The sequence below is a fragment of the Thermoflexus sp. genome, from assembly GCF_042408815.1.
Classification (GTDB): Bacteria; Chloroflexota; Anaerolineae; order Thermoflexales; family Thermoflexaceae; genus Thermoflexus.
In genome coordinates this window covers 1-46,461 of record NZ_JBHOQR010000009.1, presented here as the reverse complement: position 1 = coordinate 46,461, position 46,461 = coordinate 1, and the positions used below count along the sequence as shown (strand labels likewise).

45 protein-coding genes and 1 pseudogene are annotated in these 46,461 nt (G+C 64.7%); 33 read left to right on the top strand and 13 right to left on the bottom strand.

The features are described from left to right. Positions 1-25: 25 nt before the first annotated feature. From ACFMO3_RS03865 to ACFMO3_RS03845, 5 genes and pseudogenes are all read right to left on the bottom strand, one after another. Positions 26-934 (bottom strand): tyrosine-type recombinase/integrase, encoded by a 909-nt coding sequence (locus ACFMO3_RS03865; RefSeq protein ID WP_376789119.1) that lies wholly within the window; start codon positions 932-934, stop codon positions 26-28. A gap of 5 nt (positions 935-939) precedes the next feature. Further along, positions 940-1,881: a TerC family protein gene (locus ACFMO3_RS03860; RefSeq protein ID WP_376789118.1), complete on the bottom strand. Its 942-nt coding sequence runs from the start codon at positions 1,879-1,881 to the stop codon at positions 940-942. Between the two features lie 24 nt (positions 1,882-1,905). Next, positions 1,906-2,223 carry a DedA family protein gene (locus ACFMO3_RS03855; protein ID WP_376789120.1) on the bottom strand — a complete coding sequence of 106 codons (318 nt, stop codon included), beginning with the start codon at positions 2,221-2,223 and terminating at the stop codon, positions 1,906-1,908. Positions 2,224-2,437: 214 nt separating this feature from the next. Beyond that, a pseudogene (locus ACFMO3_RS03850) lies at positions 2,438-2,659 on the bottom strand (cation-transporting P-type ATPase); the annotation flags it as partial. A gap of 3 nt (positions 2,660-2,662) precedes the next feature. Beyond that, complete coding sequence (locus tag ACFMO3_RS03845; protein ID WP_376789117.1) at positions 2,663-3,358, bottom strand: zinc metallopeptidase; 696 nt, start codon at positions 3,356-3,358, stop codon at positions 2,663-2,665. 934 nt (positions 3,359-4,292) lie between these two features. On the opposite strand from ACFMO3_RS03845, the gene nosZ reads away from it, so the two are divergent. The 9 genes from nosZ (at position 4,293) to ACFMO3_RS03800 (ending at position 15,248) form a co-directional block, all read left to right on the top strand. Then, complete coding sequence (gene nosZ, locus ACFMO3_RS03840; RefSeq protein ID WP_376789116.1) at positions 4,293-6,281, top strand: Sec-dependent nitrous-oxide reductase; 1,989 nt, start codon at positions 4,293-4,295, stop codon at positions 6,279-6,281. A 133-nt stretch (positions 6,282-6,414) separates the two neighbouring features. Next, a complete protein-coding gene (locus tag ACFMO3_RS03835; protein WP_376789115.1) occupies positions 6,415-7,071 on the top strand; it encodes a cytochrome C in 657 nt (218 codons plus the stop codon). Further along, positions 7,068-9,293 (top strand): nitrous oxide reductase family maturation protein NosD, encoded by a 2,226-nt coding sequence (gene nosD, locus ACFMO3_RS03830; RefSeq protein ID WP_376789114.1) that lies wholly within the window; start codon positions 7,068-7,070, stop codon positions 9,291-9,293. The genes ACFMO3_RS03835 and nosD overlap by 4 nt, the downstream gene beginning before the upstream one ends. Positions 9,294-9,315: 22 nt before the next feature. Then, complete coding sequence (locus tag ACFMO3_RS03825) at positions 9,316-10,155, top strand: ABC transporter permease (RefSeq protein ID WP_376789113.1); 840 nt, start codon at positions 9,316-9,318, stop codon at positions 10,153-10,155. A gap of 25 nt (positions 10,156-10,180) precedes the next feature. After that, positions 10,181-10,645: a nitrous oxide reductase accessory protein NosL gene (locus tag ACFMO3_RS03820; protein ID WP_376789112.1), complete on the top strand. Its 465-nt coding sequence runs from the start codon at positions 10,181-10,183 to the stop codon at positions 10,643-10,645. A 320-nt stretch (positions 10,646-10,965) separates the two neighbouring features. Next, entirely contained in the window at positions 10,966-11,841 is an 876-nt protein-coding gene (locus ACFMO3_RS03815) for an S-adenosyl-l-methionine hydroxide adenosyltransferase family protein (protein WP_376789111.1), read from the top strand. A gap of 38 nt (positions 11,842-11,879) precedes the next feature. Beyond that, positions 11,880-13,172 (top strand): UDP-N-acetylglucosamine 1-carboxyvinyltransferase, encoded by a 1,293-nt coding sequence (gene murA, locus ACFMO3_RS03810; RefSeq protein WP_376789110.1) that lies wholly within the window; start codon positions 11,880-11,882, stop codon positions 13,170-13,172. A gap of 3 nt (positions 13,173-13,175) precedes the next feature. Then, positions 13,176-13,601, top strand: a complete 426-nt coding sequence (locus tag ACFMO3_RS03805) for a S1C family serine protease (protein ID WP_376789109.1) — start codon at positions 13,176-13,178, stop codon at positions 13,599-13,601. A gap of 48 nt (positions 13,602-13,649) precedes the next feature. Continuing rightward, on the top strand, positions 13,650-15,248 hold the full coding sequence (locus ACFMO3_RS03800) for a penicillin acylase family protein (protein WP_376789108.1): 1,599 nt from the start codon (positions 13,650-13,652) through the stop codon (positions 15,246-15,248). A gap of 71 nt (positions 15,249-15,319) precedes the next feature. Here the strand turns inward: ACFMO3_RS03800 and ACFMO3_RS03795 are convergent, their stop codons facing one another. After that, complete coding sequence (locus ACFMO3_RS03795; protein ID WP_376789107.1) at positions 15,320-15,550, bottom strand: YtxH domain-containing protein; 231 nt, start codon at positions 15,548-15,550, stop codon at positions 15,320-15,322. Positions 15,551-15,880: 330 nt separating this feature from the next. Between ACFMO3_RS03795 and ACFMO3_RS03790 the strand changes: the two genes are divergently transcribed. The 8 genes from ACFMO3_RS03790 (at position 15,881) to ACFMO3_RS03755 (ending at position 24,527) form a co-directional block, all read left to right on the top strand. Further along, a complete protein-coding gene (locus ACFMO3_RS03790) occupies positions 15,881-16,807 on the top strand; it encodes a RimK family alpha-L-glutamate ligase (protein WP_376789106.1) in 927 nt (308 codons plus the stop codon). Next, positions 16,789-17,592: a 5'/3'-nucleotidase SurE gene (surE, locus tag ACFMO3_RS03785; RefSeq protein ID WP_376789105.1), complete on the top strand. Its 804-nt coding sequence runs from the start codon at positions 16,789-16,791 to the stop codon at positions 17,590-17,592. The genes ACFMO3_RS03790 and surE overlap by 19 nt, the downstream gene beginning before the upstream one ends. Beyond that, positions 17,571-19,922: a DUF3488 and DUF4129 domain-containing transglutaminase family protein gene (locus tag ACFMO3_RS03780; protein ID WP_376789104.1), complete on the top strand. Its 2,352-nt coding sequence runs from the start codon at positions 17,571-17,573 to the stop codon at positions 19,920-19,922. Before surE ends, ACFMO3_RS03780 begins: the two co-directional genes overlap by 22 nt. A gap of 224 nt (positions 19,923-20,146) precedes the next feature. Next, the gene (locus ACFMO3_RS03775; RefSeq protein ID WP_376789103.1) at positions 20,147-20,989 is read left to right on the top strand and encodes an adenylate/guanylate cyclase domain-containing protein; all 843 of its coding nucleotides are present in this window, start codon (positions 20,147-20,149) and stop codon (positions 20,987-20,989) included. Continuing rightward, positions 20,986-22,473 (top strand): glycosyltransferase, encoded by a 1,488-nt coding sequence (locus ACFMO3_RS03770; RefSeq protein WP_376789102.1) that lies wholly within the window; start codon positions 20,986-20,988, stop codon positions 22,471-22,473. Before ACFMO3_RS03775 ends, ACFMO3_RS03770 begins: the two co-directional genes overlap by 4 nt. A 96-nt stretch (positions 22,474-22,569) precedes the next feature. Further along, on the top strand, positions 22,570-23,544 hold the full coding sequence (gene galE / locus ACFMO3_RS03765; protein WP_376789101.1) for a UDP-glucose 4-epimerase GalE: 975 nt from the start codon (positions 22,570-22,572) through the stop codon (positions 23,542-23,544). A 187-nt stretch (positions 23,545-23,731) separates the two neighbouring features. Further along, complete coding sequence (gene tatA, locus ACFMO3_RS03760) at positions 23,732-23,908, top strand: twin-arginine translocase TatA/TatE family subunit (protein WP_376789100.1); 177 nt, start codon at positions 23,732-23,734, stop codon at positions 23,906-23,908. A 28-nt stretch (positions 23,909-23,936) separates the two neighbouring features. Continuing rightward, entirely contained in the window at positions 23,937-24,527 is a 591-nt protein-coding gene (locus ACFMO3_RS03755) for an FmdE family protein (RefSeq protein ID WP_376789099.1), read from the top strand. A 1-nt stretch (position 24,528) separates the two neighbouring features. On the opposite strand, the gene ACFMO3_RS03750 is transcribed toward ACFMO3_RS03755, so the two are convergent. After that, the gene (locus ACFMO3_RS03750) at positions 24,529-26,349 is read right to left on the bottom strand and encodes an SLC13 family permease (protein ID WP_376789098.1); all 1,821 of its coding nucleotides are present in this window, start codon (positions 26,347-26,349) and stop codon (positions 24,529-24,531) included. 250 nt (positions 26,350-26,599) lie between these two features. On the opposite strand from ACFMO3_RS03750, the gene ffh reads away from it, so the two are divergent. The 8 genes from ffh to ACFMO3_RS03710 all read left to right on the top strand — a co-directional run bounded on the left by ffh (position 26,600) and on the right by ACFMO3_RS03710 (position 33,562). Further along, positions 26,600-27,922 carry a signal recognition particle protein gene (gene ffh, locus ACFMO3_RS03745; RefSeq protein ID WP_376789097.1) on the top strand — a complete coding sequence of 441 codons (1,323 nt, stop codon included), beginning with the start codon at positions 26,600-26,602 and terminating at the stop codon, positions 27,920-27,922. Between the two features lie 87 nt (positions 27,923-28,009). Further along, positions 28,010-28,342: a 30S ribosomal protein S16 gene (gene rpsP / locus ACFMO3_RS03740; RefSeq protein WP_376789096.1), complete on the top strand. Its 333-nt coding sequence runs from the start codon at positions 28,010-28,012 to the stop codon at positions 28,340-28,342. Between the two features lie 11 nt (positions 28,343-28,353). Beyond that, the gene (locus tag ACFMO3_RS03735) at positions 28,354-28,587 is read left to right on the top strand and encodes a KH domain-containing protein (RefSeq protein ID WP_376789095.1); all 234 of its coding nucleotides are present in this window, start codon (positions 28,354-28,356) and stop codon (positions 28,585-28,587) included. Between the two features lie 23 nt (positions 28,588-28,610). Next, positions 28,611-29,138, top strand: a complete 528-nt coding sequence (gene rimM, locus ACFMO3_RS03730; RefSeq protein ID WP_322801679.1) for a ribosome maturation factor RimM — start codon at positions 28,611-28,613, stop codon at positions 29,136-29,138. A 653-nt stretch (positions 29,139-29,791) separates the two neighbouring features. Beyond that, positions 29,792-30,481: a response regulator transcription factor gene (locus tag ACFMO3_RS03725; protein WP_376789094.1), complete on the top strand. Its 690-nt coding sequence runs from the start codon at positions 29,792-29,794 to the stop codon at positions 30,479-30,481. 3 nt (positions 30,482-30,484) lie between these two features. Continuing rightward, positions 30,485-31,495 carry a lipid II:glycine glycyltransferase FemX gene (locus tag ACFMO3_RS03720; protein WP_376789093.1) on the top strand — a complete coding sequence of 337 codons (1,011 nt, stop codon included), beginning with the start codon at positions 30,485-30,487 and terminating at the stop codon, positions 31,493-31,495. Beyond that, positions 31,492-32,619 carry a lipid II:glycine glycyltransferase FemX gene (locus tag ACFMO3_RS03715; protein WP_376789092.1) on the top strand — a complete coding sequence of 376 codons (1,128 nt, stop codon included), beginning with the start codon at positions 31,492-31,494 and terminating at the stop codon, positions 32,617-32,619. The genes ACFMO3_RS03720 and ACFMO3_RS03715 overlap by 4 nt, the downstream gene beginning before the upstream one ends. A gap of 301 nt (positions 32,620-32,920) precedes the next feature. Next, positions 32,921-33,562, top strand: coding sequence for a hypothetical protein (locus ACFMO3_RS03710; protein ID WP_376789091.1), 642 nt, complete (start codon positions 32,921-32,923; stop codon positions 33,560-33,562). A gap of 37 nt (positions 33,563-33,599) precedes the next feature. Here the strand turns inward: ACFMO3_RS03710 and ACFMO3_RS03705 are convergent, their stop codons facing one another. The 4 genes from ACFMO3_RS03705 to secG all read right to left on the bottom strand — a co-directional run bounded on the left by ACFMO3_RS03705 (position 33,600) and on the right by secG (position 36,246). Further along, a complete protein-coding gene (locus tag ACFMO3_RS03705) occupies positions 33,600-33,722 on the bottom strand; it encodes a hypothetical protein (RefSeq protein ID WP_376789090.1) in 123 nt (40 codons plus the stop codon). A gap of 120 nt (positions 33,723-33,842) precedes the next feature. Beyond that, positions 33,843-34,094 (bottom strand): hypothetical protein, encoded by a 252-nt coding sequence (locus tag ACFMO3_RS03700; protein ID WP_376789089.1) that lies wholly within the window; start codon positions 34,092-34,094, stop codon positions 33,843-33,845. A gap of 131 nt (positions 34,095-34,225) precedes the next feature. After that, positions 34,226-35,902, bottom strand: coding sequence for a peptide ABC transporter substrate-binding protein (locus tag ACFMO3_RS03695; protein WP_376789088.1), 1,677 nt, complete (start codon positions 35,900-35,902; stop codon positions 34,226-34,228). 107 nt (positions 35,903-36,009) lie between these two features. Then, positions 36,010-36,246: a preprotein translocase subunit SecG gene (secG, locus tag ACFMO3_RS03690; protein ID WP_322801671.1), complete on the bottom strand. Its 237-nt coding sequence runs from the start codon at positions 36,244-36,246 to the stop codon at positions 36,010-36,012. A 479-nt stretch (positions 36,247-36,725) separates the two neighbouring features. On the opposite strand from secG, the gene ACFMO3_RS03685 reads away from it, so the two are divergent. Both ACFMO3_RS03685 and moaA read left to right on the top strand, forming a co-directional pair. After that, positions 36,726-37,961 carry an MFS transporter gene (locus ACFMO3_RS03685; protein ID WP_376789087.1) on the top strand — a complete coding sequence of 412 codons (1,236 nt, stop codon included), beginning with the start codon at positions 36,726-36,728 and terminating at the stop codon, positions 37,959-37,961. 212 nt (positions 37,962-38,173) lie between these two features. After that, the gene (gene moaA / locus ACFMO3_RS03680) at positions 38,174-39,154 is read left to right on the top strand and encodes a GTP 3',8-cyclase MoaA (protein WP_376789086.1); all 981 of its coding nucleotides are present in this window, start codon (positions 38,174-38,176) and stop codon (positions 39,152-39,154) included. A gap of 57 nt (positions 39,155-39,211) precedes the next feature. Here the strand turns inward: moaA and ACFMO3_RS03675 are convergent, their stop codons facing one another. After that, positions 39,212-41,380 carry a hypothetical protein gene (locus ACFMO3_RS03675; protein ID WP_376789085.1) on the bottom strand — a complete coding sequence of 723 codons (2,169 nt, stop codon included), beginning with the start codon at positions 41,378-41,380 and terminating at the stop codon, positions 39,212-39,214. 14 nt (positions 41,381-41,394) lie between these two features. Beyond that, positions 41,395-42,561 carry a glycosyltransferase gene (locus ACFMO3_RS03670; protein WP_376789084.1) on the bottom strand — a complete coding sequence of 389 codons (1,167 nt, stop codon included), beginning with the start codon at positions 42,559-42,561 and terminating at the stop codon, positions 41,395-41,397. Between the two features lie 181 nt (positions 42,562-42,742). Between ACFMO3_RS03670 and ACFMO3_RS03665 the strand changes: the two genes are divergently transcribed. The 6 genes from ACFMO3_RS03665 to ACFMO3_RS03640 form a co-directional block, all read left to right on the top strand. Beyond that, positions 42,743-43,426, top strand: coding sequence for a glycosyltransferase family 2 protein (locus ACFMO3_RS03665; protein WP_376789083.1), 684 nt, complete (start codon positions 42,743-42,745; stop codon positions 43,424-43,426). Positions 43,427-43,429: 3 nt separating this feature from the next. Then, positions 43,430-44,041: an RNA polymerase sigma factor gene (locus ACFMO3_RS03660; protein WP_376789082.1), complete on the top strand. Its 612-nt coding sequence runs from the start codon at positions 43,430-43,432 to the stop codon at positions 44,039-44,041. 120 nt (positions 44,042-44,161) lie between these two features. Next, entirely contained in the window at positions 44,162-44,797 is a 636-nt protein-coding gene (locus ACFMO3_RS03655; protein WP_376789081.1) for an anti-sigma factor family protein, read from the top strand. 160 nt (positions 44,798-44,957) lie between these two features. Next, on the top strand, positions 44,958-45,608 hold the full coding sequence (locus ACFMO3_RS03650; RefSeq protein WP_376789080.1) for an HAD family hydrolase: 651 nt from the start codon (positions 44,958-44,960) through the stop codon (positions 45,606-45,608). Next, complete coding sequence (locus ACFMO3_RS03645; protein ID WP_376789079.1) at positions 45,583-45,807, top strand: DUF951 domain-containing protein; 225 nt, start codon at positions 45,583-45,585, stop codon at positions 45,805-45,807. Before ACFMO3_RS03650 ends, ACFMO3_RS03645 begins: the two co-directional genes overlap by 26 nt. Positions 45,808-46,027: 220 nt before the next feature. Then, the coding region (locus tag ACFMO3_RS03640; protein WP_376789078.1) for a hypothetical protein at positions 46,028-46,461 on the top strand (434 nt) is incomplete at its 3' end.

Below are 46,461 nucleotides of genomic sequence, written 5' to 3'. Positions count from 1 at the left end.
ACCGGGAGGAGGAAACCGAGGGTTCTCATCGTGTTCCGGAGCGCCTGGCCAGGGCCTGCAGGCGTCGGAAGACATCTCGCCACTGGATCTCAGAGAGGCCCAGCTTCCGGCGCAGGCTTTCCGGATCCATCCCCTGGAGGAAATCCTGCAGCGCGCACGTCCATCGAAGGATCTCAAAAGAGAGGTGATCCAGGCCGGCCCGTCGGGCCACGTCTTCCAGCACATATTCTAAATTCCGGGGCGTCCAGGGGAAAACGCGGTCCTCGATGCCATACTGGCCCATATATTCCCGGAACAGCTCGGGCCACTCCGGCGGGAGCGGCAGCTTGCGCTCTTTGTGGCGATAGCGGGGATGGGCGTAGCGGATCCACACGGCCGGCTCCTGCAGATCAAAGTGATCCCGGCGCAGGGCGGCGACCTCGCTTTTCTTCAAGCCGGTGTAGAGCATGAGGGTCAACAATGTGAGGGGGCGGGCATCCCCTTCCCGGCGAAACCCCTCCGCAGCTTCGCGGGCGGCCTGGATCTGCTCCGGGGTCAGCACCTCCGGGAGGGGCTCAATGGCCTCCGGATAGACCAGGCGCTCTGCGGGATTCATCGGCAGGACGCCGAGATCCTCATGCAGCCATCGGAAGAACGCCTTCACGGCAGTGATGCGCCGCCGCAGGGATTTGGGCGTACACGGAATCCCGCGCCGGTGGCGGAGCCAGTCCACGAAATCCTGGAGATCCCGCAGCCCAATCTCCCCCACCGGGCGTTCCTCCCCTAGGCACTGCCCTAATAGGCGGAGGTCGTGGGTGAAGAAATACACGGTGTGCCGGGAGTAATCCCCGGCCTTCAGATGCTCGGCGAAGGCCTCCCGGGCCTGAGCGAGGGGGGTCCCCGGGGTGATCTCCGATCGAGGTCGGAAGTCGAACAGGCTGAGCTGATGCGCCATCGGCCTCACCGATGGATGAGCGGATGGGTTTTCTCCCGTCGTTCCGCGATCCACGAAGCCAGCCCGCTGATCAGGAGGGTCATCAGGACGATGGCCAGGGAGAGGGCGGGCGGGATGTGGAGGAAATCCGAGAGCAGCATCTTAGCGCCGATATAGCTGAGGATCACCGAGAGCCCGTAATGGAGGTAGCGCAAGCGCTGAATCAGGCCGGCCAGGACGAAGTAAAGGGCCCGCAGCCCCAGGATGGCGAAGATGTTCGAGGTGTAAGCGATGAACAGCTCGGGGGTGATGGCCAGCACGGCTGGCACGGAATCCAGGGCGAACATGAGATCGGTGCTCTCCACCACCAGCAGGGTCAACAGCAGCGGCGTAGCCATCCATCGGTGTCCTTGCCGGATCAGGAAGCGCTGGCCATGGAGAGCGGGGGTGATGGGCAGGAAACGGCGGGCCAGGCGGAGGACCAGGTTGCGCTCCGGGCGCACCTCTTCCTCTTCGCCGCGCAGGGCCAGCCGGATCCCGGTGTAGATCAGGAAAGCGCCGAAGAGATAGATGGCCGGGTGAAAGGCCTTGAGCAGCTGGACGCCAGCGAAGATGAAAGCCGCCCGCATCAGGACGGCGCCCAGGATCCCCCAGAAGAGCACCCGGTGCTGATAGGCCGGTGGGATGCCGAAGTAGGAGAAGATCACCGCGAAGACGAAGAGGTTATCGGCGCTGAGGGATTTCTCCACCAGGTAGGCGGTGAGAAAGTGAAGAGCCGGCTCATGGCCCCAGACCAGCAGGATCCCGGCGTTGAAGGCCAGGGCTACAGCGATCCAGACCACACTCCAGATCATCGCCTCTTTGAGCTTCACCTCATGGGCGTTCCGGTGGAACACCCCGAGGTCCAGAGCCAACATGATCACGACGATGAGATGGAAGAGAATCCAAGCCCAGAGCGGGAATTCCATCGGTCCACCTCTATGTGCCCAGGTTCAGGGATACGATGGGGGATGGCCCCGCTTCCGGCGAGCCCCTGCCCATCCCAGAGCCACCACGGCGAGCCCCCCAACGATTATCGCCCCCGGGAGGGAAAGCGTCGAAATGGAGGCGCCCCGAGGCGGAGCCAGGAACAGGCCGGCGACGGTCTGCAGGGTCGCCCGCAGCGCCGCCCCCAGGGCGATGAGCCCCCCGAAGGCTATCCGCGGCATCTGGCTCACCCCGGCGGGGATAGCGATCCCGCTGCGCAGCCCGGGGATCAGATGGGCGAAGAGCAGGATAAGGACCCCATAGCGCCGGAACAGCTGAAGCAAGTGGTCCAGATCTGCCTCCCGGATCCCTAAAGTCCGCGGGTACCCGATCCCCGGCGCGGAGGACGGTGGTCATGGGCGCAGCCATCCGGCGCAGCGCCTCCAGGGCCCGCTCCGCGCGATATTCCTGCACAAAGCCAAGCAGGAGGGAGAAGAAGCCGATGATCATGATGACGACCGCTTCCGTCCCATGGCCCAGGGCGACGGAGAGGGCGGTAGCAGCCGGGAGGATCAGCACCCGGATGTTTCGGAACTGGGCCAAGAGGATGGCCAGGGGCGAGATGCGCCGGGGAGGTTCCAGCTCGTGGGGACCCCATTCCCGGAGCCGGCGGGCCGCCTCCTCCTCGCCTAACCCCGCCGGCCCCGTGGGCAGCCGCTGGAAGCACTCGGCTACCGATAAGGTAGGCCAGGGGATCCGGGACTCGGAGGGATGGTCCATTGGCTATTCCTCCGAGCGCCGCATGCCCATGGCCAGGAAGGCGTAGTAGGCCAGGGTAGAGAGGGCTTGGGCTAAAGCCGCCACATAGGTCAGCGCGGCCGCCCGCAGCACCTCCCGGGCCCCCGCTCGCTCCTCCGGCGTCCACAGCAGCCCGCTTCCCTCCAGCAGAGCCAGGGCCCGGCGGCTGGCGTCCAGTTCCACGGGCAGCGTGACCAGAGCGAAGAGGGCCGCGGCGGAGAAGAACAGCACCCCGGCCCAGACCAGCATCGGGCTCTGCATCAGGAAACCGATCAGGAAGAGGATGGGGCCGAGCCAGGAGCCGAAGTTCACCGCCGGCACCAGGGCCGCCCGGGCTCGCAGCCCCCAGTAACCCTCGGCGTCCTGGAGTGCGTGCCCGATCTCATGGGCCGCCACCGCCAGGGAGGCCACCGAGGGCACGCCCGCCACGCTGGGGGAGAGCCGGAGCACCTTGCTCGAGGGGTCGTAATGATCCGTCAAGTGCCCGGGGGTTCCTTCGATGCGCACCTCATACAGCCCGGCCGCTTGCAGCAGGCGCTGGGCGGCCTCCAGCCCGGTCAGGCGGGCGGGCGCTCGGAGCCACCGGTTATACGCCGCCTGCACCTTCGTCTGGGCATACAAGCCCAGCAGCAGCGCCGGCATCGCAAACAGGAAGTACAGGGGATCCCACCAGAACCACATGGTCCGACCTCCTGATGGAGTGATCGCGCCTCGCGCAGGAATATCGAAAAGGAAACCTCTTCATTCCATACCCGGCTGCATCCCCCCTAAAAAAAGACCTTCGGCCGATGTCGAATCACATTTCCCAGGAAATGTGATCGGACATCAACCGAAGGTCTTGCCAGGCCCAGAAGGCCGACGGGACCGGGGATTGAACCGGGTGATCTCCCGTGCTGACGATCCCGTCATCGGGCGAAAGGCCCGATGGCTACTCCCCTTCCGGCATTTCTAAGCCTATCCGGATTCGAAGGACCTGTCAAGATTCAACGATTCGATGGGTCTGGGGCAGGGCTTTTCGAAGATCTTACCCATCCAGACAGGAGGGAGAAGGCAGGGGAACCCCCCTGCGCCCTGTGCGCATGACGAAGATCATACCGGGATCCCGGGATTGCAGGAGGATAGAAGGCGGAAATCCGCTGGCCCCCTGCGAGGATATCATGGCTTGGGAAGCATCGGATCGGCCGCTGCCGGATCCGTTTCCTGATTACGTGACCTGTCCGATCTGTGGAGAGCCCGATATCGAGCTTTGGTGCTATGAGGCGAGCGGCCGTTGCCCTAATTGCGGCGCGGAAATCACCCACGGCCCATTCCCATGCTGGGAAAATTGCCCCCAGCGCCCCCTCCGCCTGTCTGCTTCCCCCCCGGGAACCGAAAGCTCGCGATCGGATGGGCTGCCTCGCCCGTGATCCTCTCCCCATGCGCCCGGTGTGACAAATGTCACGCCAAAATAATGGCTTTCATGACCCCCAAAACCCTCTCTTTTATGACGGAGATCATATCCTTTCCCGTCAGTTCCGGGCATGATGAGACGTGGACATCCCTTACAAACAAAGGTGCGGGTAGTCGAGGGCGTGTTCGGCGATGCAAGCCGGATTTTGAAAGAAAGGAGGGTTCGATGATTCGGTGGAAGGGGTTGGCAAGGGTTCCGCTGTTGCTGGCGTTGCTGGGGGCGGCCTGCGCCCGGGGGGCGGCGACCCCCGTGGCGGGCCTGCCTGCAGAGGCCCAGGCGGTGATCCGAGAACGCGGCCTCTCCCCGGATGATATCGTCGCCGCGCTGCGGACCTATGTGCCGGGGGGGAAATATGACGAATACGTGATGTTCGCCTCCGGTGGGCACTCCGGGCAGGTCCTGGTGATCGGCATCCCCTCGATGCGGCTACTCAAGGTGATCGGCGTCTTCACGCCGGAGCCTTGGCAGGGCTACGGGTTCGGGGAGAAGGGCACCCTGGAGGTGTTGGAGGGCGGCTTCGCGCGGGGCAAGCCCATCCTCTGGGGGGATACGCACCACCCGGCCCTTTCGGAGACGGAAGGGGAATATGATGGCCAATTCCTGTTCATCAACGACAAGGCCAACGCCCGCTTGGCGGTGATTGATCTGCGGGACTTTGAGACCAAGCAGATCGTCAAGAACCCCAATGCGATCTCCGACCATGGGGGCGGCTTCGTCACCCCCAACACCGAATACGTCGTCGAGGGCCCCCAGTATGCGACCCCTATCGGTTGGGAGTATGCCCCGCTGGATCAATACAAGGACAAATACCGGGGGCTACTGACCTTCTGGGCCTTCGATCGCCAGAGGGGGCGGGTGGATCCGGACCGCTCCTTCCAGATCGAGCTGCCGCCCTACTGGCAGGATCTGTGCGATGCAGGCAAGAAAGTCTCTTACGGATGGGTGTTCTGCAATTCCATCAACACCGAGCTGGCCACCGGCGGCATCGAGGAGGGCAACCCGCCCTTCGAGGCTGGCACGGCCAAGAATGAGATGGACTATCTTCACATCATCAACTGGAAGAAGGCGGAGGAGCTGATCCGGGCCGGCAAGTATGAGGTCATCAACGGGATCAAGGTGATCCGCCTTCAGACGGCAGCCCAGGAGGGAGTGCTCTTCTTTGCCCCGGAGCCGAAGAGCCCCCACGGGGTGGATGTGGCACCGGGGGGCGATTACATCGTGGTCGGCGGCAAGCTGGATCCCCACGTGACAGTTTACTCCTTCGAGAAGATCCAGAAGGCCATCGCCGCCGGCAACTTCGAGCGCGACCCCTTCGGGGTCCCGGTGTTGAAGTTCGAGGACGTTAAGGAGGCCCAGGTGGAGGTCGGCCTTGGCCCGCTGCACACCGTGTTCGATGACAAGGGTTACGCCTATACCTCCCTCTTCCTGGATAGCGCCGTGGCCCGCTGGTCCCTCGGCGGTCCCTACCGCAAGGACGGCGCGGAGCCTTGGAAGCTGGTGGAGAAGCTGCCAGTCCATTACAACATCGGTCACATTGCTGCAGCGGAGGGCGATACGGTCTCGCCCAAGGGCAAATACGTGGTGGCACTCAACAAGTGGTCGGTGGATCGCTTCCTGCCGGTGGGCCCGTTGCATCCGCAGAATCTCCAGCTGATCGACATCAGCGGCAATCGGATGCGGCTGATCTACGACATGCCCATCGGGATCGGCGAGCCGCATTACGCCCAGATCATCAAGGCCGACAAGCTCAAGCCGTTCCTGGTCTACCCGGAGATCGGGTGGAACGCAGCGAAGATGGCGAAGGATCCCAATGCCACCGAGGCCGGCCGGGAACGGGTGGAGGTGCGGGAGGAGAGCGGCCGGCGGGTGGTGGAGATCTGGATGACGGCAATCCGCAGCCACTTCAAGCCGGAGCACGTGCACGTCCGTAAGGGTGATCACGTGATCTGGCACATCACCAACATCGAGCGGGCCCGCGATGCCACCCACGGCTTTGCCTTGAGCGGCTACAACATCAGCCTGAGCCTGGAACCCGGGGAGACCGCCACCATCGAGTTCGACGCCGATCAAAGCGGGACCTTCCCCTTCTACTGCACGGAGTTCTGCTCGGCCCTCCACCTGGAGATGATGGGCTACTTCCTGGTGGAGCCATAAGGGAAACCGGGGGAGCGGCTGGGAGGGCCGCTCCCCCTTCCGGGAGCGGAATTCCCGCCATGGCTTCTCGGGACGCTACCGGGTTGGGGCCTGAAGGCGCGGGCCGATCCATTCTTCGATGAAGGAGAAGGCAATGGTGGAACGCATGAACGCCTGGATTCGGGAGGATCCCTTCCGGCTGCCCCGCGCTTTCTTCATTGGGGCGTCCTGGCTACTCCTGCTCTCCCTGCTCTTCCCCTACTGGCGCATGACCCTTCAGGCCCCGCAGTATCCGGGAGGGCTCCGGGTGGACATCTACGTCACCCACCTGGCCGGCGATGTGAATGAGGTGGATAACCTGAACCATTACATCGGGATGAAGAAGCTGCACGAGGCGGCACAGGTGGAGCGCTTCCTGGCGCCCTTAGCCATCGGGGCGGCCGCGCTGTTGGGGGAGGCGCTGGCCTTCACCCGGCGTCGCTGGGCGGCGGTGCTGGCGTTGCCCGCCATGTTGTTCCCGATCATTTTCCTGGCCGACATGTATTACTGGCTCTATCGCTACGGCCACGATCTGGACCCGAACGCCCCGCTGCGGTTGCCGCCCTTCACCCCGCCCCTGATCGGCGTCGGCGTGGTGGGGCAGTTTCGAACCCTCGCGGAGCTCCAGATCGGTTTCTGGATGGCGCTGGCGGCTTCCCTCCTGATCACCCTCGGCCTCCATTTCCGTCGGGCCGTCCGCACGGCGCTAGAGCGCCGTCAGTCCCTGCGCCTCGGTCCCCTGACGCTGGTCCCGGAGGAAGCCCGCGCATGATGCGGCCCCTGGCCCTGGCCCTCTGGACGCTGACAGTGGTGGCCCCGGGGGATCCGGATCGAACGCTCCAGGAAGCCATCGCAGCGGCCCCGCCGGGGGCAACGTTGGAGGTCCATGGCGGGATCTACTACGGCCCTTTCCAGATCGACAAGCCCCTGACCCTCATCGGGGTGGACGGGCCGGTGCTGGATGGCCGGGGCCGGGGCACGGTGCTGCGCATCCGGGCACCCCACGTGACCGTGCGCGGCTTCGTGATCCGGAACTCCGGCCGATCCCTGGAACACGAAGACGCTGGGATCCTCGTCGAGGGGGCCGCGGGGGTGACCCTGGAGGGCAACCATCTGGAGGATGTGCTCTTCGGGATCTACCTCAAGGATTCTCCGGGAGGGCGCATCCGTAACAACACGGTGATCGGCCTGGACGTCCCGGAGGCGGAGCGGGGGGATGCGATCCGCCTCTGGTATAGCCCGGATGCCTGGATCGAGGGGAACCGGACATGGCGAGGGCGCGATGTCATCATCTGGTTCTCCGACCACTCCCTCCTGCGGGGCAATCGGTTCGAGGGCGGGCGCTACGGCATCCATTACATGTATTGCAACGGGAGCGAGGTGGGGGGAAACACCCTGCAGAGCAACTTCGTGGGCGTTTTCGTGATGTATAGCCGGGGGCTCGTCCTGCGGGACAATCGCTTTCTCCATCAACGGGGCCCCAGCGGCTATGGCCTGGCCTTCAAGGACAGCGATGACATCCGCGTGGAAGGCAACCTGTTTTTGGACAACACGGCGGCGATCTTCCTGGACAACACACCCCGGGAGGAGGGGTCGCCGGTTCGTTTTGAGCGCAACATCATCGCCTACAACGGGATCGGCGTGCTGGCCCTGCCCATGGTGCGGGGAGTGGTTTTCCGGGAAAACGTGTTCTGGGAGAACGAGCAGCAGGCGGGGACACAGGGGGAAGGGAACCTGATGGCCAGTGACTGGCGGGGCAACTTCTGGAGCGATTACGCCGGATTTGACGCCGACGGCGATGGAGTCGGCGATGTCCCCTATCGCTCCCGACGGGTGTTCGAGGCCATAGCGGATCGGGTTCCTCTCCTCCGGCTGTTCTGGGGCACCCCCGCCATGCAGGCCCTCGAGTCCGCTGCCATCCTGGTTCCCTTCTTCGAACCTCAGATCCGCCTGGAGGATCCCGCGCCCCGGATTCGGCTACCGGCCCGGGCGCCGGAGCGCGCTTCGGGGAACGCTGGAGGATGGATCCGTATGGGGCTAGGCGGTCTTCTCCTCGCCGCCGCATGGTGGGGATGGCTCCGGCGCTCTCCTCGGCCTTCCTGGGGTGAAGGGAAGAGGACGGTACCGGAAGCGATCCTGGAGGTTCGCGGGCTGCGCAAGCGGTTTGGGAGGACCTGGGCGGTGCGCGGGCTGGATCTTCTCGTGCGGCCAGGCGAGGCGGTGGCCCTGTGGGGGCCCAACGGCGCCGGGAAGACGACGGTTCTCCGCTGTATCCTGGGTTTGCTGGATTACGAGGGCACTATCCGGGTCGCTGGCCGGGATGTCCGCAAGGAAGGCCCGGCCGCTCGACGGTGGATCGGGTATGTTCCCCAGGAGCTGGCCTTCTACAGCCACTGGACAGTCGCGGAGACCCTGGGGTTCTTCGCAGCGCTGCGGGGCGTGGCCGTGGATCCCACTCAAGTGGAGGCGCTGGGGCTGACTCCGTATCAGGACCAGCCGGTGCGTGCGCTGTCTGGGGGCTTGAAACAGCGACTGGCCCTGGCCCTCGCGCTGATGGGGGATCCTCCCATCCTGTTGTTGGATGAGCCAACGGCGAACCTGGACCTGACGGCGCGGATGGAGTGGCGGAGCTGGCTCCGGGAGCTCAAGGCGCAGGGAAAGACGTTGCTGTTCAGCTCCCACCGCCTGGAAGAAGTGCAGGGCTTGGCGGATCGGGTGGTGGTGATGCGGGCCGGCCAGGTGATCGGGGAGGTCCCCCCGGAGGCCCTGGGAGAGGTGGCCGGCTTGCGGGCCCGGCTCCGGTTGAGCTTGCCGCCGGCGGAGCTGGAACGGGCCCGGCAGGTGTTGGAGGCCTCGGGCTATCCCTCTTTCCCCAACGGCCACGGGCTGATCCTCACCGTGCCAGCCGATCGCAAGCTAACGCCCGTGCGCCGCCTCTGGGAGGCCGGGATCGCCGTGCTCGATCTCGATATCGAATGGGAGCGGGAGGAGTAGAAAAACCAGGAGGAGCCTGCAGATGGGCGTCTGGATGCTGCTGGTCCGCAAAGAGGGGCGCGAGGCCCTCCGGAGCCGATGGTTTCTCCTCACGGCGGGAAGCTTCGCCCTGATCGCCCTGGCCCTGGCCGTTTTCTCCATGATCGGCTCCGGCTATATCGGGCTGGCCGGTTTCGGACGGACGGCGGCAAGCCTGGTGAACCTCTCGATGTTGCTGGCCTCCCTGATGGGCCTGGGCCTGGGCGCTCTCACGTGGGCCGTGGAGCGGGAGAGTGGGACGCTGGCCTATCTGCTTTCGTATCCGATCTCGCGCACCCAGGTCTTCCTCGCCAAAGCCGCCGGCGGGGCCATGGCCCTGGCGGTGGCGATGGGGCTGGGCTTCGGGGTGACCGGCCTGGGGATCGGGCTGGGAGGCGGGCTGGGCGGCCCGGAGGAGATCGGCCGTTACGCCGGCCTGGCGGCCGGGGCGACATGGCTCTCCTGGATCGCCTATGGGATCGGGATGGCCATCGGCGTCGGGCTGCGGCGCCAGAGCACGGCCCTGGGCGTCACCCTGATCGCCTGGCTGGTCGCCGTCTTCCTCTCGGATCTAAGCCTGATGGGGCTGGCGTGGGCCGTCGGGATCTCCCCATCTTGGCTCTGGTGGCTGACGCTGCTGAATCCCCTCCACGGGTTCCGGATCCTGGCCATGGTGATGCTGAACGGGTCGCCAGATCTGCTGGGCCCGGCCGGCTGGTTCGCTTGGCGGACCTACGGGGAAGCACTGGGCCCGATGCTGTGGGGGACGATGGGGGCCTGGCTCCTCCTCGCTGTGGGGATCGCGGCCTTTCGCTTTCGGGGGCTTCGGGATTCCGGCCTTTAGGATCCTCGCTCCGAGGGAGGCTTCCATGCGCCGAAAGTTTCCGCCGGTCGTGTTCCTGCTAGGATGGCTGGTGGTCGCCGCGTGCGCCCGGGCCTCGGGGCCGCGCCCCCCAGACATCGCCTACGGGAAGGATGCCTGCGCCCAGTGCGGGATGCTCATCAACGACCCTCGCTTCGCCGCAGCTTACGTGACCCGGGACGGCCAGGCTCGCCTCTTCGATGACATTGGGTGCATGATCGCCTACCACCGGGACCATCCCGAGGAGGTGGCCGCTTTCTACGTGCGCGACTTTGAGGGTGGGGGATGGATCGAGGCGGATCACGCCCTCTTAGTCCATGCGCCCGATGTGCCGACCCCTATGGGCTACGGTTTGTTGGCCTTCGCCGTGCGTGACCGGGCCGAGGCCTTCGCCCGAGCTCACGGGGGGCGGATCCTCGACTGGGAGAGCGCCCGGCGGACCGTCCAGCCCCCGCATCGGCACGCGCCGTAGCGCGCTGTCCCCCCTCGAGGAAGCGGGGGGACCGCTGGTCGCCATGTCCTTTTGATCCCTGGATCCGCTTGGGCCTCCATCTCTTCGGACGCTATCCGGCCTGGGTAGGAATCTGGCTTGACGATACCACGACGGCGCATCGGGCGGATGAGTCTCGTGGCTGGAATTCCCAGGGGCAATCTGTCTGGTGTCCGATTGAAGCGGATGCGATACGCTTCCTACCGGTTTCCCTCCTCCTTCTGCCTCTCCTCCGCCGTCCACGAGTCCCCTCTTCTTTCTCCGAGTCGCCCGGGCCTGGACTATACTGAAGGGCCGGAGCGATGACGCGATGGGGAGCGCGCATGCGGATCATCACCCTGACGACGGATTTCGGCGATGAGGATGGCTACGTGGGGACGATGAAGGGGGTGATCCTCTCCATCGCCCCTGATGTGCGGCTAGTGGATCTGTGTCACCATATCCCGCCCCAGGATATCCGACGGGCGGCCTTCGTGGTGGCGGAGGCGGCGCCCTATTTCCCACCCGGGACTATCCACCTCGCGGTGGTGGATCCTGGGGTGGGTAGCGGGCGCCGCGCCCTGATCGTGGTGACCGAACGGGCACTCTTCGTGGGGCCGGACAACGGGCTCTTCAGCTTTATCCTGGACGCGCACCCGGAGGCTCAGTGTTATGCCCTCGAGGAGCCCTCCTATCGCCTGCCCCAGGTCAGCTACACCTTCCACGGTCGGGACGTCTTCGCCCCGGCAGCAGCCCATCTCGCCCGAGGGGTCCCTCCCGTCGCCTTCGGCCCGCTGGTGACTGATCCAGTCCGCCTGCCGCCGCCCCGCCTGGAGCTGGAGGAGGAGCGCATTGTCGGGGAGATCCTGCATGCCGATCGCTTTGGGAACCTGGTGACCAGCATCGGCCGGCTCCAGTGGCAAGGGGCCGCGCTAGTGCTGCAGCCCGCTTTCGGTCCGCTTGCCCGGCGCTTCCCGGTGGTCTTCCGGGCCGGCGAGGCGCGGGTGGAGATCGGCGATCGAACCCTTACAGGCATCGTCCATACGTTCGCGGAGGGAGAACCGGGCGAGCTGATCGCCTACCCGGGCAGCTCCGGCTTCCTGGAGATCGGGCTGGTCCATGGATGCGCTGCGGCCGCCCTGGAGGCCCGGCGGGGGGATCCGGTGGTCGTGCGGGTGCGCCTTCTATCGCTGGAGTGAAGGGAGGGGTGAAATCCCGGACGCGAGCGAGGGACGCCATGGCCCGCGAAGCCTGTTTTGTCATCGAGGGAGGGCGACGGCTCCGGGGGGAGGTGCGGCCGGGTGGCAATAAGAACGCCGCCCTTCCCCTCATCGCCGCCACGCTGCTCGCCGACGAGCCGGTGGTGTTGCGTAATGTGCCCCGCATCCGCGATGTGCACACGCTGCTGCAGCTCCTGAGCGATCTGGGAGCGGCCATCGAGGAGCTGGACCCCCATACGTTGCGGATTGACACCCGCGGCGTGCGCCCGCGCCCCTTGAACCCGGAGCTCTGTCGGGACATCCGGGCGAGCATTCTGCTGGCGGGCCCGCTGCTGGCTCGCTTCGGTGAGGTGGAGATGCCGCCGCCTGGCGGGGATGTCATCGGCCGCCGGCGGCTGGACACCCATTTCCTGGCCTTTGAGGCCCTGGGGGCGCGCTATGAGGTGAACCGGGTTTTCCGCATCCGCTCACAGGGCCGGTTGACCGGTGCGGATATCCTACTGGATGAGGCCAGCGTGACGGCGACGGAGAACGCCGTGATGGCGGCGGCCCTGGCCCGGGGCACCACGGTCCTACGCAACGCGGCCTCGGAGCCTCACGTCCAGGCCCTTTGTGGCTTCCTCAACCGGATCGGCGCTTGCATCGAGGGCATCGGCTCCAACACCCTGTTCATCCACGGGGTGGACCGCCTGGGGGGTGGGGAGTGGGAGATCGAATCCGATCATATCGAGGTGGGATCTTTCATCGGGCTGGCCGCCCTGGTCGGCGACGGCGTCTGGATCCGCCGCGCCGTCCCCCATCACCTGCGCATGGTGCAACTGGTCTACCGGCGCCTGGGGATCCATTTCGAAGTCCACGGGGAAGATATCTTTGTGCCCCCCGAGCAATCCCTCCGGGTAGTGCCCGATATCGGCGGGCATATCCCGAAGATTGAGGACGCGCCGTGGCCGGGGTTCCCCGCGGATCTGATGAGCATCGCCATTGTGGTCGCCACCCAGGCGGCGGGCCCCGTCCTCTTCCACGAGAAGATGTTTGAGAGTCGCCTCTATTTCGTGGATAAACTGATCGCCATGGGCGCTCGCATTGTCCTCTGCGATCCCCATCGCTGCCTGGTCCATGGCCCCTCCCCGCTGCACGGGGAGCGCTTGGAGAGCCCGGACATCCGGGCGGGGATGGCGCTGGTGATTGCGGCCCTCTGCGCCACGGGAACCAGCGTGATCCGCAACATCGTCCAGATCGATCGGGGCTATGAGGATCTCGACGGGAAGTTGCGGGCCCTGGGCGCGACCATCGAACGCGTGGAGCGATAAGCCATGAGCGATTCGTCTTCGGGTTTCAGAAACCGGACGGGGATGTGGATCGCGGCTCTAATCCTGGTCGGCCTGGCCTGTGGGTGCGTCGGCCTGGCGGTGGGCGGGCTGGTCGGCTATCTGATCGGTCGGGGCCCGGGCCTCCCGGCCCCGACCCAACCCCCCTCCGGCGGTCCCTGGCTGGGAGTGCGGGTAATCCACGAAGCGGGCAGGGCCCGGGTCCTCGAGGTGCTGCCCGGCAGCCCGGCGGAGGAGGCCGGCCTGCGCCCCGGCGACCGGATCACGGCGGTGAACGGGGAGCCCGTCAACGATCGCCATCCACTCCCCGATCTCCTGCGGCGCTATCGCCCTGGGGACACAGTGCGCCTGACGGTGGTCCGGGATGGGGAGGAACGAACCGTCTCCGTTACCCTGGGCCGGGCTCCCTGAGCGGGGCCGCTATCGTTTTCCTGCATGCTGGAAGCCCGGATGGAGGGGATGAATCAGGGAACACGGCCTCTTCGCCGCACGGTCGGCCTGGCCCTGATCCTGATCGTGGGGATCCTCGCCGGGGCGCTGCCGTTGTGGTCAGCGATGCCCCCGCCTTCCCGCCTAGCCCTGCAAGGGCCGGAGGGGAGGATCCTCCTGCGTCAAGTCGGCCCGGCCCAGTGGCGTCTGGAGGCCGGCTCCGCGCAGGATCAGGCGTTCGCGGAAGGCGTCCTGGATGGGTTGGATGCTGCTCCATTGCTGATCCTGCGGCGGGCGGCAGCGTATGGCCAGCTCCAGGCGCTGATCGGGCCGGAGGCCGCGAAGGCAGACGCGTGGGCCAAGGAGCGGATCCCCCCGGCTGTCGCTCGAGCCTGGGAGGCCCTGGATGAGGAGGCCCGGGCCCGGCTTGAAGCATATACCGCCGGGGTCAACGCCGCCTGGCGGATGGGGATCCCAGGCGCCCGCCGCCTGCCCCGGCCGGATCCCCTGGCCCGGCCCTGGGATCCCCGGGATAGCCTGGCGGTGGCGGCGGGCCTGGCCCTGGCCCACCCCGGATGGATGGAGGCGGAGATCCATCGCCTGCTTCTGCGTCTTCCCCCTTCCCTTCGCTCCGCCCTGGAAGACCCTCGTTGGACCTCCGCCTCGCCGGTCCCGGATGTCGCGATGCGTGAGGCCGTGTGGCGGGCGTGGGCGGCCGCCGGCGTGGCCCCGGAGCTCGGGCTCTTCCGCGGCTGCCGGGAAGGACCAGGATTTCGCCTCCACGCTATGGCGGCCCCAGTGCTGCCGCTGCCCTGGCGCGCGGAGTGGGAAGGGGAAGCGCTGCGTCTCCGCTGGCCGGGGATCCCAGGTGCCCTTGCGCACATCTCCCCATCCGGCGGGCGGTGGTTGCAGCCGGAGCCGGGCTTCGGGGACCCCCTGGATCATCTGGAGGAGCTGGTCCGCGGGATCGCGAGGGAGAAGACGTCGTCGCTGTTCTGGAGCTGGACGCCCCTCCCGGGGGAATGGCCTTTCTGCTCGGCAGCCCAGGCGGTCCATCGGGAGGTGCTGCGAACGTTGCCCCCCCAGGACTGGCTGCAACGACGGGTGCAGGGGATGCTCCAGCGCTGGGAGGGAGACCTGGACGCGCGAAGCCCTTCCGCTTTGGTCTACGTCGTATGGCGGGAGGAGATCCTCCGGACGACGTTGGAAGATGTGCTGGGAGAGGAGGGGCTGCGACGTCTGCGCACCCGGCGGCCTGCGGAGGTGGTCCTGACGGCGCTGCTGGCCGATGAAACCTTGGGAAACCCTTGGAGCCCATCGAGATCTGAGGCCTGGAGATCCATCCTACAGGAAGCCTACCGGCGGGCATTGATCTGGATCGGACGGCGCTATGGAGATCTGCATACCATCTGGGAATGGGGGAAAGCCCACGCGGCTGTCCTGTCGATCCCCGGCTGGCCGTTTCAGGTGGAGATCCCAGTGGGAGGGGACGAGCAAGCACCCTGGCCCACGCCGATCGATCCGGCCCGGCCATATCGGACGGCCTTCTGGCCGGCGCTCACGGTGAGAAGCGGTTTGGACGTGGAGATCAAGACGGCGCCCGCCCCGTGGTGGTGGCCGTGGCCTTAGAGGGGATGCGGGGAATCTTTTCCCGGACAGCGCTGGTCATGCCCTTTGCAGAACAGCCGCGCGCAGCGGTCCTAGGAGGATGGGGCAGGCGGGGTTCGACGGGTGAGCATGGCCAGCTCCCGTTCCAGCTCCGCCCGATGCTGGGCCGCCGCCTGGCGCCCTTCCTCCAGGATCTGCCGCCATCGGGTTTGAATCTCTTTGCGCAGGTCCTCGCCTGATTGAGGGGTGAACAGCAGGATCAGACCGGCCCCGGTCAACCCACCCACCAGAAAGCCATAAATCCAGAAGATCGCGCGTCGCATGGGTTTCCCTCGCATGCAGGCTTTGTTTGCCGGGATGAGAATCTATGGGGTTCGATTTCCGGAAGGCCCCATTGATTGCCTCCCCACAAGCCTCCGGAAGTAGGGCGCATGATGTAGCACAGTGAACACACGCTTTTATTTTACTGGAGAAGGACGGTTGGCCTGGATCCCCCGTCCGGGAGAGGGTCCGTTCTTCAATTTGCGAAACAGCGGATGTCCGGCTGGATGCTGGAGGAAATCCGGGCCAATGTCTCATTCCCTGGAGAGAATCTCTCCTCCTATGTTATGATGAAGAGAGCCAGGAAGAAGCTGGAGTGGATTCGGGGGGAAATGCGAATTGAGAGCAAAGTTCATGGGGAGATTGTGGATCTGGCCATCGCCTGGAACTGGGATTGCGATCGGCCGTTTGTGGAGATGCTCCGGGAGGCCTGTGGGCGCCGCGGCCTCTCGATGGCGAGCATCACGCCGGAGGATCTCCCGGAGATTCTGGAGCGGGCGTGGAAGGGCGAGTGGATCTGTCGGGCCTTCTTCGACCGGGCCTCCGACTGGGATGAGGATTTTGAGGCTTTGGTCGATTGGGCTCGGGCCGCCGGCGTTTTCCGTTTGAACCCCACGGAGCAGGCCCGGGCGGCGTGGGATAAAGCGGCCATGCACCGGCGTTTTATTGCCGCCGGGCTTCCCACACCACCCACGTGGATTCTCCCTCCATGGAACGAACAGCCCGAAGTGGAATGGCCGGAAAAAGCGATCGGGCTTTGGATCGCCAAGCCGGCCTTCGGGGGTGGAGGAGAGGGCGTGAAGCGGATCGCGCGTCCAGAGGATCTGACCGTCCTGCGCACCGCCTTCCCGGACGAGCCGTTCCTCATCCAGCGGTATGTGCGCCCGCGCGAGCTGGAGGGACGGCCAGCATGGTTCCGAGTGATTTACGCGGTGGATGCGGTGTTCCCATGCTGGTGGAATCCAGAGACCCATCGATATGCGCCGGTCACCGAGGCGGAGCGGGAGGCCTTCGGCTTATCTCCTCTCTGGGCGATAGGTCATCGGATCGCGGAGATCTGTGGTCTGCATCTCTTCTCCAGCGAGATCGCGATGGATGAGGAGGGACGGTTCCTCTGTATCGATTATGTCAACGATCCCATCGACACCCGCCCCCAGTCCATGGTCCCGGAAGGGGTGCCGGATGAGATCCTGCATCGGATCGCCGATCGGATCGCGGAGGGGGTCTTCCGGAGGGCGCCGTGCCGCTCATCCTGGTGACCAACGACGATGGGATCCGATCCCCCGGGTTGCGGGCGGCGGCAGCTGCCCTGCAAACCCTGGGGCAGGTGGTGGTGGTGGCTCCCGTCGAGCAGTGGTCCGGTGCGGGGCGTTGCATGCCGGCCACCTCAGAGGGGCGGATCTATCCGGAGACCCTGGTGGTGAACGGCGGGATCCTCCGGGCTTATGCGGTGGAGGGGACGCCGGCTCAGGTGGTGGATCACGCGATCCTGGAGATCCTGCCACGCCCTCCAGATCTGGTGGTCTCCGGCATCAATTACGGGGAGAACGTGGGCTCTGGGGTAACCATCTCGGGCACCGTGGGGGCCGCCCTAGAGGCGGCCAGCTTCGGCATCCCCGCCCTGGCGGTCTCCCTGCAGGCCCCGGTGGAGCACCACCTGGGGTATTCGGAGGAGATTGATTTCCGCGCCGCCGCTTACTTTACCGGCTTATTTGCCCGGGCGGTCCTCCGGCAGGCGTTGCCTTTTGATGTGGATGTGCTCAAAATCGATATCCCCGCCACCGCCACACCGGAGACGCCGTGGCGCTGGACCCGCCAGTCCCGCCAGCGGTATTTCGTTCCGGTGCGGCCGATGCGCCGTCGCCCGACGGATCCCGGTCCGCTGGGGTATCGGGTGGAGATTGACTTCGAGCACCTGGAGCCCGATTCCGATATCCACGCGCTGGTGGTGGATCAGGTGGTCTCGGTCACGCCGCTGAGCCTGGATCTCACATCCCGGGTCTCGGAAAGGGAGTTGCGCCAATGGTGGGAGAACGCCAGGTAGGGCTCTCGCGGGCCTTCCCGATGGCGCCGACCGTCTCCCGCGGGGTGGGGGGGACGCTCTGGATGCTGTTCCTTCTGCTGGTGATCAACGGCTCGGCCGCATGGACGGTGGCGCTATCCGGTTGGGCAGATGGCCTGGAGATCCTTCCGCCGGTGGCCATAGGGGGCCTCTTCATCGGGTGGCTTCTGGCGATCTCCCGTTTCCCGGGGCCTGTCGCCCTGGTGCTGAATCTGGGGTATGGAGCCGCCTGGGTTGGGTATCTCAGCGCCCGTCTGATCCAGGTGCCCACCTGGTCGTTGAAGCTTCAATGGCTGGGCTATCGCCTCACCGTCTGGGCGATGGAGGCCATGCGGGGCGGTCGCGGCAGCGACCCGCTCCCCTTCGTGGTCCTGATGGGTGCTCTGGTTTGGCTGGCCGCCAGCGCGAGCGTCTGGTATTCTTTCCGGACGATCCGATCATGGCGGGCGTTGCTTCCGGCCGGGCTGATCCTCCTCGTCGATGCCTATTATTATCTGGGCCCCCGTCCCCTCGCCCTCTTTCTGATTGCTTATCTTCTGGGCGCGCTGCTCTGGCTGGCCACAGTTCATTATGAGGAACAGAGCTACCGATGGCGGCTGGAGCGGGTATGGTTCGTCCCGGATCTGGGGGTGGACATCCTGCGGGCGGGGCTGGTGGCAGCCGGGCTGACGCTGGCCTTAGCCTGGTTGCTTCCGGCGGGGGGGACCAATGAGAGGGTTTCCCGGGCTTGGAGCGAGGTCAGCCGGCCGTTGCGCCGGAGTCAGGAGACCTTTAACCGGCTGTTCAGCTCCCTGCGCTCCCAGCGCCCGGCCTATGGGAGCCCCCTAAGCCGCACGCTGGCGTTCGGCGGCCCGCGGCGGCTGAGCGACACGCCGGTGATGGATGTGAAAGCGCAGGGGCCTGCCCGTTACTGGCGGGGTATGGTTTACGATGTCTACACCTCCAGCGGCTGGCTTTCCTCGGGGGAAGATGAGCAAAACCGCGCGCCGATGACGGCCCTGACGGCGCGGCCTCTCTGGGAAGGCCGGGCGGTGGTCACCCAGACGTTCACCGTCTATCTCCCCGGCAACACCCTGATCTTCGCCGCTCAGCATCCCGTCATGGTCAGCCTGCCCTCCATTGTCCAGGGGTATTTCACCGCCCAGGCCCATGATCTGATGATGATCCGCAGTCCACGGCCCTTCGGCGCCCAGCAGATCTACGAGGCCATCTCCCTGGTCCCGGTTCCCGATGTCGACAGCCTGCGGCAGGCGGGGACAGTTTATCCAGAATGGGTGCAGCGGTATCTGCAGTTGCCCTCCGATCTGGATCCCCGGATCCGCCGTCTGGCCGAGCGAATCACGGCCGGTTACGATACGCCTTACGATAAGGCGGCGGCGCTCGAGGCCTGGCTGCGTCGCAATATCCGTTATAATGAGAACATCCCGCCCCCCCCACCCGGCCGGGACGGCGTGGTCTACGTGCTCTTCGACATCCGTCAGGGATACTGCGATTACTATGCGTCCGCGATGGCGGTGATGGCCCGCACCCTGGGCATCCCGGCCCGGGTGGTGAGCGGTTACGCGCAGGGGGAGTGGATGCCCGATGGGCGTTATCGGGTGCGCCAGCGGGATGCCCACACCTGGGTGGAGATCTACTTCCCGGGCTTCGGGTGGGTGGAATTCGAACCCACAGCCGCCCAGCCTGCTATCCTCCGCCCGCAGCGTTCCATCTCCCCGACCCCCACCCCCGTGGCCCCTGGGCCCATCGATTCAACGCCTGGGGCATCCCGGCCGATGCCGACTCCCCGCCGTATGCTGGAAGGGGATTTCGACATCCCGCCGAGGGAGTCCCTTCCCTTGCCCCGGGCTTCGCGTTTCTCGGTGGGGCCCGTGACCGTGGTCTTCATTGGAGTGCTGGGACTTCTGAGTTTGGCCCTTTGGATCCGGGATCACGATCGGGTGCGTCGGCTCTCCCCAGCCGCTCGAGGTTACCTCTGGATGAACCGGGTGGCGTGGCTGCTGGGGATCCGGTTCCCAGCCTCCTGGACCCCAATGGAGCGCGCCCGGTATCTGGGGGGTCTGATCCCGGAACTCGCTGGGGCGCTGGAGCAGGTGGCGGAGCGTTACAGCGCGGTCCGGTTCGGAGGACCTCGGGCCCAGGCGTTCCCACCGCCTCGGGGATGGGCGCCGCGCCTTCTGTATAAGGGGCTTCAGTGGCGGCTCCGGCAAGCCCTGCCCCGGATCGGGAAGGGATCTATGGCAAGGCCTCGCGTTTCGTTCCGCGGGCATGGAGAGGGCCCGAATCGCCCGCCAGGGGGATTCTCGGAATAACCGGAATCCCTCCTTAACAGGAGCCGCTTGAGTGGCGATCCCAGGTCGGGCGAAGAGTCGGGGTGAAAGCCGGCCTACCCAAGGGGGTTGGGGCGGATGGCTGTCCGTTGCACGGGCTGGGGGATCTGAATCCCTCGCCAGGATCGAGATCTCGATTCGAGGGGTGGGATGGTGTCACCGCCCGGCTGTTCGGGGAATCCATCACGGGGATTCTGTCGAGGAACATGGAGCCTATCGAGCATTCCTCCGAGATCCGCCGGCTGCTTCATCTCCTCCGCGAGCAGCTGGAGCGAATCGGGCGGGAGGTTTCCGGAACAGGACGGGAAACCTCGGGCGCAGATCCCCAGGGCGCGTTGCAGGCCGCTTTGGAAGCCAGCCGTGAGCTCCTGGAGGATTTGCAGGCTCGGGTCCAGCGCGAGCAGGCCCTTCTGGCTCACATGCTGGATCCCCACCTGAGGGCCTATCTGATCCAGCATCCGGATCCCTGGGGGGAAGGGGGGATCCGACGGGAGATCACCGTGCTGTTTGCTGATCTACAGGACTTTTCAGGTTTGTGCGATCAGCTTCCTCTGGAGGATCTGGTCCCTCTTCTGAATCGCTACCTCCAGGTGGCCTGGGAGGCGATCCGAGGAGAAGGGGGAGTGGTGGATCGGTTTATGGGGGATGCGGTGCTGGGCTGGTTTAATGCGCCCTTCGATCTGCCAGATCATACCTATCGGGCCCTGCGGGCGGCGTGGCGGATGCAGCAGGAGCTGTCCCTTCTGCATGCGATGCTTCCTCCAGAGCACCGACGGCGCTATCGGATCGGGGTGCACGTGGGCGAGGCCGTTATGGGCCCCATCGGGACACCGGATTATTGGACATATACCGTAGTCGGCAGTGTGGCCCATTACGCCCACCGGTTGCAGGAGGCCGCGCCGCCTGGCCAGATTATGATCAGCCGGGCAGTGTTTGAGCGGTTGCGGGATCGCATTGAGGCCCGGGCATTGCCAGTTTTCCCAGTCCGGGGAGGGGCTCAGGTGGTGCCGGTTTATCGATTCCTGGGGTTTCGGGAGGGACAGCCATGAAGATCCTGGCGATGGCCAGCCTGGGGATCAGCATCCTGCTGTTCTTCTACGCGCTGTATGTGCTGGTGTTGACCGGGCTGAGCCTGTGGGGGCGGCGCCGTGCGATCCCGCGGGCCGAGCCCAGAACCTGGCCCCTGGTGACGGTTCAGCTGCCCATATACAACGAGGGAGGTGTAGTGGAGCGCCTACTGGAAGCGGTGGTCGCGCTGGATTATCCGCGGGATCGCCTCGAGATCCAGGTTCTGGATGATTCCACCGATGAAACGGCCCAGTTAGTCCAGCGGCAGGTGGCCTTGTATCAGAGTTTGGGATATCCCATCGAGCTGCTGCGGCGGCCGAACCGGAGCGGCTATAAGGCCGGCGCGCTAGCCTATGGGCTGCAGCGGGCGCGGGGGGAATTCATCGCGATCTTCGACGCGGATTTCGTTCCCCCACCGGATTTCCTGAAGCGAATGATCCCGGTGCTGCTGGCCGATCCTTCCATTGGGGCGGCTCAGGCCCGCTGGAGCCATCTGAACGCCGATGCCTCCTGGATCACCCGGGCCCAGGCCCTGATGCTGGACGCCCACTTCATGGTGGATCAGGTGGCCCGCTCGGCAGCCGGCCTCCCGGTCAACTTCAACGGTTCCGCTGGAGTATGGCGCCGGGAGGCCATTGAGATGGCAGGGGGTTGGGAGAGCGATACATTAACGGAGGATCTGGATCTCAGTTACCGGGCGCAACTCGCTGGGTGGCGAATGGTCTTCGTCCCCGATGTAACCGTCCCGGCGGAGGTTCCTCTCACGCTCCCCGCCTTCAAACGCCAGCAATTCCGGTGGGCCAAGGGGACCACCCAGACGTTCTGCAAGCTGGCGGGGCGCATCTGGCGCAGCCGCTGGCCATGGTGGAAGCGCTTGGCAGCCATGTTCCACCTCGGAGGGTATTTCACCAATCTGCTGGGTGTGCTGCTGCTTCTGTTCTGGGGCCCTCTCTTGCGACATTCGGCGGAACGGCCGAAATGGACCGTGATCCTAGGCCTCGGGCTGCTGGTGATTCCGTTAATGTATGGCCTGAGCCAGCAAGCCCTCTATCCAGATTGGCCCCGGCGCCTGTGGCCGATTCCCTTGCTATTCCTGGTGGGAACCGGGTTAACGCTGAACAACACTCGGGCTATCCTGGAGGCCCTTCTGGGCTATCGTTCGGAGTTTGTGCGAACGCCCAAAGGGGAGCGGGCAATGGATGCCGGGCTGGAGATGGATCCCATGGGATGGATCGAAGGGGCCTTCGCCCTGTATGCCCTTTTCCTCGCCTGGCGGGCATGGCATCATCACCTCGATGGGGCGGTGCCCTTCCTGTTGTGTTATGCCATCAGCTATGGCATCGCGGCCTGGCATAGTTTGATCCCGGCCCGGCCTTCCCCCTCGCTTCTCCCAACGGTGTCTTCTGCGGCTCCCCGGATTTCTCTGGATAAGGCGGGCCGCCGCGACCCGTTCTCCCGCTCGTAGACTGCGTGTTTTCCGGGGGGCGCGTCTCCCTCCCCGTGAGGGAAAGCCTGCTGGAATCCCGGAATCGTTCCATCTATCAGAGGATACCACGCTCCCATGCGCGTCCTGGTGGCGGGCGGCGCTGGATACATCGGCAGTATCGTGGCGGAATCCTTGCTGGAAGCCGGTTACGAGGTCGTGGTCTATGATAATCTCTCGCATGGATTCCGCGCTGCGGTTCCCGAAGGCGCTCTGTTTGTGCAGGGCGATATCGGTGATAGGGAACAAGTGATGGAGACTCTTCGCCGGTGGCCCTGTCAGGCGGCCATGCATTTCGCTGCCTTCATTGAAGCCGGAGAATCCATGCGGGATCCTTTCAAGTATCTTCGGAACAACGTCGCCCACACCATCGCTTTTTTGGAATCGTTGCTGGCCGCTGGAGTAGATCGGGTGGTGTTCTCATCCACCGCCGCGGTCTATGCCCCAGCCCCGGAGCCGCTCACAGAGTCTTCCCCCATCGGGCCCGTAAATGTTTATGGGGAAACCAAGGCGACGGTGGAGCGCGTCCTGATGTGGCTGCATCGCACCCGTGGCCTGCGCTATGCCGCCCTGCGATATTTCAACGCGGGAGGAGCAACCGCAAGCCGCGGAGAAGATCATCGGCCGGAGAGCCATCTGATCCCGAACATCCTGGCCGTGGCCATGGGCCGTCGGCCCTACGTGGAGATCTATGGGACGGATTACCCCACCCGGGATGGGACATGCGTGCGGGATTATATCCACGTGGCCGACCTGGCCCGGGCGCATCTTCTGGCCCTGGAGGCCCTCTCAGATCGGCCGGTGATGATTTATAATGTGGGCACTGGAGTGGGATACACGGTGCGAGAGGTCCTGGAGGTATGCCGGGAGGTGACGGGGCATCCGATCCCAGCGGTCGAGGCGCCCCGGCGGCCCGGGGATCCGGCGATGCTGGTCGCCTCCCCAGAAGCCATTCACCGGGACCTGGGCTGGACCCCTCAATTCAAGTTGCGGGACATCGTGCTCAGCGCGTGGCGCTGGATGCAGGCTCACCCCGAAGGGTATGCGGAATGAGGAGCGTTTGGTTGTCGCAGGGCGCTTTCCCGAGATGGAGCCCCGCCGTGTCCGTTGTGTTCCATGGAGCCCGTGGCTTGGCTGTTCTTCCTTGACCGCACAAAAAGGCGCCCTGCCCTTGCGCCCTTTTACGAACTCTTCAGGGCGGAAGGATCGAAGCGTATGAATCTTCAGGTGGAGGAATGGGATGTTCCGTCTGGGACCCGTTGAGTTGGTCATCATTTTGTTGATCGCCCTTTTGCTCTTCGGGCCTGGTCGTTTGACCCATCTGGCCCGGGAGCTCGGGCAGAGCATTCGGGAATTCCGTCGGGGCCTGACCGCGGAAGAGGAGAAATCGGAAACGAAGCCGGATAAGCCTTCCTGAGCCCGATCCGATCGCTCGGGAGTCCGGAATGCGCACGTTGGAAGAGTGGCTAGAAGAAGCGGCGACTTTCCATGGACATCTCTGCCCCGGTCAGATCCTGGGTGTTCGAATGGCCCTTCTGGGATGCCGGCTGCTGGGATTGAATCCGGAGGATTCCGGGGATCGACGCCGATTGATCGTCTATGTGGAGATCGATCGTTGCCTGACGGATGCCATCGCCACGGTGACGGGATGCCGTTTGGGACGGCGCACTCTGAAGCACATCGATTATGGGAAAGCAGCGGCGACCTTCGTGGACACCCGGACTGGTCGGGCGGTGCGGATCGTGGCCCGGGATGAGGCGCGGGAGACCGCCCTCCACCTGGCCCCGCCCGGTCTGAGCCCAGCTGCTGCCCAGCGCCACGCCTATCGGATCATGCCCGATGAGGATCTGTTCCGCCTCCAATGGGTTCGGGTGGCGATCCCACAGGAGGATTTGCCTGGCCATCCCCTTCGGCGGGTTTTCTGCGCCCGTTGCGGTGAGGGGATTAACGATGGGCGAGAGGTGGTCCGGAACGGCCAGGTGTTGTGTCGGGCGTGCGCGGGCGAACCCTATTACACGCCTCTGGAAGCCCCTTAAATTATTGTGGAAGCCATCGCCCGAACCATACGGTGGACAATGTGATGGCCCCTATGCTGAGGGCCCAGAGGGGGAGCCCTGCTTTAAGGAAATCTTTAGGCCGATAGCCGCCCGCACCCATCACCAGGGCGTTGGCGGGGTGGGCCATCGGTGTGAGGAAGGCTGCTGAGGTCGCCAGAGCCACCGCCAGCCCCATCCAGTGCGGCGGGATCCCCAGAATCGGAGCCGCGCGCAGTGCGATCGGACCCCAAACGACGACGGTGACCGAGGCGGAGAGCACCTGGGTCAACGCCGCGGCGATCCCAGTGAATGCCAGGATGCCCATCCAGGGCGGGGTGTTGCCGATCCCCTGAAGCAACAGCTCCCCCAGTCCTTGGGCGGCTCCTGTCCGAGCGATTGCGGTGGAGAGCGGCAGCAGCCCGGCGACCATGAACACTGTTGGCCATTCGATAGCCCGGTAGGCTTCCTCCATCGTCAGGCAACCGGTCAGGATCATCAGCACCGCCCCAGCCATGGTCAATTCGGCTACCGATCGAGAGGTCATGATCGAGGCCAGGATCACCCCCAGCATGATCCCGATCGCCGGGATCCGGCGGGAGGCCCGTATGGGCTCCCCATCGGTCTGCAAGACGATGAACTCCGGATCGTCCTGGAGAAGGCGAATCCGCTCCCACGGGCCGTAGGCCAGCAGGGCATCTCCAAAACGCAAGCGCTCCTCCGCCAGCCCAGCCCGGATGGGGCGTCCTTCCCGCCAGATGGCCAGAACCTGAAGGCCATATCGCTCTCGGAATCGGAGCTCCCGGAGCGTCTTGCCCATCAAAGTGGTGTGTGGGGAGAGGAGGATCTCGATCAGTCCCGCTTCGCCGGCCTCCAGGATCTCGGGAGCCGTCGGACGAGGGAGCTTGCGAAGCTGGAGGACCCGCGTGGCCTCTTCCAAGTTGGCTTCCCCGGGAGGCCCAGCGGCAACCAGAAGCACATCCCCGGGCTGGAACGTTTCCGAGCGAGTAGGAGAAAGGATCAGCCGTCCGCCCCTGCGGATCCCCACCACCATCAGCTGATATCGGGAAGCGAGCTCGCTTTCGCCCAGCGAAACGCCGGCTAAGGGCGAGGCCGGTTCGATCATGAGCTCCACCAGGCCATTCTTCAAGCCGTAGATCTCCGCCAGTTCCCGGTTCAATCGGTGAAGGCGCATCAGTTGCCCCGCAGGGAAGCGTTCCGGCAGGGTTCGCCATGTGACCAGGATCACCCACAGCAAACCGAGGAGGGCCGGGAGCCCGCCGACCGCGAGGAAATCCAGCATGGTCAGGAAGCGCCCCTGGCTTTCCCGGAGGAGGCCGCTGATCAGCAGATTGGCGGTGGTGAACAGGGTGGGCATCCCCCCGAGCAGGGCCCCATACGCGATCGGGATCAGGATGCGGGAGGGGGCCAGGCCGATCCGTCGAGCCGCCTGAACGGCTAGAGGCATCGTCACGGCGGCGGCCGTCACCGAGTTCATCGTCATCGAGAGCAGAGCGGTCAACGCGGTCATCCCCGCGACGAGTCGTTGCGGGGAATTCCCAGCCCACCGGCTCAGCCGCTCACCCAGGATGCGAGAAACCCCCGTTCGGTTCAGCCCCGCCGTGAGAATGAAGAGGGCGATGAGCGCGATGACGACGGAGCGACTGAACCCGCTGAAGGCCTCTTGAGGGGAAAGCAACCCGCTGAAGGACAGCCCCAAAACCAGGATTAGGGCAGCCAGATCCGGCCGCAGCGCCCCGCTCATCATCAGGCCGGCCATCACAATCAGGATCAGCAAGATCCAGATCGCCGAAAGAGAAAACATCCTATCCTCCTAAGGAAACTCGCGCGCGCTCCCCTTGCGGGAAATACATCGTGCAACTCCCCCTCCCTCCGGCTTATCCAGCTCATCCCATGCCCCGCCTGGATCCGAGGCTTCATCCGGGCGGCACCATAGGGTAGTTAGGCTATAGCCCCGGATGCCGCTTTCACCCGGCGCAGGCTGCCTTCCAGAGCCTACCCCATTGTGATATAATTTTCCGGCGTCCATCGAGCAAGGGGAAGGAAGCAAGGGAATGTTTGAGGGGCTGTCCCAAAAATTCCAGGGGATCTTCGATCGCCTGGGGCGACGGGGGGTGTTGACGGAGGCGGATGTCGATGCCGCCCTCCGGGAGATCCGCCTCGCCCTCCTGGAGGCGGACGTCCATTATACCGTCGTTCGGGACTTCCTGGGGCGGGTGCGGGAACGGGCGGTGGGCGCAGAGGTCGCCCGGAGCCTCACTCCCGCGCAACAGGTGATCAAAATCGTCTATGAGGAGCTGGTGAAAACCTTGGGGACCCCGGCGTCGATCCGCCTGGCCGGGTCGCCCCCCCATATCGTGATGCTGGTGGGCCTCCAGGGGTCCGGGAAGACCACCACGGCCGCCAAACTGGCCCTGCGCCTGCGCAAAACCGGGCAGCGCCCGCTCCTGGTGGCTGCGGATGTTTACCGGCCGGCGGCAATCACCCAGTTGGAGGTGCTGGGGCGGCAGCTGAATATCCCGGTTTACCAGGAAGGGCCGGAGGCGGACCCGGTCACCATCGCCCAAAACAGCCTGCGATTCGCTCGGGAGCAGGGGCATACCCTGGTGATCCTGGATACGGCGGGCCGGCTCCACATCGATGACGAAATGATGCGGGAGCTGGAGGCCATTCGGGATGCGATTCGGCCGGAGGAGATCCTGCTGGTGGTTGATGCCATGACCGGGCAGGATGCAGTGCGAGCGGCTGAGGTGTTCCATCAGCGTCTGGGGCTGACGGGTCTGATCTTGACCAAACTGGATGGTGACGCGCGGGGCGGGGCGGCCATCAGCATCCGGGCCGTGACCGGAGTGCCCATTAAGTTCCTTGGGGTGGGGGAGAAGCCGGACCAGCTGGAGCCATTCCAGCCGGAACGGATGGCCTCCCGGATCCTGGGCATGGGGGATGTGCAGGCCCTGATCGAGAAGGCCCAGGAGGCGGTGGAGGCAGAGAAGGCGGCGGAAATGGCTCGCAAGCTCACACGGGCCGAATTCACCCTGGAGGATTTCCGGGAGCAGCTGCGGATGATGCGGAAAATGGGCCCACTCTCGCAGCTGCTGGAATTGCTGCCGGGCTATCAGCAGCTCGCCCGCATGGTCTCCCCGGAGGAGGCAGATCGCCAGTTCAAGCGGATCGAGGCCATCATCAACTCGATGACGCCGGAGGAACGCTGTAACCCAGAGATTATCAACGCCAGCCGCAAGCGCCGCATTGCCCGTGGGAGCGGCACCACGGTGCAGGAGGTCAATCAGCTGCTCAACGAGTTCCGCCAGCTGCAACGCTTGATGAAGCAGATGAAATCTGGCCGGGGCGGCTTCCCATTCCCCTTCTTCCGGTAAGGGGCCTCCTGCTGTCCCAGAATGGCAAGGGAAGAGCCCAGCCCATTTCCTGAGCCCTACCCCTTAAACTCAACCGGCGAGGTGAGAATGGTTCGGATCCGTTTGCAACGCATGGGCAAAAAGCATGAACCGACCTATCGGATTGTCGTGGCCGATTCGCGGGCGCCGCGGGATGGGAAGTTCATTGAAATCATCGGACATTACAACCCGCGCACGGAGCCAGAGACCATCGTGGTCAACGAGGCTCGTGCGCTCCACTGGCTACGGGTGGGCGCCCAGCCTACAGAGGCGGTGCAGATCCTGTTCCGTAAAACGGGTACCCTGGCCCGCTTTGAGCGCCTGAAGGCCGGCGAGCCGCTGGAGGCCCTTCTGGCGGAGGCCACAACCCTTCAGGCGGGCACGCGCACTTCCACCCGATGAGGGGGCCAGCAATGCGGGCCTTCTTGGAGTTCATCGCCCACGCCTTGCTGGACGATCCCTCCTTGGTTCAGATCAAGGAGGTCCGCCGGGGGCCGGTGGTGAAATATTTCATGAAGGTCCCCCAGGCGGAGATGGGACGTCTAATTGGCCGGGATGGGCATCTGGCGGAGGCGATCCGGCGGGTGATGCGGGCCGCCGCCCCGCCTCATCGAAAGGTGGATCTGCGAATTGAGCCCCTGGATTGAGCAAGCGATGGAGAACCCGCGCGATGCGGAAGCCGCCCCCTCGTTTCCTGGCCGTGGCCCGGATCGCCCGTCCATGGGGGGTCCGGGGGGAGATGAAGCTGGAGATCCTCACCGATTTCCCGGAACAGCTCAAACGGCTGAAGCGGGTTTACATCGGTGAGGAAGCCATCCCCTATGAAGGCGTTCGTTTTCGTTATTACCGGGGAATGGTCCTGATGCGGCTGCCCGGCTGTGAGACCCGCGAGGCGGCAGAGGCCCTGCGGGGGCGTCTGGTCCTGATCGAGCGGGAGGAGGCCGTCCCGCTCCCCCCGGGGGAGTTCTATGAGCACGAGATCCTAGACATGGAGGTTTACACTACGGAAGGGGTATATCTGGGGCGTGTGAAAGAGATCCTCTACACGCGGGCTAACGATGTGTATGTCGTTCTGGGGCCCTTCGGGGAGGTCCTCATCCCGGCCATCCGGGATGTCGTCCGGGAGATCGATGTGGAGGCCAATCGGATGGTGATCTGGCCGATGCCTGGCCTTCTCGATGAGGCGGAGGAGGCGTAAGGGGGAAGACGGGAGCCATTCCCTACCCACAGCGATGGTGCGAGCATCCGCAAGCGATGCTCGCACCCCGCCACATCTCGCAGGGCCACGACCTCAGCCACATGTTCCTCGTCGTTCAGCACCCCCTTGAGGGCCACCCGGGCCTCGACAACCACGCCGCTCACCGCCGGCATCCCCCCGTGGCTGGCGTCCCTGAGATGGTGCACCGGGTGGATGTCGCCTGGGTAAAGAGACCCCGGAGATCTGAAAGCAGCTCAGCGTCCTGTCTCTGGCGATCGATCTGTCCGCCCGAGGCGGGTTCGCCCCATAGGTTGGAGTCGTATAGAAAGCGGGGGAGGTCCAGCCGTCGTTCGCAGCGCGCCCCCTAGGTCAACCTTGCTCAAACCTCCGGTTTGGTGCGATACTGAGGATAGAGCATGTCCGGTTGGACGGTGAGCTGCTTCCGGAAGCGGGGCTGGCCGCCTCGGGCGGTAGGTACCGGCTCGATGCATGTCCAAAGAATCGTGGGGAGGAGGGCTCTTCGTTTTCTCGGATTTGGCCTTGATGGCTGCTTCCATAGTCTGAGGCCCCGAAGAAGTCCAGATGGGTGGGATAGGTTTCCATAGATTCCAGCCGAGGGTGATCGATCTCTCGGGTGCCCGGGGGAGGTTGGAATGGCGGAGACGATCCTGGTCATTGAAGACGACGTGGAGCTGGCGGAATTAATTCGCCTCTTTCTCGAGCGCCGGGGGTTTCAGGTTGTGCTGGCTTTTAACGGCACGGAGGGCTGGCAGCGGTTCCAGGAGGGTCAACCAGACCTGGTGATTCTGGACCTGATGCTTCCGGATATCGATGGGCTGGAGATCTGCCGGCGGATCCGTGGGATTTCAACGGTGCCGGTTTTGATCCTCACAGCCCGAACGGCTGTGGAAGAGCGGGTGGAGGGATTGAAGCGGGGAGCGGATGACTACATGGTGAAACCTTTCGCCATGGAAGAGCTCCTGGCCCGCATTGAAGCGCACCTGCGTCGCGTGGGTCTCCCGCCGCCCGGGAAGCGGGTCTACTGGCGGTTTGGGCAAGGGGCGCTGCTCATTGATCCGCAGTATCCTCGGGTGATCCTGAATGGGGAAGAGCGTTGGCTGACCGAAACGGAGCATCGTCTCCTCTGTTACCTGGCGGAGCGAGCGGGTCAAACCCTCACCCCGGAGCAGATCGCCCGGGATGTGTGGCCCGACGGCAGCGTGGATCCTCAGAATATCAAGTGGTACATCTGGCGTCTTCGCCGGCGGATCGAACCGGATCCCGAGCAACCGCGCTTTCTGCTCACGGAGCGAGGGTTCGGATATCGGTTCGCGCTGGGGTAAGCGATGGACGCCTGGGAGGTCGATGCCCGGACCTGGATGGCTTTTCTGGAGCGCCATCCTGAAGCCCACGTGCTCCAGACCGCTCCGTGGGGGGATCTGAAGGCGGATTTCGGCTGGCAAGCCCGTCGGTTGTTGCTGGCCGAACGGGGGGAGTTCCGGGCCGGCCTTCAGGTCCTGATCCGTCCTCTTCCCCCCTGCTTTTGCATCCTTTATGTCCCCAAAGGGCCGGTCGGCGATTGGCAGCGTCCGGAGATCTTCCGCATGCTCCTGGCTGCGCTGGATCGCCTCGCCCGGGAAACCCGTGCCCTCTGGTTGCGGATCGAGCCGGATGTCCTCGAGGGGGAGCTCCAGCTGGATCTGACGGCCCTGGGATTCCGGCCGGCCTCCCCAGTCCAGCCCCGACGGACGATCCTGGTGTCCCTGGAGGGCGAAGAGGAGGCGCTTCTCCAGGCGATGCATCCCAAAACTCGTTACAATATCCGGCTGGCGGAGCGGAAAGGCGTGCAGGTCCGCGAAGCTCAGCCAGAGGATCTCCCTCTGTTTTATCGGTTATTGCGACAGACAGCGGCACGGGATCGGTTTGCCATCCACACGTTCGATTACTATCGGACCGCCTATGAGCGGTTTGTTCCTCACCTTGCTCGCCTCTGGCTGGCGTTTTATGAAGAGGAGGCTGTGGCTGCTCTGATGGCTTTCGCGTGGGGGGAGCGAGCATGGTATTTCTACGGGGCCTCTGGGGATCGCCACCGGGATAAGATGCCCACCTATGCCCTCCAGTGGGCGGCGATGCGCTGGGCCCGGGCGCGGGGTTGCCGCTGGTATGACCTGTGGGGGGTCCCGGATGAGGATCCCGAGGTCCTCGAGGCCCAGTTCACGACCCGGCGGGATGGGCTGTGGGGGGTGTATCGCTTCAAGCGCGGATTCGGCGGCCGGGTGGTGCGCTGGGTCGGGGCGTTCGATCGAGTGTATTTCCCTTGGCTTTACCGCTTCCTTAAAAGGTTGGGCCTCGTATGATCCACCGTTCCCTGATTCACGACCCGGAAGTTTGGGACCAGACGCTCCTCCAGTTGCCTGCCCCGCATATCCTCCAGACGGGGCTGTGGGGGACGTTCAAGGCAGGATATGGCTGGCGGCCGTTTCGGTGGGTGTGGAAAGACGAGAGGGGGCGCGTTCGGGCGGTGGCCCAGGCCCTTTACCGGCGGGATCGTCTGGGCCTCCTGGGGATCTTTTATCTCCCGCGGGGGCCGTTGCTGGATCCCTCGGACACCGAAGCGGCGGAGGCGGTCCTGGGCGATCTGGAAGAGGAAGCGCGTCGGCACCGCGCGATTCTCGTCCGGATCGATCCGGAGGTAGTGGAGGCCGAGGGCCCGGCAGCGGAGGGGCCCTGCGATCCAGTGGAGGTCCCGTTGAAAACGTTGCTCCAGCGCCGGGGATGGCGATCCTCTGCGGAATTTGTTCAGTTCCCTGCCAGTTTGTGGCTCGATCTCACAGCGAGTGAGGAGGAATTGCTTCGGGCGATGCACTCCAAAACCCGGTATAACATCCGATTGGCGGAGCGAAAAGGGGTGCGCGTGCGGCCTGTAGGCCCCGAGGCTTTCGATCTCCTTTACGATCTTTATGAGGAGACGGCTGCGCGAGACCATTTCGTGATCCGCCCTCGGGCGTATTATCGGCAGGCGTGGACGATGTTTTATGAGGCCGGATATGCGCGCCCGCTGCTGGCAGAGGTGGAAGGGGAGCCGGTGGCGATGGCGGTGATCTATCGTTTTGGGTCCACCGCGTGGTATTTCTATGGGGCCTCGCGGGATCGGCATCGGGAGAAGATGCCCAACTACCGGTTGCAATGGGAAGCCATCCGCTGGGCGCGGTCGGTCGGATGCCGGCGGTATGACTTCTGGGGGGCGCCGGCGGTGCCAGCCGAGAGCGATCCCCTGTGGGGGGTGTATCGCTTTAAGCGAGGGTTCGGGGGGCGATATGTGCGGTTTATTGGAACATGGGATTACACGCCATGGCCGGCGCTCTATCGCCTCTACATCAGGTTGATCCCGCGCTACCTGGCGTGGCTGCGCCGCCGCCACTGGCGTCGTGTCGGTGTGGAGCCCGGTTCGCGCGCGGGTCTCTCACATCCCCTGGACTAAGCCGCGCCGGGCCCCTCAGGCTGGGATGGGGCCTCCTCTGCTCCGCCCAATGGAGAGGGGGGATCCGGATCGTCCATGGTGGCCGGCTGGGAAGGGTGAAAGAGGCCGTTAGGAGCCGCTTCGGCGACAGTGAGAGTCGGGGCAGGAGCTCTTCCAAACCGTGGGGGGCGGTTGCCGGAGGGTTGGATCGGAGCGCTCTGAAAGGTTGTAGGCCTCTGGCACGAGCCTGGCGGGGGCGTTAAGATCATAATATAGGGTTGCAGCACCTGGGCCCGAAACCTGAGAGAAAGGGGTGAGATGGATGCAGTTGTGGGATCTGCGGGCCGGCCTTCAGGCATTGCAGGCATTGGGACAACTGGCGGAGCAGACCCGGACGGCCCTCGCCCGCCGGATTCAGGGAGAGCCCTTGCCCGAGAAGGCTCAGGCGACCCTGCATGATGCCCTCGATCATCTCTCGGAGGTCCGGGAAGGTTTCATCCTTACCCTGCGCACCTCCGCCGTTCCCTCGCTGGCCGAGTTGCGCGCCCTCGTCGAACGGGTCATGGTGGACTGGTCGGAATGGGAGGCGGCGGGGTTCCGGTTTATGCCGGCTTTTGAACTGGCTCGTCCAGGCGATCAGATTTTCTTTTTCCATCATGCCTACTTGGCGATGGGGATCCTGCCTCGCTTGCCGGATTACGCGGTGACTTTTCCCCACCAGCGTCGTCCGAGCTATGCCGACATCCCGGTGCCGGGCACGCCGGGGGAGGTGTTGGAGCGGATTGAGGAGATGGAGCGCGTCGTCTGGGTAGCGGAGAATGCCGATCTGGAAGCCGCTCCCCCGGATTCCGTGCGCCGGACCTATGCTTTCTTTGAGGCCAGCGCTTGGCTGGTGGCTACCGAGCTGGCTCGTTGGTTGGGGCGACGGGGATGGTCTTTGCTCCCTCCCCATCGGGAGGCATAACCGGGGGAGGGGGAGAGGAGCTTCCAGGCAGCCCCCCTCAGGGTGATCCTTTCAGGCTTTCCTCCAGCGCCGCCGACGTTGGAGCCTCCGCGACCCCTGTCCAGGTGCGGATCATCCGTCCCTGCCCATCGAACAGCGCAAAGGATGGCGTAAACCGCAATCCATAGGTCCTCCCGAAGGATCGCCCCGCTGGGCTGAGGGCCTCCACATAGAGCACCTGCCCTTGACGCCAATCCTGCTCAATCCTGCGCACGGCAGGGTGAAGGGAGAGACAGCCCAGTCAATAGTTGGAAAACCAATAAACCAGCACCGGTCGCCCCGACCGAAGGGCTGCCTCAATCTCTGCCTCCGAGGCGAGGTGCGGGGTAGGGCGGGTCCGCATGGCGAGCCAGAAGACGGCCATGGCCATCAGGATAAGGGCCCAAAATCCCCACCCAACCCATCCGGCGCGTCGGAGCCATAAAAAGGCGCCTAGGCCCAGCAGGGTCAGACCGCCGGCTACCAGAAATGAATGGCGATTCAGAAACTCCATCGAGCCTGTGCCTCCTATCGGGTCCAGCGATCGCCGTGCCCCCGGGGAGATCCAGCCTGCCCGGGCTTGCCTTTCGGATCCGAGCCCAATGGCATGATCACGTTCCCATTTGGGGGAGAAGGGATTCCCTCCTATCGCACAGTAATCCGACGGCGGACTAATGTATACCATTCAATGATGCCATCGAAGCGATCGGCCGGCGAATTGAGCAGCGCCCCCATCTGGATCCCCGAGATCCGCTCATCCGCGGCGAAGGTGTAAACCGGATAGAAAAGCAGGATGGCGGGGACTTTTTCCTGGAACAGCTCCTGGAAGCGCCAGTAAAGTTCCCGGCGGCGGGCGATATCCGGCGTCCGGCGGGCCTCTTCGATCACCTCGCTGATGTCCCGATCCCGGAACCCGCCATAATTCTGTCCGACATCCACCTGGGTTTCATGCCAGAACGGATAGGGATCGGGGTCTCCCGGGACCATGAGCTCGACCAGCGCGGCGTCGAAGCGATGGGGGGCCAGGATCTGCCCCACCAGATCTCCCGGGATGGGATCCACATCGACGGCGATCCCGATCGCCTGCCACTGTCGGGCGATCTCCTGGGCGATGAGGTCATGAAAGCCGTCCGCGCTCGCTGCGAGACGGAAACGCAACGTGAGGTTCTCTTTTTGTCGCACTGTGCCCCCTGCCGGGATCACCCAACCCCGCGCTTCCAGCAGCGCCCGTGCTTTCCCCGGGTCGTAGGGAACTGGCGGAAGCTGGGGATGAAAGGCCCAGTTGCCAGGGGGGATAGGGCTGCTGGCCACCACCCCCTGGCCGGCCAGGAACTGATCGATCAGGCGCTGGCGATCCAGGGCCAGCCAGAGGGCTTCCCGCACCTCCCGCTCCCGGAACAGAGGGGAGGCATGATTCAACAGGATCGTGTGGTAGCTCGAGAGGATCGCTGAGTATAGATTCAGGGAAGGCAGGGTGCGGATTTGATCCCAGTCGGAGGGGGCGATGCGGGCGACGCCCTGAACTTCCCCGGCTCGATAGGCTTGGAGCGCTGTGCGAGTGTCCGGGAAAATCCGGAACTCCACCTGTTCCAGCAGGGGCGGGCCGCGGAAGTAGAAAGAGCTGGCGGAAAGGATCACTCGCTGGATCCGGCCTTCCTCTACATGCACGGAGATCACCCGATAGGGTCCGGTCCCGATGGGGTTCAAGTTGAACGGGTGCGTTGGGATCTGGATGGGTGGCACATCGCGCAGAACATGGGCAGGCAAGATCCCAAAAGTCAGAAGATCCGGGAAGAGCGCCAGGGGCTCCGGCAGCCGGAATTGCACGGTCAGGCTGTTCAGTGGGATCACTTCGATAGATTGCCACAGACGCGCGCGCTCGGGAGGCCCTGGGAGATCCGTCGATTGCAGCAGGCGCACAGTGAACAGAACATCCTCTGCGGTCAGCGGGGCTCCATCATGCCAGCGGACATTGGGGCGCAGATAGAACGTATAGCGCTGCCCGTCCTCGGAGACCTCCCAGCGCTGAGCGAGATCCCCTTCTGGCAATCCCTGCGCGTTCAGTCGCACCAAGCTGTTGAAGATGAGGCGGACGATGTCGGCTTCTGGATCCCCAGGTTGAATCTGAAGCGGGTTCAGGGTGGTGATGGGGCCCACTATCGCCTCCACATAACGCCCTCCGCGCGCCGGGACCGTTTCGATGCGCGCCCGGATGGCCAGGGAGGCCATCAACGCCCCCAGGCTCAGCGCCATGAACAATATAAGGACCAGCGGGAAATATAGCCCACGCGCCAGGGTTGGATATCGGGGACGCGAAGCCATACCGGACTCTCTTAGATCTGAAGTGACTAAGAGATGGGAACGAGCTCCTCCACCGCTAGCCCCGTTCCTCAACCTTTGCCCTTGGGGGGGAGACCCATGAAAAGACCTTAACCCACGGGAGTCCCGGTCACGATCACATTGGCTACCGCCAGGGCCAGGAAGAGAACGGCCAGGAAGATCGTGAGGTTAAAGACCGTGCGCTCCAGCCCCCGGCGCTTGCGGGGCACTCCCACATCGCCCAATCCAAAGACCCCTCCTAACTGGGAGGATCCGGCCTGAAGCAGGATGATAGCGATCAAGGCGATCGCCAGCAGGATCTGAGCGATATTCAGGGCCGTGATCACGCTCCTTTCCTCCGAGCAGAGTTCCTGTCCATGATAACGCAACTCTCCCCTGTGCGCCGGACAGTTGCTTGGTCCGGTCAGGAGTTCATGAGGCGGGCTGGCCCGGATTCCGACAAGAGAGGAAGGGTTCCTGCCCCAGTTCCGTGGGCGTGAAAAGGAGGAGAGAAAGGATAGGGGGGAGGAGACCGCTGAAGGCAGTCAACTTCTATGAAGAATATTATACCCGAGCCGTTGCTTCTTTGTCATGATGCGGGATAAGGATCCCACTTATGCAGTTCTTACAGAGGCCCCATAAGATTGGACACTGGCCCCGTCGGATAGCCGGTTAGAAGGCTGCGTCTGGGAACACGGCCTCCCCTGCCGCGCCCTGGATGAGGAGCGCCCTGCTTGCTCCCTATTCGGTGGGACCTCGTCGTTCTCTCCGGGGGTGGTCCGCGCCACACCTTTTCCATACCTGTCTCTTCGAAGGGAGGAGCGGGATGCGGACGTTACAACGATCCCGTTACACGCGGAATGTCCGGCTCTTCCTCATCGCCATGGCGCTGCATGGGCTGAGCAGCGCCATTTATGGGCTCTGGTTGAATCTGCACCTGCTGGATCTGGGATATCCCCGGGGGCTCATGGGGGCGTTGAACGCCCTGCCTTCCGCCATCGCCCTGGGGATCGGCCTGCCAGCCGGATGGTGGACGGATCGCATCGGCCGCCGGCCGATGCTGATTCTGGGGAGCCTAATGATGGCGATTGGGACCGTAGGGGTTGGTCTGGGGATCTCCCCGGTGTGGGTCGGCGTAGGGATCGGCCTCATCGGGGCCGGATACAACCTGTTCTTCATCGCCTACGCGCCGTTTCTGGCCGAAAATGCATCCGGAGCGGAGCGCGCCCGGTTGTTCGCCCTTGCCTCCGCTGTCCTGTTCTGGGCCGGCTTCGTGGGCGAGGGGATCGGCAGCATGCTGCCGGATCTGTTCCGGGCCTTCACGCCCCTGGGTCCCACGATCTACGCCGGACCGATCCTTTTCACCGCCCTTCTGGACTTCATGGCTGTCCTTCCGCTTCTTGGGATCCGGGAAGCTCCGCGCCGGTCGCCGGGGAATCCAACGATGGGATGGCCCAAACGGGCCCTGGGGGTTCCGGCGATGGCTTTCCCAAATCTGATGCTGGGGATCGGCGCGGCGCTGAGCATTCCTTTTCTGAATGTTTACTTCCATGAGCGTTATCAACTGGATGATTCCATGCTGGGTGTTTTATTCGCGTTGACCTCGGCGTTCACCGGGTTGGCTACGCTCCTTGCCCCGCGGATTGCCCGATGGATCGGCCGGATCGCCACGGTCGCGCTGACCCAGGGGCTATCCATCGGGTTCCTGGTCGGCATGGCCCTTACGGATCAGGCGGCCCTGGCCGCGGTGGCCATGGTATTACGGGGAGCATTGATGAACATGGCTTCTCCTCTTTATATTGAGTTCTGTATGGAGCAGGTCCCCGCGAGCGGACGGGCCGCGGTGAGCGGGATCCTGAACCTGACTTGGGAAGCGGGATGGATGGTCGGGGCGGTGCTCTCGGGTTTCCTGCAGCAACAATATGGGCTGGATTCGATGCTCCTCGCTACAGCTGTGTTCTATGGGGTGGGAACTCTCTATCAGTATCTGGCTTTCGCTTCCCGGGATCGGGTGGAGGTCGCTTATCCTCAGGGGGCTGTCCGACAGCAGGTTTCCTGCTGAGCTGGAGCCGGCCATGGAGAGTGTCCCCTGCGCCTCCTGGAGGAAGAACATGGGGAAGCGCGACGGGCTCCCCTGTGGGATCCGAGCGGCCTCGCTCCGAGGAGAGCATCCGATTCTGGATGTGCTCAGGGTCGTTGATGTAAAATAGCCTTAAGGTGTTTCGGCATCGTGGGTCCAGAGCTATCCCTGGACCCTGGCGGAGGGGGGGCTGAATGGTGTTCGATCAATTCGGGCGGCATATCCGATACCTGCGGATCTCCTTGACCGATCGCTGCAATCTCCGCTGTGTTTACTGTATGCCGGAGAAGATGGTCTTTCTCCCCCGCGAGGAGCTCCTCACGGATGAGGAACTGATCCGACTAACCCGCCTCTTCGCTGAACTGGGTTTCGACAAGATCCGCCTGACCGGTGGCGAACCGACGGTTCGCCCGAACCTTGTGGAGCTGGTTGCCCGGATGGCGGCTCTCCCCGGGATCCGGGAGATTTCCATGACCACCAATGGCCTGCGTCTGAAGGCCCTCGCGGAGCCCTTGGCCCGGGCAGGCCTGAAGCGGGTGAACGTCAGCCTGGATACCCTGGACCCGGAGAAGTTCCGACGGATCACCCGATGGGGCCGGCTGGAGGAGGTCTGGGAGGGCATTCTTGCTGCGGAGGCCGCTGGGCTCACCCCTATCAAGCTGAACGCCGTGGTGGTGCGGGGCTATAACGATCAGGACCTGGTGGCTCTCGCCGCCCTGACGCTCACTCGTCCCTGGCAGGTCCGTTTCATCGAAGTGATGCCTTTCGCTGACGTCGCCCCCTTCGCCCAGCAGGTGGTGGTCCCCACGGCGGAGATGATCCGGATCCTGGAAGGGGAATTCGGTCCCCTGGAGCCGGTCAACGATGGCCGTCTGGACGGCGAGGCACGGGTGTATCGAATTCGGGGCGCGGTGGGATCGGTAGGGTTCATCAGCCCGGTCAGCGAGCCCTTCTGCGCCCAGTGCAATCGGGTCCGTCTCACGGCGGAGGGGCGTCTTCGCCTGTGTCTGCTGAGGGATGATGAGGTGGATCTGCGGGAACCGTTGCGCGGCGGCGCGAGCGATGAGGAGCTGAAAGCGCGGATCCGGTCCGCCATCTGGCGCAAGCCGTGGGGCCATGGCCTTCCCGAGGGGGTGATCCCCATGGCCCGGGTGATGAGCCAGATCGGGGGATGAAGCTTGAATGAGCTGGTCGGGCTTCGTCCGGTTACGCCTTCAGGATACGGGTTGCCTTCACGGTTTGACTTCCACGGTGGTCACCGATTGCCATGGCAACGGGAGGTCCTCCCCTCCCCCTAGCGCGACCTCCAGTGCATAACGGCCGGGCGTGCACGGCATCTGGATACGATAGCGCCCACGCCATCGTTCCCCGGGACCCCAGGACCGGTCGGGCTGGGCGGGGTTCCATGGTTCCGTGATGGTCATCTCTCCGATGCGGAGGCTCACCCGGTTCGAGGCCGGATATCCTTCCACTCGCCACCACAGTGCCAGGGTGAGGGGTTGGCACGCCCGAGGTTCTCCCTCGAGGTCCACATGGGTGAGCGCCAGACCAGGCCATTGCCCTCGCGGGGGGCCTTCCCATCGGGGATCCGTATACGGCCTCTTCGGAGGAGAGAGGTCCACCGGATTTAGCTGCGCGGCCAGCCATACCCGATCGCCCTGATACACCACCAGGCGGGGCCGATAGCGGCCCGGCGGAGTGCCGGCCTGGGCCTCGACAGCATATCGCGTGAGAACAACCCGTGGCCACGGCCATCGGGCGGTGTCCCATGTCTCCCCCCCCAAGGCGCCATCCCATTGCCCCCACAGCGTGCCGTTTTCCTGTTCCAGGCGGAGGGAGGCCCGGAGTCCAGGGGGAAGGGGCCCTGTGGTCTGCCATCCGGCGATCACGAAAAGGGGGCGATCCGCCGGCAGCGTTCCTCCCGGAAGGCCATACCCCAGCCAGATCAGGTGGGGGCCAATCGGCTGGCCCGGATGGCCGAAAAGGGCCCGGGGGTCCTTAGGCAGCGGGCGAAATTCCCCCCATATGAAATGCCGGACCCGGATCCCGCCGGCAAAGGAGAAGGTCTCGATCTCATCGCCGATCCAATCGAGGGCGGCAGCGGTGACCTGGGCCGGATCGTTGATCTCGTCGCCCCACTGCACCAGCCAGGCCCCGCGCGTTCCCGCCAGCGCCGGGTTCAGAACCGACGCCACCGCTTCATAATCCAGCACATACCGCACATCGGCCACCGGGATCGCCGGCAATGGGATCGGCTGGGTCGTGGCGGCGTAAACTTGATAGGCCGGGAGGGCGAATCCGCTGGTCAGCACCACCGCTTCCTGGGACCCCTTACGGGCCTCCACCGTCCGAACCGCGCTTCGCCAGTCGTCTTTGACCTGGTCCGGATGGCCCAGGGTCCAACTCAAGGCTGGCAGGACGAAGAGTCCCCATGCCGCCAGGGCGGGCGGGAGAGCGCCCCGCGCGCGCTGAAACCCATCGGCCCAGCCCAGTGCCACGGGCAGCCAGAACCCGATGGCGGCGCCGATGAAGTAGTGGGGGTGGAACTTGGGGCTTCCATACAGAAGGCCCAGGCCCACGGTTAGAGGGAAGAGGCCGAGGGCCAGAAATATGGAACGCGCCGCTCGCCCGCGAAGCCCGCGGATGAGCCCGATCCCGGCGATGCCTGCGCCCGCGATCAGGCCGGGGGTCCACGGGAATCCATCCGGGGGCACGAATCCGGCCATCCGGGCCTGCAGACCCTGGGCCTGCCCGAGGACCGTCAGGATCCGCCCCAGATCGAGGGTTCCTGGCCAGAACGCCCCTTGCGTCCGCCCCACCCACAGCGCGTGGACCGCGCCGGGGATCGCTCCCAGGAGAAGGGCCACCGCTCGGGGGATCCAAGCGGATCCCCATTGGAGCCCGAGGAGTAGGATTCCCGGGATCATCCAGAGCATGGCATAGTGCGTGTAGGTCCCGGCCAGGGCGGCGAACAGAGTCAGGCGCATGGAGCCCCGGGCCATCCCGTAAAGGGCCACCGCGGTCCAGAACCCCAGCGCCGCATACATCCGCGCCTCCCGGGATTCCCAGATCCAAAACGGAAGGGTGGCGGCCAGGCCCAGCGCGGTGATCCGGGCCACTGGCGAACGCCCGATGCGCATGGCGGTGGCGGCGAACATCACGACCGTCAGCGTTCCGGCTATTACGGAGGAGAAGCGGACAGCGAACGCGGAGGATCCAGCGAGGGCCATCCAGAGCCGGAGCGTTAGATAGAAAAGGGGGGGATGGGCCTCCATGGGTTGCCAGATCTGATGACGGGCCAGATCGATGCTGAAGGCCTCATCATACCACAGGCTGGCGGCGTCCAGCCGGTAAACCCGCAGGCCGAACGCCAGCCCGATCAGGATCAGAGATAGGGCCATCCATCTCCCTCGTTTCATCCCGGCGACTTCACGCTCAGGGATTGAAAGACCCTTTCCACCTCAGCGGCAATTCGTTCCCAGGCGAACTGCTCCGCCAGCGTCCGCGCGCCGCGCTCCAGCCGAAGGCGCAACGCGGGATCCTCCAGGGCACGCCGGATGGCGTGGGCCAGCGCTCCGGGATCTTCTGGAGGGATCAAAAGGATCGGATCTCCGATCTGGAGCTCCGGGATCGGGACGCGAGGGAATGTGCTGATCACGGCCCGCCCGTGGGCCAGAGCGGCCATCAGCGTTCCCCGCCGGAAGGAAACCCCATCACGATACGGCAATGCGCAGAGATCCACCGCTGCGAAGGCGAGGGAGATCTCCCCGGGTGATCGGTAGCCGGTCTCCCAGACGTACCCCTCCAGCCCCAGCTCGCGAATCCGTCGATGGCACCAGGCCGCGTAATCCCGCTGGGAAGGGTCGCTGGGCGCCACTGTCGCGCCGATGTGCACCAGGCCGATGGCCATCCCTTCTCGCGTAAGCATGGCGATGGCCTCCAGCAAAATATCGAAACCCTTTGATGGATGCAGGAAGCCGAAAAAGCCCACCAGAGGGAGATCCTCCGGGAGCCCCAGGCGCGTCCGGGCGGTTCGCGGGGGTGGGGGATCGGATAGGGGTGGGATGTTGCTTCCGATGGGAATGCGCCAGAGGGAGCGGATCCCGGCGGCTCGCAGGGCCGCTTCATCCTCGTGGTTGGTGACGATCACCCCATCCGCCCGGCGGGCCAGGAAGCGGATGCTCCACGTGCGTAGCGGGCCGGCTTTCGGGAAGAGATAGGGGACACGCAGATCATGGAAAGTGACCACGAGGGGGGTCTCCCCCAGCCAGAGCCGCGCGATCGCCGGCCAGAGGTTCATCGCCCCGCCCAGCCCATAGGCCGCCGCCTGATACTGGAGCAGGACGCCGTCTGGCTGCCAGGCGCGCAGCGAGCGCCCCAACGTGAACCAGGCCCGGGCATCCCAGCGTCGAACGACCCGGAAGACGGGGAAGGGGGAGGCGTCTTCCCCCTCCCCTCGGCGATCGGTCCACACCGCCACGGCATGGCCCCGGGCCTGCATGGCTCGGGCCAGTTCTCGGGTGTAATCGCCGACGCCTCCGGGAAGGGGTGGATACTCGCCGGTGATCAGCGCCAGCCGCAAAGGTCTCCTCCTGATCTGGAAGCTTTCCGGGAAGCTACACGCCCGGACATCGAAAGCCCTTCCACCCCGGATATAATAAGACTCGCATGGTTGGGCTCGGATTCGAAGGAAAGGATAGGTTGGCTCTCTTGTTCTTTCTCTGAGGGGTGCTCGTAACGAAACCCGAAGGAGCAAACCGGCCATGCGGCTTTCCGTCATCATCCCAGTATATAACGAGCGGGCCACGATCCGGGAGATCCTCAGACAGGTGCGGGCGGTCGGCCTGGCGGATGAGATCATCGTGGTGGATGACGGCTCCACGGATGGAACGCGGGAGATTCTGGAGGAAGAAGCCCGGAACGGAGACATCCGGGTGATCTATCACGAGCGGAATATGGGGAAAGGGGCGGCGGTGCGCACCGGCATCGCCCACGCTACTGGAGACATCCTTCTGATCCAGGACGCTGATCTGGAATACGATCCGCGGGATTATCCGCGCCTGATCCGTCCCATCCTGGAGGGGCGGGCCTCGGTTGTTTATGGATCCCGCTTCCTAGGCCCTCGCAAAGCCATGCTCTTCTGGCATATGATCGGCAACAAGTTCCTGACCCTGGTCACCAACCTGCTTTACGACGCGATCCTGAGCGACATGGAGACCGGCTACAAGGTGTTCCGGGCGGAGGTCGTGCGGGGCATCCCGCTGCACGCCCGGGGGTTTGAATTCGAGCCGGAGATCACGGCCAAGATCCTCAAGCGGGGCTATCGGATCTTTGAGGTGCCGATTTCCTATTATGGGCGGGAGTTCAAGGAGGGGAAGAAGATCCGCCCCATCCGCGATGGCCTCAAGGCCTTGTGGTCCCTGATCAAGTATCGGTTCGTCGATTGACCCATGAGCCCGCCTGCCCCACCTCCTGATGAGCTGCGCCTGATCGAGGCGGCCCGGTCCGGCGACCTGGAAGCGTTCAATGAGCTGATCCGCCGCTATCAGGATCGCCTCTATCACATCGCCTATCGCATCATGGGCGATCACGATTCGGCGGCCGATGCGATGCAGGAGGCGCTGATCGCCGCTTTCCGGGGGATCCGGGGGTTCCGCGGCGGCTCTTTTCTGGCGTGGCTCACCCGCATCGTTACCAACGCGTGTTACGATGAGTTGCGCCGCCGTCGTCGCCGGCCTCAGGTCTCCCTGGAGGCGCTGTTCGTGGTGGATCAGGGGCCAGAAGCGGAGATGCTCCTTCCCCCGGTGGAGGGGCCGGAATTTTATGCGGAGCGCCAGGAGCTGGCCGACTGGATCCATCGTGCCATCCAGAGCCTTCCGGAAGATCAACGGATGGTCCTGGTGCTTGCGGATATTGAAGGGTATTCCTACGAGGAGATTGCGGAGATCCTCCGGGTGCCGCTGGGAACGATCAAGTCCCGCCTGAGCCGGGCCCGCGCGCGGGTTCGGGATTTCCTGCTGGCCCACCGGGAACTTTTCCCCGGGACGATACGTCCCTCTTAGAGGGTCGGCAGTGATTCCGCCTTTCTGGTCAGGAGGCCGGGGGGGGACTTTCGGGCGGGTTGGGGCGTCGAAGACGCCTCCTCGCCGCTTAAGAGATCTCAATTCTCAACGTGATTCAGCATGCCATTCTTCCGGCCGAAAGTGGACGAACATCAGTGGGTTCAAGATCGGCTTTCCCTGTATCTGGATGACCGCCTGGAACCCGAGGACCGGGCGCGGGTGGAAGTGCATCTGCGCGGATGTGAAACATGTGCCCGCTCGTGGGAGACCCTCCGCTGGACGGTTCAGGCGATCCGGGCGCTGCCGCCCGTGCGAGCGCCCCGTTCCTTTGTGATCCGGCCGGAGCAAGTCGTCTCTGCGTCCCATGGGGCCGGCGGGCTCCGGCGAGCAGCGTGGGCGATGGTCGCGGCGCTGATCCTGGTTCTGAGTCTGGATCTCGTCCTGTCGCGGGGGCCCGTAGGGCCCCAACCGGCGATGGCGCCGGCTGGCGCCCCAGCGACCGAGGCGGAGCGACAGGCCCTGCGGGTGCTGAAAGATCATACGTTCACTCCCTCCCCAGCGCCGATGTTTGGTTTGATCGTTCCCCAGCCAACTCCGACGGAGGCGGCGGCCGAGCGTCGGCCCGGGGCTGGGGAAGTCCCGCCGCCGGCTCCAGCACTTCCGCTTCCTCCATTGCGGATCCTCGAGTTCCTTCTCCTGCTGGGCGCGATCGGGTTGCTGGCGCTGGATCGATGGCGCAGCGGGCAGCTCCGTTAGCTGGAAACCTGGTTGCCGTTTCCCGACGAGACGGAGTATGCTGAGTTTTGCGCCCTCCACCGCCAACCCGCGCTGTCCATTCAACGGGAGGGGAAAGGCGCGCGATCCTCATCGGGCGTATATCCGCCGTCGGAAGTCTTCCCATGGAGGCACATCCCGGATGCATCGTGCGGTGATCGTAGACTTCGGAGGCGTGCTGGTGCGCAGCGAGGATCCTTCCCCCCGGGAGGCGCTGGCCCGGGAGTTCGGGCTGGCCGTGGAGGATCTGGAGCAGCTGATCTTCGCCAGCGATCTCTCCCTGCGAGCCCAGCGGGGGGAGCTCTCGGAGCCGGAGTTCTGGCAAGCGATGGGGGAACGGCTGGGGATCCGATCCCCGGAGAGGATCCAGCAGGTGCGTCAGCGATTCTTTGCCGGAGATCGCCTGAATGTGCCCCTGGTCGAAGCGCTGCGTCAGTGGAAAGGCCAGGTCGCCCTGGGCCTGATCAGCAACGCCTGGTCTGGATTGCGGGAGGTCCTAAGGCGCCTGGGCCTGCTGGACCTCTTCGATGAGGTGGTGATCTCCGCCGAGGTCGGACTTCTTAAGCCGGACCCCCGCATCTACCTTCTGGCTCTGGAGCGCCTGAGGGTCCCACCTGAAGCCGCGGCTTTCGTGGACGATCTGCCGGAAAATGTGCAGGCTGCCCGCGCGCTGGGCCTTTACGGGATCCATTTCCGGGATACCCAGGAGACTTTGCAACGGTTGCAGGAATGGTTGAACGGATGGCGTCCCATGGAGGAGAGGGGTCATGCCGCTGGAGATCCATCTGGATGATGTGGTGCAGCTCCGCAAGCCCCATCCATGCGGAGGGACGGAGTGGCAGGTCGTCCGGGTGGGAGCGGATATCGGGATCCGTTGCCTGACCTGCGGCCGCCGGGTGTTGCTGCCGCGCCGGGAATTCGAACGCCGGGTGCGACGGATCGTCCGCTGCACCCGTCCTCCTCCCACGCTGTCCTCCTCCCCGGATCGCTGAAGCGGGCCAGGGCGGGCAGGGGGTCCGCGTTTCCGGGGCCAGCAATGGTGCGGGCCCAAGGGCACGTCCTCAAAAAGATTGCTCTCACTGCTCCGTGAGAGCGCCGCCCAACACGCGCTTTCAGCCGACCGCTCCACTCGGTCGCTTCGCGGGGCGGCTGAGCTTGGATGTTAGGCTGGGGTTGCTCTGCACGCGGTAGCCTAATTGGCGGATGGGACGAATGGACCGTCATATTACGGTGCCTCTGACTCTGGTGGGCGGAACGGTTAGTGGTCCCCTGACTGTGGTGTGGCTGGACCACACCCACGCGGTGGAGCCCCTTGAGCCCCTGGACTACACGCCGGGCATGACTCTTACCTTGCCGGGGCCTTCGGTGACCCTGGTGAAGATACCGGTGACGCCAAACCCTTCCACAAGAGGTTATCCCATGGCCGACACACAACGTGCTCAGGTGACGTCTGTGTCCTCGTTCCTGGCAGAAATCCCGAAAGCCGCGTGGCAGCGGCCCATTGGTCTGCCCGTGGAACGGCCACCGCGGGCCCGTACCGCTTATCCCATCATCGACGATAGCTCCTTCCAGGGGGCGCCCTTGGGCGGCCTGGGCGCGGGCACCCTGGCCCGCACATACCGGGGTGACTTCTCCCGCTGGCACCT

Excerpts from the sequence above, each read along its gene's own strand:
- ACFMO3_RS03700 (WP_376789089.1), bottom strand. The coding sequence starts at position 34,094 with ATGGAGTTTCTGAATCGCCATTCATTTCTGGTAGCCGGCGGTCTGACC.
- ACFMO3_RS03675 (WP_376789085.1), bottom strand. The coding sequence starts at position 41,380 with ATGGCCCTATCTCTGATCCTGATCGGGCTGGCGTTCGGCCTGCGGGTT.
- ACFMO3_RS03815 (WP_376789111.1), top strand. The coding sequence starts at position 10,966 with ATGACGCGATGGGGAGCGCGCATGCGGATCATCACCCTGACGACGGAT.
- ACFMO3_RS03695 (WP_376789088.1), bottom strand. The coding sequence starts at position 35,902 with ATGGCTTCGCGTCCCCGATATCCAACCCTGGCGCGTGGGCTATATTTC.
- ACFMO3_RS03845 (WP_376789117.1), bottom strand. The coding sequence starts at position 3,358 with ATGTGGTTCTGGTGGGATCCCCTGTACTTCCTGTTTGCGATGCCGGCG.
- ACFMO3_RS03790 (WP_376789106.1), top strand. The coding sequence starts at position 15,881 with ATGCGAATTGAGAGCAAAGTTCATGGGGAGATTGTGGATCTGGCCATC.
- ACFMO3_RS03645 (WP_376789079.1), top strand. The coding sequence starts at position 45,583 with ATGCCGCTGGAGATCCATCTGGATGATGTGGTGCAGCTCCGCAAGCCC.
- galE (WP_376789101.1), top strand. The coding sequence starts at position 22,570 with ATGCGCGTCCTGGTGGCGGGCGGCGCTGGATACATCGGCAGTATCGTG.
- ACFMO3_RS03835 (WP_376789115.1), top strand. The coding sequence starts at position 6,415 with ATGGTGGAACGCATGAACGCCTGGATTCGGGAGGATCCCTTCCGGCTG.
- ACFMO3_RS03795 (WP_376789107.1), bottom strand. The coding sequence starts at position 15,550 with ATGCGACGCGCGATCTTCTGGATTTATGGCTTTCTGGTGGGTGGGTTG.
- ACFMO3_RS03755 (WP_376789099.1), top strand. The coding sequence starts at position 23,937 with ATGCGCACGTTGGAAGAGTGGCTAGAAGAAGCGGCGACTTTCCATGGA.
- ACFMO3_RS03720 (WP_376789093.1), top strand. The coding sequence starts at position 30,485 with ATGGACGCCTGGGAGGTCGATGCCCGGACCTGGATGGCTTTTCTGGAG.
- ACFMO3_RS03825 (WP_376789113.1), top strand. The coding sequence starts at position 9,316 with ATGGGCGTCTGGATGCTGCTGGTCCGCAAAGAGGGGCGCGAGGCCCTC.
- ACFMO3_RS03750 (WP_376789098.1), bottom strand. The coding sequence starts at position 26,349 with ATGTTTTCTCTTTCGGCGATCTGGATCTTGCTGATCCTGATTGTGATG.
- ACFMO3_RS03865 (WP_376789119.1), bottom strand. The coding sequence starts at position 934 with ATGGCGCATCAGCTCAGCCTGTTCGACTTCCGACCTCGATCGGAGATC.
- ACFMO3_RS03775 (WP_376789103.1), top strand. The coding sequence starts at position 20,147 with ATGGAGCCTATCGAGCATTCCTCCGAGATCCGCCGGCTGCTTCATCTC.
- ffh (WP_376789097.1), top strand. The coding sequence starts at position 26,600 with ATGTTTGAGGGGCTGTCCCAAAAATTCCAGGGGATCTTCGATCGCCTG.
- rpsP (WP_376789096.1), top strand. The coding sequence starts at position 28,010 with ATGGTTCGGATCCGTTTGCAACGCATGGGCAAAAAGCATGAACCGACC.
- ACFMO3_RS03660 (WP_376789082.1), top strand. The coding sequence starts at position 43,430 with ATGAGCCCGCCTGCCCCACCTCCTGATGAGCTGCGCCTGATCGAGGCG.
- nosZ (WP_376789116.1), top strand. The coding sequence starts at position 4,293 with ATGATTCGGTGGAAGGGGTTGGCAAGGGTTCCGCTGTTGCTGGCGTTG.
- ACFMO3_RS03725 (WP_376789094.1), top strand. The coding sequence starts at position 29,792 with ATGGCGGAGACGATCCTGGTCATTGAAGACGACGTGGAGCTGGCGGAA.
- nosD (WP_376789114.1), top strand. The coding sequence starts at position 7,068 with ATGATGCGGCCCCTGGCCCTGGCCCTCTGGACGCTGACAGTGGTGGCC.
- ACFMO3_RS03800 (WP_376789108.1), top strand. The coding sequence starts at position 13,650 with ATGAATCAGGGAACACGGCCTCTTCGCCGCACGGTCGGCCTGGCCCTG.
- ACFMO3_RS03710 (WP_376789091.1), top strand. The coding sequence starts at position 32,921 with ATGCAGTTGTGGGATCTGCGGGCCGGCCTTCAGGCATTGCAGGCATTG.
- moaA (WP_376789086.1), top strand. The coding sequence starts at position 38,174 with ATGGTGTTCGATCAATTCGGGCGGCATATCCGATACCTGCGGATCTCC.
- ACFMO3_RS03665 (WP_376789083.1), top strand. The coding sequence starts at position 42,743 with ATGCGGCTTTCCGTCATCATCCCAGTATATAACGAGCGGGCCACGATC.
- ACFMO3_RS03685 (WP_376789087.1), top strand. The coding sequence starts at position 36,726 with ATGCGGACGTTACAACGATCCCGTTACACGCGGAATGTCCGGCTCTTC.
- ACFMO3_RS03650 (WP_376789080.1), top strand. The coding sequence starts at position 44,958 with ATGCATCGTGCGGTGATCGTAGACTTCGGAGGCGTGCTGGTGCGCAGC.
- ACFMO3_RS03860 (WP_376789118.1), bottom strand. The coding sequence starts at position 1,881 with ATGGAATTCCCGCTCTGGGCTTGGATTCTCTTCCATCTCATCGTCGTG.
- ACFMO3_RS03735 (WP_376789095.1), top strand. The coding sequence starts at position 28,354 with ATGCGGGCCTTCTTGGAGTTCATCGCCCACGCCTTGCTGGACGATCCC.
- ACFMO3_RS03715 (WP_376789092.1), top strand. The coding sequence starts at position 31,492 with ATGATCCACCGTTCCCTGATTCACGACCCGGAAGTTTGGGACCAGACG.
- tatA (WP_376789100.1), top strand. The coding sequence starts at position 23,732 with ATGTTCCGTCTGGGACCCGTTGAGTTGGTCATCATTTTGTTGATCGCC.
- murA (WP_376789110.1), top strand. The coding sequence starts at position 11,880 with ATGGCCCGCGAAGCCTGTTTTGTCATCGAGGGAGGGCGACGGCTCCGG.
- rimM (WP_322801679.1), top strand. The coding sequence starts at position 28,611 with ATGCGGAAGCCGCCCCCTCGTTTCCTGGCCGTGGCCCGGATCGCCCGT.
- ACFMO3_RS03770 (WP_376789102.1), top strand. The coding sequence starts at position 20,986 with ATGAAGATCCTGGCGATGGCCAGCCTGGGGATCAGCATCCTGCTGTTC.
- ACFMO3_RS03655 (WP_376789081.1), top strand. The coding sequence starts at position 44,162 with ATGCCATTCTTCCGGCCGAAAGTGGACGAACATCAGTGGGTTCAAGAT.
- ACFMO3_RS03780 (WP_376789104.1), top strand. The coding sequence starts at position 17,571 with ATGGTGGGAGAACGCCAGGTAGGGCTCTCGCGGGCCTTCCCGATGGCG.
- ACFMO3_RS03820 (WP_376789112.1), top strand. The coding sequence starts at position 10,181 with ATGCGCCGAAAGTTTCCGCCGGTCGTGTTCCTGCTAGGATGGCTGGTG.
- ACFMO3_RS03805 (WP_376789109.1), top strand. The coding sequence starts at position 13,176 with ATGAGCGATTCGTCTTCGGGTTTCAGAAACCGGACGGGGATGTGGATC.